This is a genomic window from Yinghuangia seranimata, assembly GCF_029953285.1.
Lineage (GTDB): Bacteria > Actinomycetota > Actinomycetes > Streptomycetales > Streptomycetaceae > Yinghuangia > Yinghuangia seranimata.
Map to the genome: position 1 here is coordinate 1 of NZ_JASAOI010000054.1, position 57472 is coordinate 57472.

A 57472-nucleotide genomic window follows, 5' to 3' on the forward strand; every position below is an offset into this window, starting at 1 on the left:
CCCCCCCCACCCGGCGGGGGGCGGCCGCCCCCGGCCGGCCCGCCACCGGCCGTTGGGGTTTCAGCGCCTCCGTCAGCGGCCGACGGTGACCGGCTCGCGGTCCGACCGGGGGTCTCCGTCGCCGGACGCCTGCCCGTCGATGTGCTTGCGCAGGCTGTCGCCTTCGACGTCGACGTTGGGAAGGATCCGGTCGAGCCACTTCGGCAGCCACCACGCGGACTTGCCCAGCAGCGCGAGCACCGCCGGGACGACGGCCATGCGCACCACGAACGCGTCGAAGAAGACCGCGCCGGCCAGGCCGAGGCCGATCATCTTGATCATCGAGTCGGTCGCGCCGATAAAGCCGGCGAACACCGCGATCATGATGATCGCCGCGGCGGTCACCACCCGGGCCCCGTGCCGGAAGCCGCTGACCACGGCCTCGCGCGGGCTCTCCCCGTGCACGAACGCCTCACGCATGCCGGTGACCAGGAACACCTCGTAGTCCATCGCGAGGCCGAACACCACGCCGACCAGGAAGATCGGCATCATGCTCATGATCGGCCCGGTCTGCTGGACGCCGAACAGGTCGGCCATCCAGCCCCACTGGAAGATCATGACCACCAGGCCCAGCGACGCGGCGACCGACAACAGGAAGCCGAGCGCCGCCTTGAGCGGCACCAGGATCGACCGGAACACCGCGATCAGCAGCAGGAACGCGAGGCCGACCACGAGGATCAGGTACGGCAGCAGCGCGTCGTTCAGCTTCTGCGAGAAGTCGATGTTCATCGCCGGGGTGCCGCCCACGTAGGTGCGGGTGCCCGCGGCGTCGTCCGCCTTCCCGACCGCGGCGCGGATGTCGTGCACCAGCGTCTCGGTCTTGGGGTCGCTCGGCTTGGTGGTCGGGGTCACCGCGATGGTGGCCAGGTCGCCCTTGCGGTTGAGCATCGCCTGGCCGACCGACGCGACGCCCTTGCCCCGCAGCCCGTCGACCTGGTTGCGCACCGCCTCCGCGGCACCGTGCGGGTCGGAGGCCTTCGCGGTGTCGACGACCAGCAGCAGCGGCCCGTTGAAGCCGGGGCCGAAGCTCTCGGCGAGCATGTCGTACGCCTTGCGCTGCGTCGTGCTCGTCGGCTTGGCGCTGTCGTCCGGCAGGCCGAGGTTCATGCTCGCGGCCGGAAGCGCGATGGCACCGAGGCCGAGGACGGCCGCGATGAGCACCAGCGCGGGACGGCGCAGCACGAAACGGGCCCACCGCGACCCCATGTTCGGCTTCTCGTCCGCGGGCGGCGCCGAGACGTTCAACTCGGCGGCACGCTTGCGGTCCTTGCGGCCGAAGATGCGCTTGCCCGCGAAGCCGAGCAGCGCCGGGACGAAGGTGAGCGCCACAAGCACCGCGATGACCACGGTGAACGCCGCGGCCAGACCCATCTCGGTGAGCATCGGGATGTTCACGACGGCCAGCCCGGACAGCGCGATGACCACGGTCAGGCCGGCGAAGACCACCGCCGAGCCCGCGGTGCCCACGGCCCGCCCCGCGGCCTCCTCGGGTTCGCGGCCGAGCCTCAGCTCGGTGCGGAAGCGGGAGACGATGAAGAGCGCGTAGTCGATGCCGACCGCGAGGCCGATCATCATGGCGAGCGTGGACGTGCTGTCCGACAGGTCGAAGACGCCCGCCACCGCGGTGATCCCGGCGATGCCGACACCGACGCCGAGGATCGCGGTGAGCAGCGGCAGCCCGGCGGCGATCATCGCGCCGAACGTGATCGCCAGCACAACGGCCGCCACAGCCACGCCGATGATCTCGCCGTTGCCGACGCTGCTCTGGGAGCGCAGCGCGTCGCCGCCCACCTCGACGTCGATCCCGGCGGCACGGCCCTGGTCGACGGCGTTCTCGAGGGTGTCGCGGCTGGAGTCCTTCAGCAGGTCGGCGCCCACCGTGTAGTCGACGGTGGCGTACGCCGTTCTGCCGTCCGAACTCACCGTCTGCGGCGCGAGCGGGTCCGTCACACCCGCGATCTCCTGGGTGCCCTTCAGAGCGCCGATGGTCTTCTCGACCGCGGCCTTGTTCTGCGCGGCGTCGATGCGCTGCCCGTCCTTGGCGTGGAACACGACGCGCGCGGTGGCACCGCCGCCGGCGGCGTCGGGGCTGCGCTCCTCCAGCAGGTCGACGGCCTTCTGGGCCTCGATTCCGGGGATCGAGAACGGCTTGGCGGCGGGCTTGGACGCGGACGCGGCACCGAAGCCGACGGCGACGAGCACCGCAAGCCATATGAACAGCACCAGGCGCCTTCGGCGGAACGCGGTCCGGCCGAGCCCGTACAAGAAGGTGGCCATGAGAGGGAACTCCGGGTCGATCAGAGGGAAAACGGACGCATAGGACCGGCCCGCGGCGACGTAGGTCGCCGCTCCGGAACGCGGCCAGGGCACACCGCGACCGCGGGTGCCGGCTCAGCCGCACAAAGGGAGAGGTGAGGAGAGGTGAAAGGTCTGGTGAAGTGACGCCCGCCGCTGGCCGACGGCGTGGACGTCAGACGCCGCCGCGTCTCCCGCGCACCCGCACCCGCGGCACAGGCCGGCGACGTGTCGGGCGGGCATCAGCGATGCGGAGCAGGTGGTGCATGCGGCGGTTCTCCTGAAGGACGGCCACCCCACGAAGGGGCCGGCCGCCGGATGAATCCATTAATCGAACAATCACAAGTCTCGCCGCCGCCCGGCCCCCGGGAGTCCTCCACGAGGCCCGAAGTTCCGTACTTCGCGGGGCGTACGCCCGCCGTCTCAGCACTCCCGCCACGCGCCCACCGGCCGACGCCGCCGAACTCCTCGGACGCGTAGTGGCGTTCGTCACGGCCACCCCCGAACCGCCCGGGGCCGCACACGCAGAAACGCCCCGGACGAGGATCTCGTTCGGGGCGACTGGACTCTTCAGAGCGAGTGGCCAGGGGCGGGGTCGAACCGCCGACCTTCCGATTTTCAGTCGGACGCTCGTACCAACTGAGCTACCTGGCCTGGAGATTGGAGAATCCGCCTTGCGGCGGATCCATCCAGCGGTCCTGACGGGATTTGAACCCGCGGCCTTCACCTTGACAGGGTGACGAGCACTCCAAACTGCTCCACAGGACCTTGCTTTTTTGTTGTACCGAACCGGGTTGTTCCCGCCCCGTTCGGTGTTGCTTCACTCTACCGTACTGGCCGTCCGGCTTCGTGCGTGCCCCCAACGGGATTCGAACCCGTGCTACCGCCTTGAAAGGGCGACGTCCTAGGCCACTAGACGATGGGGGCTTGGTGGCCGGTCCGGCGTCTTGTTGCCGTCGGGGACGGTCAGAACTATACGGGGTGCTCGGCCCGATCGGCAAAACGGATTCCCGGAGGCCTCCCGAGGCGGGGTCCGGCGCGCAGAATGGGGGCGTGCTGGAGATGTCGCGTGAGGAGTTCGAGGAGCTGGTCGCGGAGGCGTTGGACCGGATCCCGCCGGAGCTGACCGCGCTCATGGACAACGTCGCGATCTTCGTCGAGGACGACCCGGATCCGGGCGGGCCCGAGCTGCTCGGGCTGTACGAGGGCATCCCGCTCACCGAGCGCGGCGACTGGTACGCCGGGGTCCTGCCGGACCGCATCACGATCTACCGGAACCCCACGCTCCGGATCTGCGAGACGTACGAGCACGTGGTCGAGGAGGTCGAGATCACGGTCGTGCACGAGGTCGCGCACCACTTCGGGATCGACGACGAGCGGCTGCACGAGCTCGGCTACGGGTGAGGGCGCGGGCGGTGCGGGTCGCGCTCCGGGCGGCGCGCGGCGCGCCGGTACGCTGACCGGCACCGCCGGGCGGAGTCATGTGTGGTCGAGCCCGACCGGAGCATCCGTCGAGCGAGGAGGCCGCAGCGATGAGCCCCGGGCCGCATCCCGTGCCGGGCCCCGCCGGCACCCCGGACGCGCCCGCGTCGTCGCGACACGGCCAGGGCCCCGTGCTGGCGGCCGTCTCGGTGGGCGGTGCGGTCGGCGCGGTCGCGCGGTACGCGGCCGGCCTGTGGTGGCCGACACCCGCAGGGACGTTCCCCTGGACCACGTTCGTCGTGAACGTTGTCGGCTGTGCGGCGATCGGCGTCCTGATGGTGCTGGTCCTGGAGGTCCGCAAGCCGCACCCGCTGTGGCGGCCGTTCCTGGGCACCGGCGTGCTCGGCGGCTTCACGACGTTCTCGACGTACGCCGTCGACATCCAGCGCCTCGTCGACCGGGGCCGGGCCGCCGTCGCGGTCGCCTACCTCGGGGCGACGCTCCTCGCCGCCATGGCGGCCGTCTGGGCGGCCACGACGCTCACCCGCCGGCTGCACCCGATGCCGGCGCCCCAGGCCGCGGAGGCCGGCCCGTGAACTGGCTGCTCGTGGTGCTCGGCGCCATGGTCGGCGCGCCGCTGCGCTACCTGACCGACCGCGCGATGCAGGCCGGCCAGGCGCGGACCGACGCCGTCCTCCCGTGGGGCACGTTCACCGTGAACGTCCTCGGCAGCCTCGTGCTCGGCCTGCTGACCGGCGCCGCGGCGGCGGGGGCGACGTCGTCGCATGTGCAGGTGCTGGTCGGCACCGGGTTCTGCGGCGCGCTGACGACGTACTCGACGTTCTCGTACGAGACCCTCCGCCTGTACGAGACGGGCAACCGCTGGTCGGCCGCCGCGAACGTCGCCGTGACGCTGGCCGCCGGGCTCGCCGCCGCGTTCGCCGGAGCCGGGCTCGCCGACGCGTTCTGGGGCTGATTCCGCGGCCGTTCCGGGGCCGACGGGCTCACCCGCCGACTGATCGCGCGCCGCACGGAACCCGCCCGCACGCGCTCCCTCGTATGGGTGATGCCGGGGCGCCCGAGGATTCACCCCCGCCGGGCCCGCCAAGGATCCTGACAGGGACTCAGGGCGGGGAGGCACGATGGGTGAAGACGTCAGGGGGGCACCGGACTTCGAGGAGCCGGCCTTTCGGTACGGACCGAGCAGGCGCTCCGAGCCCCCGCTGAGCGTCGGCGCCTGGACGGAGAGCGGGACGCGCGCCCCGGCGGCCGACCGCGCGCCGTCCGCCGAGCCGGGACCGTCGGGCATCGGCCCGGAGCGGATGGTTCAGGCGGCGGTACCGCGCGCCCGGGGGGCGCGGTGGGTTCCGCCGGGTGAGGACGACTTCGGTGGACTGGACGGACTCGGCGGCGGCGGCCCGGTCGGCTCCCGGCTCGGGCCGGTCGAGTCGGCCCGCCACGTGGAACCCGAGGGGGCCGTGGAACCCGAGGGGCCTGTAGAGGCTTCCGCAGAACCGGAGTTCGGCGGCTGGGAGTCGTCCCAGACCTGGTATGCCGGGCCCGTCCCGGAGCCGGTGGAGCGCACCGCGCACACCGAGGATTCGGCGCCCACAATGCCCGCCGAGCCGCCCAGGCCCGCCGAGCCTGCCGAGCCCGCCGAGCCCGCCGAAGAACCCGAACGCCTCGAACATCCTGAGCTTCCCGAACCGACCGAGCCGCCCGCGTGGACCGGGCACGCGGAACAGGTCGACCACGCCGAATACGCCGACTCCGCCGCGTACGCCGACGTCGAAGCCGAAGAGCCCGCCTTCGTCGTCACCACCGCCACCATGCACCCCCTCCATGCCGCCCACGTCCCCGCTCCGCACATCCCCGCTCCCCAAGTCCCTGCCACCCAGGTGGAGTTGCGCCGCGGCCGGCACACGTCCGACGAGCGCCGCGCCGGCGAGTCGCTCCCGATCGACGCCCTGGTCGGCCACGAACTGCGGGTGCAGCGCGGCGCGTTCGAGATCGCGGTGATGCTGGTCGCCCCGGCGCTCGCGCTCGTCGGGCTGCTGTACTACTTCGGCTGGGCCCGCAGCGTGGCGCTCGCCGACTTCCTCGGCATCGACGAGGACGTGCTCGGCTACACGACCCGCGACTACCTGCTCCGCAGCGTCGACACGCTCTACCGCCCGATGCTCGTCGCCGTCGCGGTCCTCCTCGCGGCGCGCATGATCCACCCACCGCTCCTGGTCAGACTCCGCCGCCACCGCCGCCTCGCCGCACGCCTGTCATGGCTGCTGCGCTGCGCATGGCTGTTCGTGCCGGCCGCGACGTGGGCGGTCGTGTTCCGCTGGCCGGGGCACTGGCCGCAGTTCTGGCCGCTGCTGCTTCCCGGGGCGCTCACGGTGGGCGTGCTGGTGTCGGCGTACGGCGTCCTGCTGTCGCGCCAGGTCGGGTCGCACCGGCGGGTGACGGGAATGGGCGTGCGGCCGTGGTCGTTGTCAGTGGTGCTGACCGCGGCGGCGGTGGTGCTGTGCCTGTTCTGGACGCTCGGGGCGTACGCCCAGGCGAACGGGCAGGTGGCCGCGCTCCGCCTCGTCCGCGACCTCCCGTCGCGCACGTCCGTCCTCGTGTACTCGGCCGACGACCTCAGGGTCGGCGCCGACCAGGGGGTCACGGTGGAGGCACTGACGGGGCGCGACTCGCCGTACCGCTTCCGGTACGGCGGCCTCCGGTTGCTGCGCCGGGCCGAGGGCAGGCTGTTCCTGCTGCCCGACCACTGGTCGTGGGACCGGCCGCGGCTCATCGTCGTCCGCGACGACGCAAGGGTGCGTGTGGAGTACGTTCGCACGCGCTGACCTGCGAAAACGTGGTGCGTGGTCAGCGAGCCGGCCGACATCCTGTAGGCTGGTAGATCGACTCGTGTTCATCTCCAGACGCCGACGGCAAAGCGTGGCGTCTCACAGGCTCGTTCAGGTGCTCAGCAGAGGGTCGCCAAGACATGCGACCGATTCAGGGCTGCGGACCTCCGACGTGCCGTATTCGGAAGGTTCTGCATGCCCCCGCTGTCCCATGACTCTGTCACGCCCATGCCCGCCGACGCCGACGTCGCGGTGACCGAAGAAGCGGTCGTCGAGACCGCCGAGGCCACCGAGGCGCCCGCGGTCGACATCGACGCGACCACCGCCGTGGACACCGACGACACCCACAACGACACCGCCGACGTCGCGGCCGACGCCGACGACGAGGACCTCGACGCGGACGACCTCGCCGAGGACGAGGCGGACGACGCCGAGGAAGCCGCGGACGAGGCCGACGCCGAGGAAGCCCCCGAGCTCGGCCCCACGTTCGCCGAGCTCGGCGTCCCGGACGCCATCGTCGACGCCCTCGACCGCCGCGGCGTCCGCCACGCGTTCCCGATCCAGGCCGCCACGCTGCCCGACGCGATCGCCGGCAAGGACATCCTCGGCCGCGGCCGCACCGGCTCCGGCAAGACCCTGGGCTTCGGCCTGCCGACGCTGACCCGCCTGAGCGGCCAGAAGGCCCGCGCGAAGCGCCCGCTGGCGCTCGTGCTGGTGCCGACCCGCGAGCTGGCGATGCAGGTGCACGACGCGCTCGAGCCGTACGGCCGGGTGCTCGACCTGCGCATGAAGGTGGTCTGCGGCGGCATGTCGATGCCCCGTCAGATCATGGCCCTCGAGCGGGGCGTCGAGATCCTCGTCGCCACCCCGGGCCGTCTCCAGGACCTCGTCGACCGCGGCGCGTGCTCGCTCGACTCGGTGAAGATCGCCGTGCTCGACGAGGCCGACCAGATGGCCGACATGGGCTTCCTGCCCGAGGTCTCCGCGCTTCTCGACCTGGTTCCGGCCGGCGGCCAGCGCATGCTGTTCTCGGCGACGCTGGACAACGGCGTCGACGCGATCGTCAAGCGCTACCTGACCGACCCGGTCACGCACTCGGTCGACCCGCACGCGTCGTCGGTCACCACGATGACCCACCACGTCTTCACGGTGCAGCCGAAGGACAAGGTGTACGTCACGGCCGCCATCGCGGCGCGCCGCGGCCGCACCATGGTCTTCGTCCGCACCAAGTTCGGCGCCGACCGGGTCGCCGCGCAGCTGCGCGAGGCCGGGGTGCGCGCCGAGGCGCTGCACGGCGGCATGACGCAGGGCGCGCGCACCCGCACGCTGGCCGAGTTCAAGGAAGGCCAGACGCCGGTGCTGGTCGCGACGGACGTCGCGGCGCGCGGCATCCACGTCGACGGCATCGACCTGGTCCTGCACGTGGACCCGGCCGGCGACCCGAAGGACTACCTCCACCGCGCGGGCCGCACGGCGCGTGCCGGCGAGGAGGGCATGGTCGTGACGCTGGCGCTGCCGCACCAGCGCCGTTCCGTGGACCGGCTGATGGAGGCGGCGGGCATCGAGCCCGAGCGCCTGCGCGTCACCGGCAGCAGCGACCAGGAGATGCGCCGCATCACCGGTGCGCGCACGCTCTCCGAGGTCAAGGCGCAGTCGGTCGCCGACGCGGCGGTCGCCGCCGAGGAGGAGGCCGAGCGCCTCGCGACCCGCATCGTCGAGCTGAAGGCCCGCGCGGCCGAGCTGCGGCGCAAGGCGGCCGAGCTGGCCGAGGCGGCGCAGCGCAAGGACGCCGAGGAGAAGGCCCGTCCGCCGCGCGCCGAGCGGCCGTACGAGCGCACCGAGCGTTCCTACGAGCGCAGTGACCGTGGTGACCGTGGCGACCGTGGCGACCGCGGCGAGCGCTCGTACGACCGGGGCGACCGCGGCGACCGCCGTGGCCCGCGCCGCGACGACCGTGGCGACCGTCCGTCGTACGGCGACCGTGGCGACCGTCCCTCGTACGGCGACCGCGGCCCGCGCCGTGACGACCGTGGTGACCGTGGCGAGCGCCCGTCGTACGGCGAGCGTTCCTACGGCGGCGACCGCGGCCCGCGCCGCGAGGGTGGCTACCGTGACGGCGGCGCCCGCTCCGGCGGCGGCTTCGCCGGCCGGGACCGGCAGCACGAGGGCGGCTACCGCGGCCCGCGTGGCGACCGTGCGGACCGTCCGTCGTACGGCGACCGGCCGCGCAGCGACCGCCCGTACAGCGACCGGCCGTTCAACGACCGTCCGCGTGGCGAGCGTCCGTCCTACGGCGAGCGTTCCTACGGCGGCGACCGCTCGTTCGACCGCGGCCCGCGCCACGACCGGCACGACGGCCCGCGCCGTGAGGGCGACCGCAAGCCGCGCTGGAAGAGCTGACGCATAACGCGTTCCGGTCCGGCCGCGGGCAGCGGCCTGACCGGTGAAGGCGAAGGGGCGGCCCCGGAGGATTTCCTCCGGGGCCGCCCCTTTGTCGTGCCTGGTTCGGCCTTGCGACTTCGTCGTGCCTGCTTCAGCCTGACGCCGGAAGGCCGTTCAGCGCTCCGCGGCCTCGGCCGCGACCTGTCCGGCCGGCCCGTGGTCCGGCACGCGCGGCGCGGCGAGCTGCGTGGCCTGCGCGACGAGCCGGCCTTCGGCGTCCCAGATCTCGCAGACCTCGTCGATCAGGCCGCCCTGGACGAGCCGGGCGTGGTGCCGCACGGTGACCGGGCCGGGGGCGGGTACGGCGCGTACGTACACGGTCAGTTGCAGCGTCGGCACCCAGCCGGGCACGCCGAGGTCGAGGGTGACCGGCGGAAGGACGTCGGCGATGAACAGCAGCGCGAGCGGGTCGACCGGGTGGCCGTCGGCGAACGCCACGCGGCCCGCGAACTCGCCGATGCCGGCGGGCGCGCCGACCGCGAAGCCGAGGCCGCTGGGGTCGAGTTCGAGCACGACCTCGTCCATGACCGGCAGCGTGAAGCCGCTGACGGGCTCGTACGTCGGGACGCGCATGAGGTGTTCGGGCGGGGACAGCGGCGCGGGCGGATTGGCGCCCCACCACGGCTCGTCGCCGGCCTCCAGCGTGCCGAGGGTGAGGTTGGCCTCGATGCGGGCGCGGCCGTCCTGGACGAGCCGGGCGCGCGCGTTGGTGACGGTGCGTCCGGCGCGGATGAGTTCGACGTGGACCTCGGCGGGGCCGGGGTCCGGCGCGACTATGTACGCGGCGGTCGCGGCGAGCGGGTGCGCGTGCGCGGACCCCGCCGCGGCGGCCTCGGCCAGCGCGGCCCTGGCCAGCACCGCGAGCAGGTAACCGCCGTTGGGCTTGCCGCCGATGGTCCACATGGCGTCGATGTCGACGCGGTGGACGCCGGGTGCCCCGGGGACCGGGGTTGTTGCCGTCGCGGCCGCGAACCCTGCCACAGCGATCGCCTCCTTGCGGTGCTACTGCACGTTTCTCGGTGCTCGGTTCATCAAGGGAACCGACGGTAGCAGGACATAGTTACCGATGGGTAATAATCGTGTGGCGCGTCTCACGCGGGGACGGGTCCCGCGCGGAAACGGAAGGCGGGCATCCGCCGGGGATGCCCGCCATCCGTACGCCCGCCGGGAGCCGGCCCGCCGGCCGTCAGCCCGTCGGCCGCACGTGCACGAGGATCTGCGCGATCGCCTTGATGAGGTCGCCCGGGTCGGTCGAGGGCACCGCGAGGCCGCCGGTGGCCTTGGCGATGTCCGTGAGCGTCGCCATGTCGGCGTTGGCGCCGTACCCGACCGCGAAGATCGGCAGCGGCTTCTGCGGGTTCTGGAGCTTCTGCAGCTGCGCGAGGAACGCCGGCTTGGCCATGCTGAACGCGGTGTCCTCGTCCTTGCCGTCGGTCAGCAGGAAGATCTGGTTGAACGCCGCCGGGTCGTACGACTTCTGCGCGTCGGCGACCGCGTCCAGCACCGTGCGGTACAGCGGGGTCCCGGCGCCGTTCTGCGCGGCCAGTGTGGTGAGCGTCTTGGTGACGGTCTCCTTGCGGGACGCGCCGCCGGACAGCTTCTCGTCGAGCGGGCCCTCGGGCACGCGTTCGACCCACGGGCCCTTCTGCGTCGGCGAGACCGCGAACTGGCGGACGCCGACCTCGGTCGTCTTGCCCAGCAACTGCGTCGTCTCGATGCTGGATTCGCGCATGATGTCGGCCTTGGTCTTGCCGTCCTTGCCCTTCACCGGCTCGTTCATCGAGCCGGAGCCGTCCACCAGGATCATCACCCGGAACGGCATCGGCTTGTAGTCCGCCCACGCCTGCACCATCTTCGCGACCTGCGACAGGTCGCCGGACGGCGCCGCCTGCTGCGGCGTCGGGGGCGCGAAGCGCACGGTCTGCGACAGCGCGGGCGGCGGCTGCTGGTCGGGGCCGCGGAACCCGGCCTGCGCGACCGCCTTCATCCCGTCGGCCGAACGCAGCGCGCCGAGCACCTCGTTGGCGCGGTCGGCGGTGCGCTTGTCGGCGCTCGCGGACTGCGACAGCACGGCCGGGTAGTCGGCCTGGACCAGGGTGCCGGACGGGTACAGCGGGACGTACGGCACGCCCGGGTGGTTGTGGTCGTACGCCCACAGCGCCTGCTCGGTGACGGCGAACGCGCCGACCTCGTTGAGCGCCTGCTGCGGGTCGGACATGCCCGACGACTTCGACATCAGCGTCGCCGCCGGCGTCTCCGCGTCGCTGATGTTGCTGCGGAACGCGAACGTCTTCATCGCCGCGACCATCGGGTCGTTGTTCATCGCGCTCATCGACGCGGTCAACGCCACGACGCCCAGCAGGCCTTCGGTGGTGCGGGTGCTGCTGACCGTGAACCTCGGCAGCGTCCGGTCGTCGATCCGGTTGAGGAACGTCACCCAATCCGGCGGTTTCTCAAACCACTTCTGCGCGATCGCCACGGACTCGGGAGCCGCGACGACGAGCGGCGAGAACGCCGTCGGCGTGCCGGTCAGCGGGTACGGATTGCGGTCGCCCAGCACCGCCGCCGCCTGTTGCAGGCGCATCGACGAGTCGGCGATCCACAGGTCGGGGACGGGCTCGGAGCCCGCCCGTAACGCGCCCAGCAGGTCCGCGGCCGGACGGCTGCTCACCTCGACCGCGTTGCAGCCCTTGCTCTTGTTGATGCCGCCCGCGACGGTGGCCACGACCGGCGCGAACTCGGGCGAGGCGACCGCCCGCACCGGGGCGGCACCGCCGCACCCGCCCTGGCCCGCGGCCGTACCGCCGTTGCGGCCATGGCCCTTCGTCGGACCGTGGTACATCAGCACATACGCGACGCCTAAGCCGAACGCGACCAGGAACGCCAGCACCGCCAGGATCCGACCGCGCCGCCCGGCCCGGCGCGGACTCCTGCGTCCGCCACCGCCACCACCGCCGCGCGCCGACCGCCGCCGGTCCGCCCGGCTCGGCGGCCCGGCGGGCGGCTGATACACGGCGGGCCGGTCGTACCCGGGCGCCTGCCGCGCGCCGTACCCCTGTTCCCCACCACCCCCTACGGGCGTCCCGCGCGCGGGCGTGGGACTCACCGACCAGGGCACCCCGGAAGGAGGCTGATGCGGCAGGTCGCGCGGGTCCGCCTGGTTGACCCTGCGGTGTCCTCTGGGGGCGCCGTGTCCGTGCCGCCGCTGTCTGCTCGCCATTGACCCTTGTCCCCCGACGCAGTCTGAAGAAGGAATCGACGTGCCAAAGACATTTCGATCGGAACAATAGCGCGGAAGAAACAAGATCACTCTAAAATGGGCATATTACTGAAAGTAACTCAACACTCCGTCTCGCTATGCCGACAAATTCCCCCGAACCCGCTCCACCGCAGACCAGCGGCCTGATCCACCACCTAACAGCGCGTCAGATCACCGCCTGGGAGCGGAACCTGTAATTCCGACATCTGCCACCATTTCCCCGGCGAATTCCCCGCCTTAATGCCCGCCCGCCACGCGGAGAGTCACCGCCCCGCCGACCCCCGCAGAATTCCCCACGCGCCCCGCACCGCGCCCCGCCCGCCTTTCCCCGCCCCGGCCAACCACCCACAGTGGCGGTCCCGCCACCCCACCCCGACCCGCGCCACCCCACGGGCGGATACCCCGAAGCATCAGACAGACGATCCGGGTACTCTTCCCCTGGGCACGGTGCCGACCACGACCACCGCCGCCCACGGGCCGCTAGCTCAATCGGCAGAGCAGCGGACTTTTAATCCGCGGGTTCAGGGTTCGATCCCCTGGCGGCCCACCCGCAAAAAACCCCGGCCCATGAGGGCCGGGGTTCTGTGTTTGCGGCCGTGCCGCGGAGCATCGCGCTACGCGTCAGCCGCCCTGGCCGGCGCTGCCGATCGGGCCGACCTTGATCGGGGCGCCGCCGCTCTTGACGGGGAGCTTGGCGGCGCCGGGCCAGGCGACGGTGACGGACTTCGTCTCGTCCGGCGGGGTCACCACCAGGCCGGTGATGCGGACCCCGGAGGCCTCGCCCATGTTCTCGACCGGGTAGTTGACGCCGAAGGACACCCCCTTGCCGCTCTTGAGCGTGATCGAGACGGGCTCCTGGCCGGTGCGCTGCGCGGGTATCTCGCCCGCGTCGGTCTTCAGGTTGACGCCCGCGTAGCCGGCCATCGTGCAGTCCGGGCCGTTGTTCGTGAACGTGACCGCGACAGTGCCGTCGGGGTCGCCGCCGATGGTGTTGTCGATCGCGGTGGTCTTCAGCTGGTCGGTCCGGCACTTGGCGGTCTTGCCGCCGCCGCCCGAGGTGGTTCCGGCGCCGGCACTCGTACCCTGGGCGCCGCCGTTGCCGCTCTGCCCGCCGGACGCCTTCCCGCCGCCCTGGCTTCCGCTGCCCGGGCTTCCGCCGCCCTGGGTTCCGCCTTGACTGCCTTGGCCGGTGCCACCTGAACTTCCGCCGGGGTTGGCCGTGTTGGGCGCGGCGGGCGCCTGGCCTCCGGGCGTGTTGGACGAAGCACCTTGCGCAGCGCCGGAGTCCGAGCCCTGGCAAGCGGTCATCAGCAGGGCGCCGACGACGAGGGCTGCGGAGGCGAGGACGGTCTGGCGGCGGTTCGCGGACATGCAAAGACCCCTTGATATCGCGTAGTTGAAGCCTCGATCGAGCCGGGCTCCCCGGTGCTTGCGTGATCAACCCTGTCGGGCCCGCCACGGTCTCGGGAACCCACGTCGGCGTTCCACGACACCGCTGTCACCAACCAGTGACATGGTCACAAGACGCAACAGGCCCCCGACGCGTGGCGGACGGAAGCCTCCGTGGAATGCACGCTTACGGCCCACGCTCGCTGCGACACTGAACGGGGATGTCGTTGCGGCCGGGCAGGGGGCGGACCGTGGGGCGCAAGCAGGCACTGTTGATCGCGACGTACGACTACGCCGACGCCGCGCTGAGCCGACTGACCGCGCCCGCGCACGACGCGGACGACCTCGCCGAGGTGCTCGGCGACCCCGCAATCGGCGGCTTCGAAGTGACGATGCTCGTCAACGAGCCCCACCACCGCGTGGGCGAGGCCATCGGCGACCTGTACCGCGACCAGCGGCGCGACGACCTGACGCTGCTCTACTTCACCGGGCACGGGCTCAAGGACGACAGTGGCCGCCTGTACATGGCGATGGCCAACACCCGCCGCGACAACCTCCTGTTCACGGCGGTCACTGCCGAACAGGTCGACCAGGCCATGTCGGCGTCGATGGCGCGGCAGAACGTCCTGGTCCTCGACTGCTGCTACAGCGGCGCGTTCCCAGCGGGACGGTTCGCCAAGGCGGACAGCAGTGTGCACGCGCTGGACCGGTTCCGCGGCCAGGGCCGCTCGGTGCTGACGGCGTCCGACGCCACGCAGTACGCCTTCGAGGGCGACCAGCTGCACGGCGAGACCGCCGCCAGGTCGGTCTTCACCCGTCACCTCGTCGCCGGGCTGCGCGACGGCAGCGCCGACCTCGACCGTGACGGCAACATCACGTTGGACGAGCTGTACGGCTACGTGTACGACCGGGTCGTCGCCGAAGTCCCGCAGCAGCGCCCGAAGAAGCAGGACAACGTCGAGGGGCGCATCGTCATAGCGCGCAACGTCAACTGGACGCTCCCGGAGCACGTCCGCGACGCGCTGCGAAGCCCGCTCGTCGAGACGCGTCTGAGCGTGTTCACGGCCCTGGGGCACCTCGGTCGGGTCGGCAACGCGACGGTGCGCGCCAAGGTCGTTTCCGTGCTCGAGGAACTGACGGACGACGACAGCCGCCGCGTGTGCGCCGCGGCCGCGGACGTTCTGCGCGAACTCGGTGAGGCGCCGCCTGAGACTCCCGCGGTCCCGGACGCCGACGCCGACGCCGACGCCGCTGAAGCGCGGATTGCCGCGCTGACCAGCCAACTGGCGGCAGCGAAAGAGGAATTCGAGGACTGGAAGCTGGAACTCGCGCAACAGCTCTGGGCCGAGGGTCCACACGGGGACACTGTGCTCGTGTGGCCTTGGCTCGAGGAATTCACCACCATGGCAAAGGCCTTGCGTGAGTCTCCCTCTCACCTCTTGCGGGATCGGCGGCGGGCAGGGCTTCCGGAGATCGGCATCGAAGAGGCGATGCGCGCCGCGCGTCGCCTCTCACCCTGGGAGGACATCATGCTGGGCTCCGGCCCGCCGCCCGGGCCACCGCCCTTACCTGTCTTCCGCCCTTTCTGGTTCTCGGTGCCGGAGCCACGCCGGATGGTGTCGCCGCCTGGGCCGCCCGCCGCCGAGCTGATCGCTGTTCCGGGCATCTGGTACCTCGCGGTCGGAGAACTCGACGACGGGTGGATCGTGGAGGTGGAGAGCGAACGCTGGGTGCTGAAGGACGTCAGCCGCGTCCAGCGCGGCGACTGAGCGGGCACGGTCGCGACGGGGCGACCACACACCGGCAACCGCTGTCAGCGTTTTCACCGGTTAGACTGACGGCATGACCGCCGCCGACCCCCGCCCGCTCTCCGGTGAGCCGATGTCGATCGACCTGCTCAACACGGTGTGGACCGACGCGGCCGGGGAGCACGACCTGCTCGGCGATGCCGCCGGGCTCGTTGTGTGGCTGGGTACGCCCACGGTGGCGGCCCGGGTGCCCGGCGGTCTGCCTGCCGAGGCGACGGGCGCCGAGGCGGTCGCGAATCTGCGCGTCGCCCGTACCGCGGTGGCGGAGGTGTTCGAGGATCCGGACGCGCCCGCCGCCCACGTCGCGTTCAACGCCGTGCTCGGGCACGGTGCGTTCCGTCGCGCGCTCACGTCGGACGGGCCCGCGGCCGTCCCCGAGACCGACTCACCCTCCTGGCTGGTGGCGTGGCTCGCCGTCGAGGACTATCTCCGTCTGCTGGAGGACCGCCCGGCCCGGTTGCGGCGTTGCGCGAACCCGGCGTGCACGCTGCGGTTCTACGACACGTCGAAGAACGGTACCCGGCGCTGGTGTTCGATGTCCGGCTGCGGCAACCGCGCCAAGGCGTCGCGGCATTACGACCGGCACACGCGGTAGGTCCGCCCGGCGTAACCGTCAGCGGCCGACGGTCCGGAACGCGCCGCGGTACGCCTGCGGTGTCGTCCCCACCACCCGCCGGAACCGCTCCCGAAAGGCGGTCGGTGACCCGAACCCCGCCTGCAGCGCGATGCGTTCGACGGGGTGGTCGGTGCTCTCCAGCAGGTACTGCGCGTTCCGCACCCGCGTGCGGTGCAGCCACTGCAAGGGCGTCGTGCCGGTCTGGTCGCGGAAGTAGCGGTTGAGGGTCCGCGTGCTCATGCCGGCCTGCGCCGCTATGGCGTCGAGGGTGAGTTCGCGGTGCGCGTTGTCGGCGAGCCAGCGCAGCACCGGTTCGAGGGCCGACCCCCGCGGCGCGGGCGGATGCTCGCGGACGATGAACTGGGCCTGGCCGCCCTCGCGTTCGAGCGGCATCACGGCCCCTCGGGCGGCCTCCGCAGCGACCGCGGAACCGTGGTCGCTGCGGATCATGTGCAGGCACAGGTCGAGCCCGGCGGCCGCGCCCGCCGAGGTCAGCAGCTGGCCGTTGTCGATGTACAGCACGTCGGGATCGACGTCGATCAGCGGGTAGCGCGCGGCGAGTTCGGCGGCGGCGAGCCAGTGCGTCGTGGCGCGCAGTCCGTCGAGCAGGCCGGTCGCGGCGAGGATGAACGCGCCGACGCAGACTGACGCGATGCGGGTCCCGGCGGCGGCCGCCGTCCGCAGGGCGTCCAGCACCTCGTCGGGCACCGGCGCCGCGATGTCCTCGACGCCGGGCAGCACGATCGTGTCGGCACCTTCGAGCCCGTCGAGCCCCCACGGGGCGGAGAGCCGGAAGGCGCCCGCGTCGACGTCGGGGCCGAGCGCGCAGACCCGGGTCGCGTAGCCGGGCGAGCCGTCCGCGAGCCGGATGCGCTTGAACGCCTCGAGCGGCGTGGCCAGGTCGAACGGGATGACGCCGTCGAGCGCGAGGATCGCCACGGTGTGCATGCCGCGAGTCTAGGCCGGCCGTGGCGGGAATCCGTGGGGACGGGTCGTTTTTGCCACTGCCCGGGCACGGCAGCCGCCCGTAGCGTCGGGGCGGTGAACAAGTTCCTGCTGACCCTCCACGTCCTCGCCGCGGTCCTGGCGGTGGGTCCGGTCGCCGTGGCCGCGAGCATGTTCCCGGCGGCGGTGCGCCGGGCGGTGGCGGACGGCGGCGGGCCGGGGTCCGTCGCGTCCGTCCGCACGCTGCACCGTGTGTGCCGGGTCTACGCGGTGCTCGGCATCGGCGTCCCGGTGTTCGGTTTCGCGACCGCGAGCTCCATGGGCGTGCTCGGCAGCGCGTGGCTGGTCGCGTCGATCGCGATCACGACCGTCGCGGCGGGCGTCCTCGCGGTGTTCGTCCTGCCGCGGCAGGACGCGCTGCTGTCCGACGTCGCCGCCCTGCCCGGCGGCGCCGCCGCGCCGGACCCGCGGCGGCTGGTCCGGCTGGCGATGCTGACCGGCGCGTTCAACGTCCTGTGGGCGACGGTGACCGTCCTCATGATCGTGCGCCCCGGCTCGACCACGGGTGCGTGATCGGGCCGGGGCGCACAGCGCGGGCCGGACGGACGAACTACGCGGTCTCGGCCTCCGCCGCGCCGGCGGCCGGTGCGGCCGAGCTCACCGGGATCGTCTCGCCGCGGAAGAACCCCGGCCGGATCGCCCGGTAGCCGAACATCAGCACGGCACCGACCAGGAGGCCGCCGATGCCGGTGAGGAACACACCGCCGAGCTCCCAGTGCGGCGGGAAGGGCAGCGTCCAGAACGTCGACCCGTAGTCGGGGTCGGCGTAGACGACGCACGCGTCGACGAAGAAGTACAGGAGCAGCAGGCCACCGAGCAGCGGCATGACGCCCTTCGTCAGCATGTCGCGCGGGCTGCGCCTGAGCACCTTGCGGTAGTACCAGGCGCACGCGAACCCGGTGAGCCCGTAGTAGAACGCGATCATCAAGCCGATCGAGCCGATCGAGTCGGTCAGGATGTTGGTGCTCACTCTCGTGAGGACGACATAGAAGACGACCGACGCGATGCCCATGCCGACCGTCGACCACGTCGGGATCCGGGTGCGCGGGTGGATGCGCGCGAACTTGTCGGGGATCGCCTTGAAGGCGGACATCGAGAGCGCCGTGCGCGCCGTCGGCAGGATGGTGGTCTGCGTCGACGCCGCGGCCGAGGTCAGGACCATGAACACGAGCAGCTTGGCCAGGAACCAGCCGACCCCGGCCGTGCCGAACACCTCGGTGCCGAGGCCGGACAGCACGTCGCCGGCGTTGTCCGGGTTGGCCAGGCCGATCCCGGTGTCGCCGGCCCCGGCGTACGCCTGGGCGGAGGTGCTGATCAGGACGTACACCAGGAGCAGCAGCACCGTGGAGATGACCGCGGCGCGCCCGGGCGTGCGTTCCTTGTCCTCGGTCTCCTCGTTGACCGCGACCGCGGAGTCCCAGCCCCAGTAGATGAAGACGCCGGCCAGCACGCCCTTGGTGAGCGCGTCCGTCGAGTCGATCTCGAACGGGTTGAACCACGACCACGCGACGTGCGACGACTCGGCCGGCGCCGAGCCGAAGTACACGTGCCACAGCGCCGTGACGCCGAGCACGGCGAGCATGATGACCTCGATGCTCAGCAGCACCTTCTGGAAGTTCGCCGAGACCTCGATGCCCAGGTAGCAGATCCAGGTCATCAGGACGATCCACACCACGCCCGCGAGCGTGGTCCACCACGTGCTGTCGGCCAGCCCGTAGGCGCCGACCAGTTGGAACCCGTACTGCCCGGCGATCTGCGCCAGGTTGGCCATGACGATGATGTCGGCGGCGATGATCCCCCAGCCGCCCATCCATCCGGTCTTGGGGCCGAACGCCCGCGAGCCCCACGTGAACGTGGTCCCGCAGTCGGGGTCGGCCTCGTTCATCTCCTTGTACGCGTAGGCGACCAGGAACATCGGGATGAACGCCAGGACCATCACGATCGGGGACTGGAGCCCGACCCCGGCCACGATGATCCCGAGCGTCGCCGCGAGACTGTACGCCGGCGCCGTAGACGCCAGTCCGATCACAACGCTGGACACCAGTCCCAGCGCACCGCTCTTGAGCCCCTTGCCGCCCGGTTCCGGTTCAGGGACGGGACCGGCGGCTCTCGGGATGTTCGCGGTGGCCATCAAACGCCTCCCCGGGGATGGGGTGCGCCGCCGCCGCGCTCACCGCACAGGGGTGCCGTGGAGGGTGCTCGTCAGCGGGGCGCAGCCTTGGAAGGTGCAGCCGGAAGATGCCTGCCTGTCTGGTTTACCCGCGTTGAGCCCGTTGTACGTCCAGGCGCGACCGCGGCGGCCGCCAGTCCCACGAGCGGCGCAACGGCGGCCACCCACAGGGCCGGCTTGGCCCCGTCGATGAACGCTCCGGGCGACCCGTAGCCGCCGTTGGCGGCGAACACCGCGGTCAGCACCGCGACACCGAACGCGCCACCCAGTTGGCCGAGTGCGCGGCTGATCCCGGACGCCACACCCGCGTCCTGCGGCGGGACCGCGCCCGCGACCGCCGCGCCGACGGCCGGGAAGCCCATCGAGATCCCGACCCCGGACACCACCAGCGGTGCCACGAGCGCGCCGTAGCCGACCCCGGTGTGCACGGCGGCCGCCAGCCAGCCGAGTCCGATCGCCTGCAGCAGGAGCCCGGTCACCAGGAGCACCCGGGTGCCGACCCGCCCGACGACCGCTCCGGCGAGCGGCGAGACGACCACCGGCGTGCACGTCCACGGCAGCATCCGCAGCCCCGCGCCGAGCGCGTCGTGCCCGAAGCCGCGCTGCATCAGCTGCGCGATGACGAAGAGCGAGCCGAGCAGGGAGAAGTACTGCACGAAGATGACGCCGTTGCCGGCCGTGAAGCCGGGCTTCCCGAAGTAGCCCAGCGGCACCATCGGGAAGGCCGCCCGGCGCTGCCAGGCGAGGAACGCGCCGATCGTCACCACGCCCACCACGAGCGCGCCGACCACCTCCGTACTCCCCCAGCCCGCGTCGGGCGCGCGCACCGGAGCCCACGTCAGCGCGAAGCTCCCGAACGCCGCGAGCAGCATCCCGGGCACGTCGACCTGCGGCCGCGGCCCGCGGCTCTCCCGCAGCACCGCCGGGGACACGGCCAGCAGCAGGATCCCGACCGGCACGTTCAGCCAGAAGATCGCCTGCCACGACAGGCCCTGCGCGACCGCCCCGCCGACCACCGGTCCGGCCGCGACGCCGATGCCCGTGATGCCGGACCACAGCCCCAGCGCCCCGCCGAGCTTCTCGCGCGGGTACACGTCGATGATCAGGGTCATCGACAGCGGCATCACCAGGGCGCCGCCGACGCCCTGCACCACGCGTGCGGCGATCAGCGGCCCCACGCTCGACGACAGCGCCGCCCCCACCGACCCGACCGTGAAGACCGCGACGCCGGCGAGGAACACCCGCCGCCGCCCGTAGCGGTCGCCCAACGCCGAGCCCGTCAGGAACAGGCACGCGAACACCAGCGTGTACGCGTTCACCACCCACGCGAGGTCGGCCAGCGACGCGCCCAGGTGCTCCTGGAGCACGGGCACGGCGGTCGCGACCACGACCGTGTCCAGCGCGGTCAGGAACGAGCCCAGTGACGCGAGCACCAGCGTGCCCGCCGGATGCCCGCGCAGTCCCTCTCTCATGTCCACTCCGATCCACAGGTGCGGACGGCCGTTCGGCCGCCCGCACATGCAGACCATCCGTGCGCCGGAAATTCGCCGCGTGGTCACCGGTTTTCGGGTGCCCGCCCCAAGAACGCCACCAGCCGGTCGCTCGCGCACGCCCGCGCGGGCACCGGGACGACCGGCCCGAACTGCGGCGCCCGGTCGTCGTCCGGCACGAGCAGCACCGCGGCCGCGAGCAGGCGGTCGGCCAACGCGCGGGGTATCGGCCGGTCCAGGCCGCACGCGCGGGCGATGTCCCAGCCGTGCACCGCGAGTTCGACGGCGCCGACGTATGCGAGCAGCCCGCTGGGCAGCGCGCGGTCGACCACCGCGACCGGTGTCCCGGCGGCCGGGCACACGGTCGTCCACAGGCCCATCAGCAGCGCCGAGCGGCTGCGGAACGTCGCCACCAGGTCGGCGGCGGCGGACCGTTCGGCGGCGGGGCACGCGCCGTGCCGCCAGTCCGCCCGCACCGCGTCGTACGGCTCCGCGCCCGACGGCCCCCGCGACCCCGGAGACCCCTCGTCCGGCGCCCAGGCGTCGGGCGGATCGCCGCCGGCTCCGTCGTCCGGCTCCGCGTCGACCGTGCCCAACGCCGCGCCCGCGCACAGCGCGCCCAGGGAGTCGTTGGTGTGGGCGAGCAGGGTGCGCAGATCCCATCCGGCGCACGGGGTCGGCCGGTCGAGTGCGGCGGCCGGGACCTCGCCGACCCGGCCGAGCGCGTACCCGACCGCGCGTTCCAGTAGCTCGAACCCCGGCTCGTACGGCGCGCCCGCGCGCCCGCCCGCCGAACCGCCCGTGTCGCGCCCGCCGTTCACACCGCACCGCCGTGGCACGCGGTGACGGCCAACGGGTCGGACCCGCCGCTCAGGGTCTCGGGAAGGCCCAACCGGACCACCCAGCGCGGGTCGTGGAACGAGGTGATGCGCGAGATACCGCCAGGCGTCACGCCGAGCACCTGCACGCCGTGCGCCCGCAGGACACCACCCGAGTCGTCGACCGCGCGGGTGTAGGACGCGGTCGCCGGTTGCCCGTTCACCGACACCGGCAGCATCCGCCAGGTGTACCGGCCCGAGAGCGGGCCGCGCAGCAGGAAGGCCAGGACGTCGGCGCGCCCGGCGAACCACTCGAGGACCGGCGGCATCTCCAGCTCGACGTCGTGCCGCAGCAGCCTCAGCAGCGCGTTCGTGTCCTGGGTCTCGAACGCCTCGACGTACCGCTCCAAGGTCGCGCGGCGCTGCGGTTCGGACGGTTCGCGGGTGTCGTCCTCGCGGATCCCGACCTCGCCGATCCGGACCCGGGCGCGCAGCAGCGCGCTGTTGACGGCCGTCGCGCTCGTGTCGAGCACGTCCGCGACCTCGGCGGCACGCCACCCCAGCACGTCGCGCAGGATCAGCACGGCGCGCTGCCGTGCGGGAAGGTGCTGCAGAGCCGCGACGAACGCCAGCCGGACGCTTCCTCGCGCGGTCACCAACGCCTCGGGGCCGGCGCCCGGTTCGGCGATCAGCCGGTCCGGCAGCGGCTGGAGCCACGGCAGATCGGCCCCGGTCACCGCGGTGTCGGGCGCGCTCGGTGTACCGATGCCGGACGGCAGCGGACGCCGCGCGCGCCGTTCCAGGTCGGTCAGGCACGCGCGGGTCGCGATCTTGTAGAGCCACACACGCAGCGACGAACGGCCCTCGAAGCCGTCGAAGGAACGCCACGCGCGCAGGTACGTCTCCTGGACGAGGTCCTCCGCGTCGTCGACCGAACCGAGGATCCGGTAGCAGTGCGCGAGCAGCTCGCGGCGGAACGGATCGGTCAGTTCGGCGAACCGCTCACTGTCGGCCACGTCGATTCCCTTCTCTGCGCGGATGTGTCCGAAATACAGACCAGCCGGAGCCCGGAAATTCATCGCGACCTGCGGATACGGTAGGCACGTTCCCGAGAGTCCGGAATCCGCATGCTTGATGGATACGCACCTCCCGGTCCCCGTCTGGCCGGCCACGTCGAGCGCTACTGGTGGCGTGAGTTCGGCCCCGGGCGGCTTCCCCTGCTGTTGCCGGGCACCGGCGCCGAGCTGTGGATCCACCTCGGCGGCGCGGTGCGCCTCGTCACCCCCGACGGCGCGCGCGACCTGCCCGCCGCGCACCTGGTGTGCCTGCGGCGCACGGCGTGGTCGCTGGACGCGCCCGACGGCTGCTCGGTGCTCGCGGTCCGGCTGCGCGCGGGCGCGCTGGCACACCTCGCCCGGGTCCCGGTCGACGAACTCGCCGACGCCGTGGTGGCCGCCGACGACCTGTGGGGCGCCGACACGACGCGCGTCATCGACGACATACGCCAGGAGTCCGGTCCGCTGCCCCGAATCGCGGCCCTCGAACGGGTGCTGGGCGGACTGCTCGACGTCGACGGCACCCCCGGGCCGGTACCGCCCGAGGTCGACGCCGCGGTGTCCCTGATCTACCGTCGCCGCGGCGGCGTCCGCATCGACGACCTCGCCGCCGAACTCGGCGTCGGCGTCCGCTGGTTGCAGCGCGCGATGCCGGCCGCGACCGGCGTGCGCCCCAAGGAGTTCCAGCGCCTGGCGCGGTTCCAGCACGTCGTCCGGGTCCTGCTTCTCTCCGGCGAGACCCGCTATCTGGAGGCCGCGCTGGACGCGGGTTTCTTCGACCAGAACCACTTCATCCGGGAGTTCCGCGCGTTCACCGGAAGCACGCCGGGCGCGCTGCTCACGGCGAGGCCGTCGCATTTCTACTATGGGCCGCCCTCCCCCGACCGCCAGTCTGATCACGCAAGCGGTACGTGAGAGAGGACGAACGATGAGCGTGGTCACAGCGGTTCTGCGGGCGCGGCCCGAATGCGCGGACATCCTCGGAGCGACCCTGCGCGAGGTCGCCGAGTCGACCCGCGCCGAAGCCGGGCTGGTCGGCTACACGGTCGTGCGGCTGCCGGACGACGTGTTCGTCCTGTCCGAGCGCTACGCAGACGTGGCGGCGCGCGAGGCGCACATGGCGTCGCCGTACGTCGCCAGGCTGCTGGCGCAGTTCCCCGAGCTGCTGGCGGAGAACCCCGGCGTGGAGTTCGGCACGGAGGCCGTCGAGTTCGTCGACTTCCGCAAGTAGCCGCCCGCGGTTCGGACTGCCGCCGTCGACGCCGACAACGCCGGGAGCCATGGGCGTGTGAGGTCCATGGCTCCCGGTGTCGCGGGGTCCCGGCGGTGCGCCGGGCGGCGACAGCTCACGCGTTCTGCCGCGCGGGTTCGGCGGTGGCGGTCTCCGCCTCGGCCGCGGCGCCCTGTCCGGCGCGGGGGCCGCGCAGGGTGACGAGCGCCAGCAGCGCGCCGGCGAGCGCGATGACTGCCGCCCCCAGGAAGGCCGCCGAGTATCCGTCGGTCAGCGCCGCGGCGTTGCCCAGTTCGTCGGCGCCGTGCGCGGTGGCCAGCGCGGTCATCGCCGCGAGGCCGAGGGCCGATCCGACCTGGTAGCTGGTGCTCACGATGCCGGACGCCAGGCCGCCCTCCTCCGGGCGGGCGCTGGACAGCGCGGTGCCCAGGGACGGGATGAACGCGAGCGACATACCGGTCGCGGCGACCAGCGAGGCGGGCAGCACGTCGACCGCGAACGAGCCGTCGGAGCGGGCGAAGGACAGCCACAGCATGCCCGCCGCGACCAGCGCGAGCCCGGCGACGACCAGCGGCTTGGTGCCGAAGCGCGCGATCAGGCGCGGCGCGACGGTGATCATCATGAGCATGATCGCGGCGGTCATCGGCAGCAGCGCCGCGCCGCTGGCGAACGCGCCGAGGCCGAGGACCTGCTGCAGGTAGAGGTTGAGGAAGAACCACATCGGGATCCACGCGGCCGCCATCAGGAACTGCGCGACGTTGGCGCCCGCGAGGTTCGGGGCCTTCCAGATGCCGAGCCGCATGAGCGGTTCGCGGCGCCGGGCCTGAAGCGCGACGAATCCGGCGAGCAGCGCCACACCGGCGGCGAGGACGAGCAGGGTCTGCGCGGACGCCCACCCGGCGTCGGCGGCGCGGACGACGGCGAACACCACGGCACCCAGGCCGGCGGTCACGGTGGCGGCGCCGAGCCAGTCGGTCGAGCCGCTGCGCGCGGGGGTCGCGGGCATCAGGCGCGGCGTGGCGACGAGGGCGACCAGCGCGACGGGGATGTTGATGTAGAAGACCCACGGCCAGCTGGCGTATTCGGTGATCAGGCCGCCGAGGAAGACACCCGCGGTACCGCCGGCCGGGGCCGCGGCGCCGTAGAGCGCGAAGGCCTTGGTGAGCTCCTTGGGGTTGCCGCCGAAGAGCATCATCAGCAGGGTCAGCGCGGACGGCGCGATCAGCGCGGCGCCGACGCCTTGGAGCGCGCGTCCGGCGAGTTCGACCGCGACGCCGTTCGCGAGGCCCGCGGCGAGCGAGCCGGCCGCGAGGACCGCCCATCCGGCGGCGAACAGCCGCTTGGCGCCGAGCAGGTCGGACAGCCGGCCGCCGAGGAGCAGAAGGCCGCCGAAGGCGACCACGTAGGCGTTGAAGACCCAGGACAGGCTCTCGGGCGAGAACCCGAGGTCGGTGCGCATCTCGGGCAGGGCCACGCCGATGATCGACGTGTCCATGATGACCATGAACTGCGCTGCGGCGATCAGCGCCAGCGCGTACCAGCGCCGCCGGTCGGGCGCTGCGGCGGTCTCGGACATCGCACTCTCCTGACTTTCCGTCATCCGGCGCGAGCGGGCTTCGCTCACGTCGAGGAACATACCCTAGGGGGGTAGGGTATGCAATGACGGAATGTGACGCCCTCGGCTCTTCCTCCCGCGACCGGACTGACCGAAGATGGCGCCCGGCGCCCCGCGCCTGACATTCCGTCAGCTCGACAGGAGGACGAACATGCTGGTCATCAGCGGTTTCCTGACCTTCAAGCCCGAGGACCGCGACGAGGTCGTCGCCGGACTGCTCGCCGTCTCCGAGGACAGCCGCAAAGACGCCGGCTGCGTCGAGTACTGGTGGGCCGAGGAGCTGGAACGCCCCAACACCTTCCGCTTCTTCGAGGCGTGGGAGACGCCCGAGCTGTTCGAGGCGCACCGCGGCATGCCGTACGAGGAGGAGTTCAACGCCCGCTACCTGCCGAAGCTGATCGGCGTGGACGCGCACGTCTACACCGTCACGGAGCGCACCTCGGCCCTGGGCATGTAGCCCCGCAGGCAGCCCAGCAGATCGCCCCGCGGGCAGCCGCCCGCACGCGCGCTGGGGACAGCCCCCTACCCCGTTCGGGGGGTTGTCCCCAGTGCACAGAAACCTGTGCACAAATTACTGTGCATACATGCCCCAGCAGCCTGACCAGCAGGAACAGCACGCGGAGCGGGACCGCGGAGCCGCCGCCGAGCCGCCCGCGCCGCGCGAGCTCACCGACGTCGCGGCCCTCAAGACGCTCGCCCACCCGCGCCGCGGCCGCATCGTCCGGCACCTCGCCGCGCACGGCCCCGCGACCTCCGCGGGCCTCGCCCGCGCGCTCGGCCTCAACACCGGCGCCACCAGCTACCACCTGCGCGAGCTGGCCCGGCACGGCTTCGTCGAAGAGGCCGTCGTCGACGGCGCCCACGGCCGCGAACGCTGGTGGCGCGCGGTCCGCGCCGACCTCCGCTTCCCGCCCCGCAGCCGCCAGACCGCGGAGATGCGCGCCGCGATCGACGAGGTGACGCGGCTGTCGTTCGCCGCCGACGTCGAGGCGTTCGTGCGGTTCCAGGAGGAGACCCCCGCGGACGACCCGTGGGCCGACGCCGCGCCCTACTCGCGCGGCACCATCCACGTCACCTCCAGCGAACTCGCCGACTTCTTCGAAGAGTTCATCGCGCTGGTCAACCGCTACAAGCGCCCCGACGGCACGCTCCCACCGGACGCGCGCACCGTCATGACCCGGTTCCTCGCCTTCCCGGCACCGAGCCCCGCGCCCGCCGCCGCACCCCCCGCCGACCCGTCCCCCGCCGCAGGGCAGGACACGGACAAGGAGTCCTGATGCTCAGCATGCTCGGCCTCGCGTGGTCCACCCTCCGCGCCCGCAAGGGCGGCTTCATCGGCGCGTTCGTCGCCCTCGTCTGCGCCGCCGCGCTCGTCACGGCCTGCGGCGTCATCCTGGAGACCGGCCTGCGCGGCGGCATACCCACCGAGCGCTACGCCAGCGCCCCCGTCGTCGTCACCGCCGACCAGAACCTGCACTGGACCAAGCACAAGGGCGGCAAGGAGAAGGTCAAGTCCAAGCCGCTCACCGAGCGCGCGTGGCTCGACGCGGCGACCGCCGACAAGCTGCGCGGGCTGCCCGGCGTACGCGCCGTCGTCCCCGAACTCACCTTCCCCGCCACCGCGTTCACCGCGTCCGGCAGTCCGCTCGCCGGCCCCGCCGGCGGCTCCTCGTGGGGCCACGCGTGGGACTCCGCCGAGCTCACCCCGTTCGTCCTGACCGCCGGACAGGCTCCCGCGACCGCCGACGACGTGGTCCTCGACACCGCGCTCGCCCGCCGCGCCGGCCTCACCGTCGGCGCGACCGTCACCGTCCAGTCCGGCGCCGCCCCCAAGACCTACCGCGTCACCGGCCTGGCCGCGCTGCAGAACGGCGGCGAACCCGTACGCCAGGCCGCGCTGTTCTTCTCCGGCGCCGAGGCCGCGCGGCTCGCCGCGCACCCCGGCCGGGTCGCCGCACTCGGCGTCCTCACCACGCCCGGCGCCGACACCTCCGCCGTCGCCAAGCAGGTCGGCCGCGCGCTGGCCGGCACCGGCGCCCAGGTCCGCACCGGCGACGACCGCGGCCCCGCCGAGTTCCTGGACGCCTCGGGCGCCCGCGTCCGCCTCGTCAGCCTCGGCGGCGCGCTCGGCGGCACCTCGCTCCTCGTCGCGATCCTCGTGGTCTCCGGCACCTTCGCGCTGTCGCTCCAGCAGCGCCGCCGCGAAATCGCCCTGCTCCGCGCCATCGGCGCCACCCCGCGGCAGATCCGCCGCATGGTCGGCCTCGAAGCGCTCACCGTCGGCCTGGTCGCCGGAGCGATCGGCGCGTTCGCCGGACTCGGTCTCGCCCACTGGCTGCACGGCCGCTTCGTCGACGCCGGCGCGATGCCCGAGACCCTCGAACTGACCGTCAGCCCCTTCCCGTTGTTCGGCGCCGTGCTGACCACGCTGCTCGCCGCCTGGGCCGCCGCCCGCGTCTCGGCGCGCCGCCCGGCCCGCATCCGGCCCACCGAGGCGCTGTCCGACGCCGCGATCGAGTCCGCCCGGCCCGGCGTCGTCCGCACCGCGCTCGGGGTCCTGCTGCTCACCGGCTACGTCGTCCTGCTCGTCGTGCTCCGCTCGCTCCACACCGACGCCGCGGCGACGCCCGTCACTTTCCTGTCCGTCGTCCTCGCCGCCGTCGCCGTCTCCCTCCTCGGCCCCGTCCTCGCCCGCGCCGCCACCGCGGTCCTCGCCCTGCCGATGCGCCTGCTCGCCCCGGTCGGCGGCCGCCTCGCGGCGAGCAACAACCGGGCCCGGCTGCAGCGCGTCGCCGCCGTCGTCACCCCGCTCACCCTGGCCGTCGCGATGACCTCGACGATCCTGTTCGTCCAGAGCACCACCGCGCACGCCGCCGACGCCCAGGTCACCGCGGGCACCCACGCCGACTACGTGCTGGCCTCCGGCGGACCCGGCGTCCCCGACGCGGCCGTCGACGCGGTGCGCCGCGTGCCGGGCGTCACCGACGCCACCGCGATGCTGCGCACCACCGTGCGCGCCGGACAGGACAAGTTCCCCGCCCAGGGCGTCACCACCGCCGGCGTCGCCCACGTCCTCGACCTGAAGACCACCGAGGGCGACCTCGCCGGCCTGGCCGCCGGCACGGTCGCGGTCAGCACGCAGGCCGCCCGCACCAAGCACGTCGGCGTCGGCGACCGGCTCGACATCACGCTCGGCGACGGCGTGAAGACCACCGCACGCGTCGTCGCGGTGTACGAACGCGGCCTCGGCTTCGGTGACCTGACACTGCCTCACGACCTGGTCGCGGCGCACGTCGACAACCCGCTCGCCGCCCAGGTCGCGGTGCGCACCGACGGCAGGGACCGCGCCGCGCTGACCACGGCCGTGCGCGCCTTCCCCGGCCTGCGGCTCCTCGACCGCGCCGAGGTCGAGGCCGCACGCAAGGACCAGCAGGGCACACAGGCCCAGGTCAACCTGGTCGCGATGGGCCTGATCATCGCCTTCACCGCGATCGCCGTCGTCAACACCCTGGTCATGGCCACCTCGGCGCGCTCCCGCGAGTTCGCGCTGATGCGCCTGGTCGGCATGACCCGCCGCCAGATCCTGCGGATGCTGCGCATGGAGACCGGGGTGGCCGTCCTGATCGCCGTGGTCCTGGGCACGGCGGTGGCGTGGGGCACGCTCAGCGCCTACGCGGCCGGCATGACCGGCACCGGCACCCCGTACGCGCCGCCGCTCACCTACGCCGGCATCCTCGCGGCCGCCACGGCACTCGCCCTCGCCTCCACGGCACTGCCCGCCCGGCTCGCGCTCCGCGCCAATCCGGCCGACGCGATCGGCACCAAGGAGTAGCGCTCCACGGAGGGCCGCCAGGCCGGTGGGGGAAGGCACACCGCCTTCCCCCGCCGGCCTTCACGCGGTCCCGCCCAAATACGCGTCGCGCACCGCCTGGTTCGCGCGCACCTCGGCGGGCGTGCCCTCCGCGAGGACCGCGCCCAGGTCGAGCACGACCACCCGGGACGCCAGCCCCATGACGAACGCGACGTCGTGCTCGACCAGGAGCACCGCGCAGTGCTCGTGGTCGACCAGGCGCCGGACCACCTCGCCCAGCCACCGGCTCTCGGTCGGCGACATCCCCGACGCCGGCTCGTCGAGCAGCAGCACCTTGGGCGGATCCACGACCGCCCGGGCGAGTTCGACAAGGCGGGCCTGCCCGACGGGCAGGGTGCCCGCATAGGTGTCGCGCAGCGCGGCCAGGCCGCACAGCTCGAGGATCTCCTCGGCTCGCGCCCGCCGTTCCCGCTCACGGCGGCGCCGCGACGGCAGGCCCAGCAGGTCGGCGGCGATGCCGCCCCCGCCGCCCCGCCACTCCTCGGCCACCACGAGGTTGTCCAGGACGGTCAGCCGGCCGAACAACTGCTGGCGCTGGAACGTGCGGCGCATGCCGTGCCGGGCGCGCCACACCGGGCCGCGCGCGGACACGTCGGCGCCGTCCAGCGACACGCTGCCGGCGTCCGGCCGGCGGATGCCGGAAAGGACGTCGAACAGCGTCGTCTTGCCCGCGCCGTTGGGCCCGATCAGGCCGCAGACCTCGCCCGCGCGGACCTCGAGCGTGACGTCGCGCAGGGCCTTGATCCCGCCGAAGTGCACGCCCACGTGCTCGGCCCGCAGCACCGGGAGCGGCGTGCCCTCGGCGGGGGCCGACCGGGGCTCGACCACGACGCCGGTCATGACGGCACCTCGTCCGCGACCGCTCCGCCGTCCAGCGCCATGCCCAAGTACGCCGCCGTGAGCCGGTGTTCGTCGACCTCATCGCGCGGCCCGCACCACGACACGCGGCCGACGCTCATGAAGGCGACGGTGTCGGCGACCGTGAGGATCTCCGACGCCTTCTCCTCGACCAGCAGCAACGCCACTCCCATCTCGCGCAGTTCGGCGACGAACCGGAAGATCTCCTCGACGACCAGCGGCGCCAGGCCCAGCGACGGCTCGTCGGCGATCAGCACCTTCGGCGGCCGGACCAGCAGCGGCGCGACGGCGAGCTGCTGCTGTTCGCCGCCGGAAAGCGACCCGGCGGGCACCTTGCGGCGCGCGGCCAGGCCGGGGAAGCGCTCGTAAACGCGGTCGCGTTCGGCGGGCGCGCGGAGCCACATCGCGAGGTTCTCGTCGATCGTCAGGGACGGGAAGATGCCGCGGCCCTCGGGCGCGAGCAGAACGCCGTCGCGCGCTCTGCGCACGGCGGACAGGCGGGTGACGTCGCGGAACCCACCGTTCGTGTCCGCGAGTTCGACGCGGCCCGCGGACGGTGCCAGCAGCCCTGCGGCGACCGCGCACGCGGTGGTCTTGCCCGCGCCGTTCGCGCCGAGCAGCGCCAGGATCGACCCGGCGCGCACATCCAGGTCGACGCCGTGCAGCACGTCCACGCCGCCGTAGCCCGCGTGCACGCCGCGCAGCCGCAACAGGACGCCCGCGTCGGCGGACGGCGTCGGCGCGGTCTCCCGCACGTCGGCCCGCGCGACCGGCGCTTCCGGCTCGTGTCCGGCGGACTTCGCCGGAGTGCCCGCGAACCGGGCCCGCAACGCGTGCCCGGCCTCCGCCATCTGCACGATCCAGCCCTCGGGGTTCCCCGCGAGCGCGAGACCCGCGAGGCCGAAGAGGATCACCGGCACCTGCGGCGTCTCGGTGACGTACTCCTCCATGAGGTGCGGGAACAGCGCGAACGTGAGCCCTGCGACCACCGCGAACTGCGGCCGCCGGATGCCCGCCGCGACCACGATCGCCAGCCACACCAGGCCGTTCATCGCGGTGAACTCGGTCGAGGTGATGCGGGTGTTGAACGACGCCCAGAACACCCCGCCGAACCCGGCGATGCCCGCCGAGATACCGAACAGCGCGAGCTTCGTGCGCACCACCGACACCCCCGACGCCATCGCCGCCGGGGGTGCCGACCGCACCGCGAGCATCGCGCGCCCCGACGCCGAGTTCTCCAGGTTGCGGATCAGCACGACGACGACCGCGACGATGATCAGCAGCGCGAGGGCGAGCGCGCGATCGTCGTTGAGGTCCACCGGCCCGACCACCGGGCGCGGGATCGACCAGCCGCTGTCGCCGTTGCGCAGCCAGCGCATCTGGAACAGCACCTGGTCGCCGAGGAACGCCAGCGCCAGCGTGGCCAGCGCGAGCATGCGCCCGGACAGCCGCAGCGCGGGCAGTGCCACGACGACGCCGAGCAGCGCCGCGACCACTGTGCCCGCCACCAGGGCGAGGAAGAACGAGACGCCGTGGCTCATGAGCAGCCCGGCGGTCAGCGCGGACGCGGTCACGAACGTCGCCTGCGCGAGGCTGACCATGCCGCCGAGCCCGGTGACCACGGTGAACGACAGGAACACCAGTGCCGCCGCGAGCCCTTGCGCGATGAGCCCGATCCAGAACGCGGTCGTCCACGTGTACAGGCTGACCGCGAGGAACACTCCGGCGGCCAGCCACGGCGCCCAGCGGCGCAGCGGCGACATGCCGGCCAGGTAGTCCGGCGGCGGCGCGTCGACGGCGGCGGTGCCGGCGCTGCGCTTGCTGCGGGACAGCACGAGCAGGCCGACGAACAGCAGCAGGAACGGCACGGACGTGCGGAAGCCGGTGATCTTCTCCGTCCACGACGGCGCGTACCCCGCGACGAGGTTCTGCACGACGCCGAGCAGCAGCCCGCCTCCGAAGGCGATCGGCACCGACTTGAAGCGGCCCAGCACCGCCGCCGCGGCGGACACGAACAGGATGAGCGTGTAGTCGACCGAGCTGAGCGCGAGCAGGGGCGCCGCCAACACGCCGACGGCGCCCGCGAGTCCGGCGGAGATCATCCACGCGATCCCGGAGAGCCGGTCGGCGCTGACGCCGCGCAGTTCGGTGAGCGTCCGGCTGTCCACGGACGCGCGCAGCCGCAGGCCCAGCGGCGTGTGCCGCATGAGGATCCACAGCGCGACCGCGACCACGGCCGTGACGATCCAGGTGATCAGCTGGTCGGAGTCGACGCCGACGCCTTCCATGAGCTTCCAGTGCTTCGCCGGGCTCGGCCCGACACCCGGAAGCCCGTACTGGTTCTCGGCCTTCGCGAGGTCGACGCCCGCGTCGGTGAGGAGCTTGACCACCCACAGGCCGAGTGCGGGCAGCGCAACCAGCAGGCCGATGGTCGCGACGATCTGCGGGGTCTCGCCGAGCCGGGCGAGCTTGCGGAACATGACGCGGTCGAGCAGCCAGCCGAGCGCCGGGGCGAACCCGAAGACGGTGCACAGCGCGGCCGGTACCGCGGGCAGGCCGAGCCCCTGGTTCAGCTCGAAGAACACCAGGGCCGAGAGGTACGCGGTGGCCCCGTGCGCGAAGTTGAGGACCCCCGAGGCGGAGTAGGCGAGGACGAGTCCGGCGGCCAGCAGGGCGTAGATCGCCCCGGTGACCAGGCCGCTGATGATGAAGCCGACGAGCTCGCTCATGGACCGGTGTCGCTCCCTGGTGTGCGGGCCGGCGCCCGTCCGGGGGCGGGCGCCGGCGGCTCCGTCACTTAAATGGGACGGTCGGGTAGCACTTGTACGGCGCGGTGATCGTGTACTTGTCGCCCTTCAGCTGCACCATGGCGCCGCAGCCGAAGGAGTCCTTGCGGCCGACGGGGAACTTCCGGTCGCCGACCAGCGGGTAGGTGTCGGAGAAGTTCGCGGCCGACGCCTGGAACGACTCGACGGTGAGGTTGTCGCCGGCCTTCGCGGCGATCGCCAGGAACAGGTCGGCGGAGTTCCAGCCGACCATCATCGACTGGTTCCACTCGGTGACCGGCGAGCCCTTGGCCTTGGAGAGGTACTCCTTGAACTTCCCCATCTCCGGCAGGTCCGACTCGAACGGCATGTTCTGCACGAAGATCTGGACGTCCTGCAGCGCCTCCTTCGACGACGCCTGCTTGAGCAGCGCGGGGTCGTAGTCGGTCGCGTCGGTGAGGACACCGGTGAAGCCGGCCCGCTTGAGCGCGGTGAACAGGCCGATGTTGGCGGGCGTCTGCATGATCGACACCACGACGTCCGGGGCCTTGCCGTTGTTGCTGCTCATGATCTCGCTGACCCACGGGCTCCAGTCCGTGGGCACGGTGGTGCCGGGCACCGTCGACTTGCCGTACGACACGGTGAACCCGGAGGGCGGGAAGGCCTGTTGGTACGTGCGCAGGCCGAACTTGCCGGCGTCGGTGTCCTGTGTGACCAGCGCGACCGACTTGCCCTTCGCGTCGCCGCCGAGGATCGCGGTGAGCAGGCCCGGCCAGGACGTGTTGACGCTGCCGCCGGGCATCGGTACCAGGCAGCCGTTGTAGCCCATGCCGTACTCCTGGTTGCAGAACGCGGGCAGCGTCCCCCAGCCGATGTACGGCGTCTTGTTGTCCTTGAGGAAGTCGGCCGAGCCGCCGATGGTCGTCGTGTTGACCGGCACGACCGCGAACACATGGTCCTGCTGGACGAGTTTGCGCACCGCGGTGGTGGTGCGCGCGGGGTCCTGGCCGTCGTCTTCCGAGCCGATGTAGTCGATCTTGCGGCCGTTCACTCCGCCCGCGTCGTTCGCCATCATGAAGCGGGCCTTGGCGCCGAGGTCGGTGTCGGCCTTGCTGTAGCCGGACGCGGAGGTCTTCGAGACCACGCCGCCGATCTTGATCGGGTCCTTCGATGCGCTTGCCGACGCGCCCTTCTGATCGGGCGTCTGGTCGGTCTTCTTCTTCGTCGTCGACGAGTTGCATCCGGCGAGCAACAGGACCGGCACCATCACCAGCCCTGCGGCACGTACGAGACGAGCCATGAATTCCCCATCCACGAGGATTGTCGATCAAACGACTGGCTGAGATTGGTGATTGTGTGCCCGCCCTGACGCATCATCAAGAGCCGTTACCGGACAGAGATGTCCGCCGCCGATGACGTGCCGGAAGAGGGGTGGGACCCGAACCCGCGGGTAATCAGAAGGCGCGCGCGGGCGCCGCGAACGCGCCCGCGAGGAAGTCCACCAGTTGGTCGAACAGCACCTTTTCGTCATCGGACGCGTGCCGGCGCAGCCACTCGCGCACGGCGCCCTGCCGCAGCACGCGGTTCACCAGGTCCTTGGCGATCCCGAAGCGGAACAGGATGACGTCGCGCGGAACTTCGGGCAGCGCACGCTCGAGGACCGACAGGTAGCGGGCGGTCAGCGGGTCCAGCTCGTCGGTGATCAGGTGCATGGACGTGGGGTGTTCGCCGACCGCGACCAGGAAGCCGAGGTAGTGGTGGCCGCCGCCGCGCCGGTCCCGGCTGAGCTCGACGGTGGGCAGCAGCAGCGCCGCGACGACGTCCCGCAACTCCGGCTTCTCGTCGGCCTCGAGGTCGGCCAGCAGCTGCTCGCGGCGCGCGCCGAGCGCCTCCATGCGGCGGTGCAGGATCGCCGCGATGAGGTCCTGCTTCGACCCGAAGTGGTAGTGCACGGCCGCGCTGTTGGCGCCCGCGGTGCCGGTGATGTCGCGCACGGAGACGCCGTCGATGCCGTTCTTCGCGAACAGCCGCTCCGCGGTGCGCAGCAGCTTCGCCCGAGTGGCCTCACCCGAACTGTTGCCGTTCCGGGGGTTCGTGTCGCCCGCCCCGGTCTCCCGCGCACTCCTGGACATGCCGACCACTTTAGGGCGTCCCGACACACGGCGATCACCCGGTTTCAATCAGCCGACCCGGTGAATTCCGGGGCCGCCCCGCGAGCCGAGCCAACCATTCTGTTCATCGGCCTGGGCGAGCGGTGGCGGCGGCCGCGCCGATCACCTCGGCCGCGGACCCGAAAACGACGCCGAACGACCCCGGAGAGGGCGTTCGCGACCGTTCCGTGTGACGCAGGTCACGGTTTTGACTGGAAATGATTTTCAGAAGAGGCCGGAAACAGGCCGTGCATTGTATGTGATATTTTACTGAGGATTGCGCTGGACGCGCCGGACCGCCGCCCACCGGGCACCCCGGCGGCGGCCTCACGGCGACCCCAGACCCCGCCCCGACGGCCCGCGGGCGATCCGGAGACGGCAGAAAAACGTCGCCCCCGGATCCGGCGGGATCCGGGGGCGACGTTCAAGACGAACGGCTGATGCAGGTGGCCCTGCCTCGGCTTCAGGCCTCGCTGCGCTGCTGCGGAATGCCCGCGAGCAGGGCACGAACCTCCGCCTCACGGTAGCGACGGTGGCCACCGAGGGTGCGGATCGACGTGAGCTTGCCGGCCTTGGCCCAGCGCGTGACCGTCTTCGGGTCGACGCGGAACATGGTGGCAACCTCGGCCGGCGTCAGCAGCGGCTCGGCATCAGGCGTACGAGCGGTCATGAGCGGCCTCCTCGGGAGAACCGAACCAAGCACGGTTCTTTCTTCAAATTCTGCACCTTGACCCTCGATGTCCGAAATGGTTCTCGGGGGCCAAGTCGGTTATAGGACGAACGGCTTGTCCTTCACAGTACAAGTACACCATCCGGCGGCCCTGGTTGGCCAAACCGCCGGAATTGGCATCGCAGCACTCAACCGGCGCGATCCCGAAGGACCGTACATAGCGGACAGTCACCCGACTGTGACGAAGAGTCACTTCCGGCCTACCGGACCCGTTCTTTCACCTCAGCCCCACCAGCCCCCGGCCGAGGCCAGGGGGGAGTGAGCCCCGAAAAGAACAACTGGATAGGTCGGGGTGTTGGTCACCCTTTGTCCGATTCATCATATACGAGCAATTCGGCGACGTATGCGCCCTATGAGATGTTGATCTCAGAAAATCTTGGCACACCCGGGTTTGGACCCCTCAACTGGCGTGCTCCAGAGCCCGTACGGCGGACCACCGCTCGGTGATGCGGCGGTACGCCTCCGACGCGCGCGCCCCGTCGCCCGCCGCGAGGGCGGTCAGCCCCTCCGCGACGTGCTCGGCCGTGCGCTCCTCCACGAGGTCGCCGGACGGGATCAACCGCACCAGCCCCCCGAAGTCCAGCTCGACCATCGCACGGGGGTGGAACTCCTCCAACCACCGCCCCAGCTGCTCGAGCCCGGTGATCAGCGCGCCCTCCTCCAGCGTGTCCCGCAGCACCCGCAGCGCCCTCGCGACACGTCGCCGCGCCTGCACCATGGGTGTCCTGTAATAGAGCTCGCCCGGCCCACCGGCACCGTCGCCGGCCGGCGCCACGAGCACCCGCTCCTCCTGCGAGAAGAGCACGAACCACCGCATCGGAACATGCCACGTGCTGCTGTGGATGTGGGGCTGGACATCCGGATTGCGCGAGCGCCAGCGGTCGTGGTCCGCCTCCGCCTGCGCGAGCACCACCTTCGGCCAGAACGCGTCGAGCACCACCGGCGGGAACTCCCGGCGCATTTCGGCCAGCGCGCTCCAGCAGCGCAGCCGCGTCTGGCGCGGGCACACCACGGGGATGCCGTCGATCTCCGCGACGAACGCGTCCTCGCTCTCGTGCGGCGGGGCCGGCTCCGGCGGCGTCGCGAGGATGCCCTCCAGCGCCACCCGCTGTTCCTCGGCGGTCAGTTCGGCCGTCGTGCCCGAGCCCCACACGCGGCGTGTGTGCACGTCGCGCACGTAGTCGGCCCAGTGCGACCGCTCGGGCTCGGGGAACGCCGCGAGCGGCTCGTAGACGCGCAGGTATGCCGAATAGGGGGCCACCACCGAAGTCCGCACGTAGGGAATGTTCGCACGCCCGAACGGCCGGTGCCCGGAGGGGCGGACATGTCCCCGGCGCGCTGCGCGCGGTCCTAGGGTTGAGGCAGACGCCCGCGACCACCCTTCCGCGGGCCGGACTCGGGAGTCACCACAGTGACGACAAGCACCACGGGCACCACCGTACGGACCGGCGACCCCGGCACCGTGTTCGGCAAGGGCACCGGCCACGAGCAGGTGGTGTTCTGCCAGGACGAGGCGAGCGGCCTGAAGGCCGTCATCGCGATCTACTCCAGTGCCCTCGGCCCCGCCCTGGGCGGCACGCGGTTCTACCCGTACGCGACCGAAGAGGACGCCGTCGAGGACGTCCTCAACCTCTCCAAGGGCATGGCCTACAAGAACGCCATGGCCGGACTCGACCACGGCGGCGGCAAGGCCGTCATCATCGGCGACCCGAAGCGCGACAAGACCGAGGCCCTGCTGCGCGCCTACGGCCGCTTCGTGCAGTCGCTCGGCGGCCGCTACGTCACCGCCTGCGACGTGGGCACCTACGTCGAGGACATGGACGTCGTGGCGCGCGAGTGCGCATTCACCACCGGCCGCTCCCCCGACAACGGCGGCGCCGGCGACTCCTCCGTGCTCACCGCCTACGGCGTCTTCCAGGGCATGCTCGCCGCCGCCGAGCACCGCTGGGGCACCGGGACGCTCCGCGGCCGCCGGGTCGGCGTCGCGGGTGTCGGCAAGGTCGGCAAGCACCTCGTCCGGCATCTGGTCGAGGACGGCGCCGAAGTGATCGTGACCGACGTCGACGCGGACGCCGTCGATCGCCTCCGTACAGCCCATCCCGGGATCGCCGTCGCCGCCGACACCGAGGCCCTCATCCGCGAGCCGCTCGACGTGTACGCCCCGTGCGCCCTCGGCGGCGCGCTGGACGACCGCACTGTCGGCATCATCACAGCCGCGATCGTGTGCGGCGCCGCCAACAACCAGCTGGCCCACCCCGGCGTCGACAAGACCCTCGCCGAGCGCGGCGTGCTCTACGCGCCGGACTACGTCGTCAACGCCGGCGGCGTCATCCAGGTGGCCGACGAGCTGCACGGATTCGACTTCGACCGGGCCAAGCGCAAGGCGTCCGGCATCCGCGCGACCACCGCGCGGGTGTTCGCGCTGGCCGACGAGGAAGGCGTCCCGCCCGCCGCAGCGGCGGACCGACTCGCCGAGCGGCGCATGGCGGATGTGGGTCGTCTGCGCGGGATCTACCTTGGAAGCTGAATCACAGGGTATCGTCAGCCTCGGCGAAGGACCCACGATCAGGCCCCTGACCAGCCGGAACAGTGTTGCCGGGTCGGGGTCCGAGCCCACCTGTCACCCATGCGACGTACCGTCGCGCCGCGGAAGCAGGTACCGTTAATGCTCCACGGGCCGGTTCTCGAACCTGGATGAACCGACCCTGATCGTGAACGCGTGTCAAGACCTGGGGCCGTGAGCCCCGTCGTTGAGGGGGTCGAGCCATGGGGCGCGGCCGGGCCAAGGCCAAGCAGACAAAGGTCGCCCGCCAGCTGAAGTACAACAGCGGCGGAACGGATCTGAACCGTCTGGCCAATGAGCTGGGCGTGTCGTCAGCCGATGAACCGAAGGTTCAGCCGGAAAGCGACGACACGTATGAAGACGAGCTCGACGATCCTTACGCGGCGTACGCGGACTACTACGACGATGACGACGACGAGGAAGACGCCGGCCCCTCGGGCCGCCGCTGACCCCGTCGCGGACCTCGTCTGACGGTTCGCCACCCGTGTCAGGGGTGTAGCAGCACCCAATCGGTCCGGGACCCGACCACATGCGGTCGGTCCCGGACCCTTTGTGCTGCCCGCACCCCGGAGGGGCGGGCAGCACCGCGTCAGCCCGCGTAGGAGCCCTCCAGGACCGCCTGGCCGGTGCCCGCGACCACGGTGCCCAGCGTCCACGCCGGAACGCCCCGCTCCGCCAGCACGGCGAGCGCCGCGTCGGCCGCCTCGGGGGCCACCACGGCCACCATGCCGACGCCCATGTTCAGGGTCTTCTCAAGCTCCGGCTGCGCCACGTTGCCGACGCCCTCGACGAGCGAGAACACCGCGCCGGGCGTCCACGTCGAACGGTCGAGGCGGGCGTCCAGGTGCGCGGGCAGCACACGCGCCAGGTTCGCCGCCAGGCCGCCGCCCGTGACGTGCGAGAAGGCGTGCACCTCGGTGCGGCGCGCCAGGTCCAGGCAGTCCAGCGAGTAGATGCGGGTGGGCTCCAGCAGCTCCTCGCCGAGCGTCCGGCCGAACTCCGGGACCTCGCGGTCCAGAGCCCACCCGGCCTGGGTCAGGAACACGTGGCGCACCAGCGAGTAGCCGTTGGAGTGCAGGCCCGACGAGGCCATCGCGATGACGACGTCACCCTCGCGCACCCGCTCGGCGCCGAGCAGCTTGTCGGCCTCGACCACGCCGGTGCCGGCGCCCGCGACGTCGTACTCGTCCGGGTCCAGCAGGCCCGGGTGCTCGGCGGTCTCGCCGCCCACCAGCGCGCAGCCGGCCAGCACACAGCCCTCGGCGATGCCCTTGACGATCGCCGCGATGCGCTCCGGCACGACCTTGCCGGTGGCGATGTAGTCCGTCATGAACAGCGGCTCGGCGCCGCACACGACCAGGTCGTCCACGACCATGCCGACCAGGTCGTGCCCGATCGTGTCGTGCTTGTCCATGCGCTGCGCGATCGCCACCTTGGTGCCGACGCCGTCGGTCGAGGTCGCCAGCAGCGGACGCTCGTAGCGCTTGAACGCGGAGGCGTCGAACAGGCCCGCGAAGCCGCCGATGCCCCCCAGGACCTCGGGGCGGGACGCCTTGCCCACCCAGGACTTCATCAGCTCGACGGCGCGGTCGCCCGCCTCGATGTCGACGCCGGCGGCGGCGTAAGTGGAGGAGGAGGGGGTGTCGGTCACGACGGCGGCCCTTTCGGGTCGTGGTGGTACTCGGTGGAAGTACGGGGTCGGAGCCCGCGCGAACGCGCGGGCGTCGGCACCGCGGGGGCTGCGGGGGCGCACCGGGCGCCCCCGCGTACGTCCGCTACGGGCGGCGCAGGGCGTCTTCCGCGCCCGCGCCCCCCAGCAGGGTCTGGACGCCGTCCGCATCGCTGCGTACGGCCTGCTCCAGGCCCTCCAGGAGGTGCTTGCCAAGGCGCTCGGGGTCGGGCAGCTCGATGGGGTACACCCCGTCGAAGCACGCCCGGCACAGGTTGTCCTTGGGGATCGTGGTCGCCTCGACCATCGCGTCGATCGAGATGTACGCGAGCGAGTCCGCGCCCAGAGACTTGGCGATCTCGTCGACGGACAGGCCGTTCGCGATCAGCTCGGCGCGGGTCGCGAAGTCGATGCCGAAGAAGCACGGCCACTTCACCGGCGGCGACGAGATGCGTACGTGCACCTCGGCGGCGCCCGCCTCGCGCAGCATGCGCACCAGGGCGCGCTGCGTGTTGCCGCGCACGATCGAGTCGTCCACGACGACCAGCCGCTTGCCGGCGATGACCTCGCGCAGCGGGTTCAGCTTCAGGCGGATGCCCAGCTGGCGGATGGTCTGGCTGGGCTGGATGAACGTGCGGCCCACGTACGAGTTCTTGACGAGGCCCTGGCCGAACGGGATGCCCGAGGCCTCCGCGTAGCCGATCGCGGCAGGCGTCCCGGACTCCGGTGTCGGCATGACCAGGTCCGCCTCCACCGGGGCCTCCTTGGCCAGCCGGCGGCCCATCTCCACACGCGCGGCGTGCACGCTGCGGCCGGCGATCGCGGTGTCGGGGCGGGCGAGGTAGACGTACTCGAAGACGCAGCCCTTGGGCTCGGCCTTCGCGAACCGCTGCGTGCGCAGGCCGTGCTCGTCGATCGCGACCAGCTCGCCCGGCTCGATCTCGCGGATGAACGACGCGCCGACGATGTCCAGCGCGGACGTCTCGCTCGCGGCCACCCAGCCGCGCTCGAGGCGGCCGAGGACCAGCGGGCGGATGCCCTGCGGGTCGCGGGCGGCGTACAGGGTGCCCTCGTCCATGAAGACGAGCGAGAAGGCGCCCTTGAGCTTCGGGAGGACCTGCATCGCGGTCTCTTCGAGCGACAGGTCCGGGCGGCCGGCCAGCAGCGACGCCAGCAGGTCCGTGTCGCTGGTCGCCTCGATGCGGCCCTGGTAGGGGTAGTTGATCTCGCCCCGGTCCGGGCCCTGCTCGGCGACCATGCGGGCGAGCTCACCGGTGTTGGTGAGGTTCCCGTTGTGGCCGAGCGCGATGCTCCCGGTCGCGGTCGCCCGGAACGTCGGCTGGGCGTTCTCCCAGACGGACGAGCCGGTCGTCGAGTAGCGGGCGTGACCGACGGCCATGTGGCCGCGCAGCGATCCCAGGGTCGCCTCGTCGAAGACCTGGGACACGAGGCCCATGTCCTTGAAGACGAGGATCTGGGAGCCGTTGCTCACTGCGATACCGGCGGATTCAGTCCCGCGGTGCTGCAGTGCGTAGAGCCCGAAATAGGTGAGTTTCGCAACCTCTTCGCCGGGGGCCCAAACGCCGAAGACACCGCAGGCGTCCTGCGGGCCCTTCTCGCCGGGGAAGAGATCGTGGTTGAGTCGTCCGTCGCCACGTGGCACGTCGTCGAGTCTAACCAGACGCCGACCGGGTGACCGACCGAGGGCTGGCCGACCCCCGGCGCACGGCCGACCTTCCGTGTCGACTTCCCCACCCTGACCTGCGGTTTTACCGTGAACCGGCTAACCGAGCAGCGGCAGGAAGGGGTGCAGGTCACTTCGCTCACCGCTCGCCCGGACGCCGCCCTGACCGATCGCTTCCGGCCACCCGATCCGGCCGGCGGCCAGGCGCAGCCAGGTGCGGGGGTCCGTCTCGACGACGTTCGGCGGGGTGCCGCGGGTGTGCTTGGGCCCGGTCACGCACTGCACCACGGCGAACGGCGGAATCCGCACCTCGACCGAGTGACCCGGCACACGCACCGCGAGGATGTCGGCAAGAACGCGGGTGACGATCGCGAGCGCCTGCCGGTCGTGCGGGAACGCGGAGCCGGTGGCGCGCTCCAGGTCGTCGGCATGGACGACGGCCTCGACCAGGCGCGTGATGACCATGTCCGACACCTTCATCGGCCCGATCCGCGTGACCGTGAGCCGACCGTCCGACGTGTCCTCGAGCACAGCGGCCGCCGCGTCGACGAAATCGCTCGGGGTCCTGCCCGCCGCGGCCATCTCCTGAGCCAACTCGGAAATCGCCTTCGCCGCGGCAGCGGTCCCCCCGGCCCACTCCTCGACCCCGATCGGCGGCCCGTCGGGCACGGGCTGCCCGATCCACCGCGACACCGCCTCGATCCCCGCCGCGACGTGCCCGACGAGATCAGCCGTCGTCCACCCGTCCAGCCCCGACGGCTCCGCGAGCCGCGCCGCGTCGAGCCCGTCCGTGAACGCCGCCAACGCTTGCCACTCCGCAAGCAACGCGGCCCGCGCACGCACGGGATCGACAGGACGGATTCCGGGGGCACGCGACGCGGCAGGCATGGCCGGAGGATACGGCGGCGAAGGGGCGGGCCGGGGCGAATTACCGGGCGGGTGGGGTCGTGGGTTTTCCACGGGTTGGAGGTCAGTTCGGGGTTTTCCACAGCTGTTCGGGTGGTCGGGCGACAGGTCGGCGGGGCGGGTTGACCATGGATTCGCGGGGGCGGGTGGGCCGGCTCCGGGTTCGAGGGTGAGGAGTTCGCCATGTCCATCGGTTCCGGTGCTGTGCAGGGGTATCCGGCGTGCGTTCGGGCTCATGCGGCCTCGTTGGCGGCGTGTGCCGTGCGGATCGATGACGACGCGGTTGTGCTCGCCGGGCGGGTGCGGGAGGCGTTGGGGCACTGGTCGGGGCCGGCGGCCGAGGCGTTTCGGAGCTATGCGGCGGCGCTCGACGCGGCGCGGGCCGAGGCTTCGACCGCGTTACGGCGCGCGGCCGATCGGCTGCGGGAGCACGCCTCGGCGTTGGAGGCGGTGTGAACGCGCAGGTGCGGACCGATCCCGGGGTGCTCGCCGAGCTGGCCCGTCAGTTCGAGCGGACCGCGCCCGGCGTCAAGGAGGCCGTGCGGGCGTTGCGCGCCGCGCGCGGCGACTCCCGGGCCGCGCTCGGCCACGAGTCCGCGCCCGGCACGTGGGCCGCCGTCGAGGACGCCCTCGCGGGTGCGGATCGCGAGCTGCGTCAGGTCCGCGCAGCCGTCGAGGCCACGCCCGCGATGCTCGGTGCCTGCGCCGAGGGCTACCTCACCGGCGACCGGCTCGCCGCCGAGCTGTTGCGCGCACTCGACACCGGCGCGGATCCGCCCGCGCCGCTCTCGTTGGCCGGGCTCGCCGCTCCGGCGGCCCCCGTCGCGCCCCCGCACGCGGTGGTGCGGGCCGACCGCGGTGCCGGGCTGCCGCAGCCGTTCCGGCTGCCGCCGTCCGGCGCCCTGGACTTCGGCGCCCGGGTCGCGGGCGTCGGCAGCAGCGCCTCCCCCGCGGTGTCGCCGCGGGTCACCCCGACTCCGGCCGGAAGGGACACGGCAGTGCTGAGTGAGGACGAGCCCAGAACCACGACGCCGCCGCGCGATGTGCGGCGCTCCACGATCATCCGGAGGGCCCGCCGCTGGGCCGACCTCGGGCTGGGCTACAGCATGGCCGACACGTTCGAGGGCTACCGGACCGACTGCTCGGGCATAGTGTCGATGGCCTGGGGCCTGCCCGCACCCGGCATGACCACGGTCACGCTGCCCGACGTCGCGCACCGCATCGACAAGGACGACCTGCAGCCCGGGGACATCCTGCTGAACACCGCCCCGGGCGCGGCCGGCCACACCCTCCTGTTCGCCGGTTGGGCCGACGCGGCGCACACGCAGTACTTCGCGTACGAGGAAAGCGGCGGCAAGGGCGCGCACTTCGGCACGGTGCCGTATCCGTACTGGCCGGGGCACGGGACCTTCCGGCCGTACCGCATGAACGCGTTGGACGGGTGACGCCGTGGCCGTCCGTCGGGGGATCGTCGGCCAGCTCCGCGGAAGCGTGCGGGCACTGCTACGGCGAGGGGTCGGTGCCGCACGCGCCGTGCATTCCACTTTGGTGCCATGGATCGGACCGACCGGCTGTTCCACCATGGAGGCGTGGGGGGAAGACAGCCGGCGGAGCGCCCCGTTGCCGCAGGCTGTCGCCACCGTTCGCCGGGGGGACCCGTCGACGCTGGGGGGACGTCAGTCGGCGGCAGGCCCCGCTGCCGCCGGCTGGCACCGGCACCGCCGTAGGGGCCGGGGGGCGCCCTGCCGTGGTTCAGCCGGCGAGGGCCATCGCGACGAACTGCGTGCGGCTGCCGCACGCGGTCGCCCGCAGGATCGCGCTGACGTGCTTCTTCACCGTGTCCACACCGATGTGGAGTTCGGCCGCGATCGCCTGGTTCGAGCTGCCGAGCAGGATGAGCCGCGCCACCTTGTGCTGGGTCGGGGTGAGTCCGCGCGACCACGAGGGTTCTCCGCCGCCGGGTATGCGCGCGTCGAGCATCGGCGGCAGGTACTGGCCGATGAGTGTGAGAAGCACGCGCTCCTTGACGCCGAAGTCACCGGATTCGCGGGCCAGCAGGCCGATGCCGCCGACGCACGTCTCGGCGACGAGCGGCTGGACGAGCTTGTCGTGGATGCGCTGCCGGAACAGGAACCGGTGCAGGTAGTCCTTGTGTTCGTCCCGCAGGTGGGCGCCGAGCTCGTCGAGGGTGATGGGGCCGGGCCCGCCGGCGAACGGTTTGGTGGTGCCGAGCGTCGCGAACGGGTCGATGCGGTGGAAGTCGTCGATGTAGGCGTCGAGCATCGACTGCGTGCGCCCGATGAACTCCGGTTCGGTGTCCTGGAAGAGGCCGGGCACCGTCGCGCCGAGGAAGAACGTGATGTCGCGGTAGCCGAACCGGCGGGCGAGCGAGTCCAGCAGCGTGCGGCGCAGTTCGCGCAGCGTGCGGGTGGCGCCGCAGTCCGCGAGCAGCGCGAAGAAGGCGTCGTAGTCCTGGTGGGTGAACACTTCCGCGTGGTGCGGCAGCGGCTTCGCCACAGGGTCCGCCCGTCCTCGGAGTTCAGGGCACACACGTCACAAGCCGCGCCCCGGACGCGTGGTGCGACTTTCCGGGGCGCGGCTTGTGACGATATATCAGGCGAACAGCCCGCGCAGGGGCGCCGAGTTCGCGGCCTTCAGCTCGTCGAGACCGACGGTGAACTGCCCCTGGATCTCCAGGGCGTCGCCGTCGACCACGCCGATGCGGGCGACCGGCAGGTGCCGCACGCGGCACATGTCGGTGAACCGCAGCTCCTCGCTGCGCGGGACCGCGACGACGGCCCGGCCGGCCGACTCGCTGAACAGCGCGACGAACGGGTCCAGCTCCTCGGGGAGCACGATCCGCGCGCCGTTGCCGCCGCGCAGGCACGCCTCGACGAGGGCCTGCGCGAGGCCGCCGTCGGCGAGGTCGTGCGCCGCGTCGACCATGCCGTCGCGCGAGCCGGCGATCAGCACCTCGGCGAGCAGCCGCTCGCGCTCGAGGTCGACCTTCGGCGGCAGGCCGCCGAGGTGGTTGTGCACGACGTCGGCCCACACCGACCCCGACAGCTCCTCACGGGTGTCGCCGAGGAGCAGGATGATCTGCCCCTCCTCGCGGAACCCGATGGGGGTGCGCCGGGTGACGTCGTCGATGACGCCGAGCACGCCGACCACCGGGGTCGGGTGGATGGCGATCTCGCCGGTCTGGTTGTAGAACGACACGTTGCCGCCGGTCACCGGGGTGCCAAGCACCTGGCAGGCGTCGGCGAGCCCGCGGCACGCCTCGGCGAACTGCCACATGACGCCCGGGTCCTCGGGCGAGCCGAAGTTGAGGCAGTCGGTGACCGCCAGCGGGCGGGCGCCGGTGGTGGCGACGTTGCGGTACGCCTCGGCGAGCGCCAGCTGGGCACCGGTGTACGGGTCGAGCTTGCAGAACCGCCCGTTGCCGTCGGTGGACACCGCGACGCCGAGGTTGGTCTCCTCGTCGACGCGGATCATGCCGGCGTCCTCGGGCTGCGCGAGCACCGTGTTGCCGAGCACGTACCGGTCGTACTGGTCGGTGATCCACGACTTGTCGGCCAGGTTGGGCGAGCCGGTGACCGCGAGCAGCGCGGCGCGCAGCTCGTCGCCGGTCCGCGGGCGCGGGAGCTGCTCGGAGCCGTCGGCCTGCAGCGCGTCCTGCCACGCGGGGCGCGCGATCGGGCGCTCGTAGACCGGGCCCTCGTGCGCGACGGTGCGCGGCGGGACGTCGACGATCTGCTCGCCGTGCCAGAAGATCTCCAGCCGGTCGCCGTCGGTGACCTCGCCGATGACCGTCGCGATGACGTCCCACTTGGCGCAGATCTCCAGGAAGCGTTCGACCTTCCCGGGCTCGACGATGGCGCACATGCGCTCCTGCGACTCGCTCATGAGGATCTCCTCGGGAGCGAGCGTGGCGTCGCGCAGCGGCACCTTGTCGAGGTCGACACGCATGCCGCCGGAGCCGGCCGAGGCGAGCTCGGAGGTGGCGCACGACAGGCCCGCGCCGCCGAGGTCCTGGATGCCGGTGACCAGGTCCTCGGCGAAGACCTCGAGCGTGCACTCGATGAGCAGCTTCTCCTGGAACGGGTCGCCGACCTGGACCGCGGGGCGCTTGGCCGGGCCGTCCGCGTCGAACGTCTCGGAGGCGAGCACCGACACGCCGCCGATGCCGTCGCCGCCGGTGCGGGCGCCGTACAGGATCACCAGGTTGCCGGTGCCGGACGCCTTCGCCAGGTGGATGTCCTCGTGCTTCATGACGCCCACGCACAGCGCGTTGACCAGCGGGTTGCCCTGGTAGCACGGGTCGAAGACGACCTCGCCGCCGATGTTCGGCAGGCCGAGGCAGTTGCCGTAGCCGCCGATGCCGGAGACGACGCCGGGCAGCACGCGGCGGGTGTCCGGGTGGTCGGCCGCGCCGAACCGCAGCGGGTCCATGACCGCGACCGGGCGGGCGCCCATCGCGAGGATGTCGCGGACGATGCCGCCGATGCCGGTGGCCGCGCCCTGGTAGGGCTCGACGTAGCTCGGGTGGTTGTGCGACTCGACCTTGAAGGTCACCGCGTAGCCCTGGCCGACGTCGACGACGCCGGCGTTCTCGCCGATGCCGACGAGCATGGCGTCGGACGCGGGGGCCTTCTCGCCGAACTGGCGCAGGTGCACCTTGCTCGACTTGTACGAGCAGTGCTCCGACCACATGACCGAGTACATCGCCAGCTCGGAGCTGGTCGGGCGGCGGTCGAGGATCGTGACGATGCGCTGGTACTCGTCGTCCTTGAGCCCGAGCTCCGTGTACGGCTGACCGAAAGTGTGCGCGCCGACCGGTCCGTCCTGGAGCCAGCCGCGGTCCTTCGAGTCGTCCTGGGCCTTGACGACCGTGTCGAGACTCATGCGCCTACCAACTTCTTCAGTACGGAGGTGAAGAACCCGAGGCCGTCCGTGGTGGGGCCGGTCAGCGGCTCCACGGCGTGCTCGGGGTGCGGCATCAGGCCGACGACGTTGCCCGCCGCGTTGCTGATCCCGGCGATGTCGCGGCGCGAACCGTTCGGGTTGAGCTCGAGGTAGCGGGCGACGACCCGGCCCTCCGCCTCCAGCATGTCGAGCGTGCGCTCGTCGGCGACGTAGCCGCCCTCGCCGTTCTTGAGCGGGACGACGATCTCCTGGCCGGCCTCGTAGGACGAGGTCCACGCGGTGTCGGAGGTCTCGATCCGCAGCCGCTGGTCGCGGCAGATGAAGTGGAGGTGGTCGTTGCGGGTCAGGGCGCCCGGCAGCAGGTGCGACTCGCAAAGGATCTGGAAGCCGTTGCAGATGCCGAGCACGGGGAGCCCGCCCTGCGCCTCGGAGATGATCGTCTCCATGACCGGCGAGAACCGCGAGATCGCGCCGCAGCGCAGGTAGTCGCCGTAGCTGAAGCCACCGGGGAGGACGACGCCGTCGACGCCGTGCAGGCTGCTGTCACCGTGCCACAGGGCGACCGGCTCGGCCCCGGCGATGCGGACCGCGCGCTGCGCGTCCCGGTCGTCGAGGGAGCCGGGGAAGGTGACGACACCGATCCGAGCGGTCACTGGTCCTCGACCCTTACGGTGAAGTCTTCGATGACGGTGTTGGCCAGGAAGGTCTCCGCGGCTTCGCGAATGCGCGCGAGTGCGGCATCGTCGACCGGGCCTTCGACTTCGAGTTCGAATCGCTTGCCCTGCCGGACATCGCTGATCCCGGAGAATCCGAGGCGCGGCAGTGCACGCTGCACGGCCTGGCCCTGGGGATCGAGAATTTCCGGCTTGAGCATGACGTCGACGACGACGCGTGCCACGCGCACTCCCACTGTGCTGGTGCGGGCCGGTCCACCGTTGCGGGTCTGCAGCGGTGCGGCCCTGCTGCTGGATCTCGGGGCCGGGTAGGACCCCCTCTTCGGCAGGCCCCAGCCTACCGGGGCGGCTTCCGTGCCCCCTGCGCGGAGGTCGGGTTATCCACAGCGGGCCGGTTGTCCACAGGCTGTGGGCTGTGGACAACCGGGATCCGGGCAGCGCGGCGACGCCGTTCAGATGATCCGATCACCCGGTTCGACCTGCGTGAATGTCAACAAATTGCCGAGTCGTCGAGGGTGACACGTGCACCGGGCGGCGCACTCACCCACAGGAGGCGCGAGTTTTCCACAGGGTGTGGACAACACCGGTCCACACGCTCCGCACACCGGCGCGTACCGCGCGCACACGGCTCGCGGCCGACGGGCCGCCCGCCCCCGCGCCACACCGGGGGGCGCGACCCGCGCGGGGAGCGCGCAAGGGGCGTGCGTTCCGCTTCCCGTGGGCCGGCAGACCTTGACGGCAACACGCCACGCCCGCGAATATCGGCAACCCGGGGAATTGAATGTCCGGGCAGTAAATTATCGGAAGCGGCGCCAAGATCGCACCGACTCAACCGTTTGTCGCCTCATGTCGCGCGCTTATACTCGACATTGAGGCATTCCTAATTCCTCAGGTCATCGCCGGAAGGACACCGTCATGGCCCAGCGCGTAGTGGTGACGCTGCAAGACGACATCGACGGCAGCGCGGCGGCGGAGACCATCCGCTTCGGCCTCGACGGCAAGTCGTACGAAATCGACCTGTCCGAGGACCACGCCCGCCAGATGCGTGAACTGCTGGGTCGCTACGTCGACGCCGCGCGCCGCACCGCCAAGTCGGGCAAGCCTTTCAAGCAGACCACCGTCGCGCCCGACCCGGCCGCGGTCCGCGCGTGGGCCCGTGCGCAGGGCATGGACGTCCCCACCCGCGGGCGTATTCCGAGCAGCATCTACCGGGAATTCGAAGCCGCGAACTGAGCGGCCGGCGGGGCGTCGTCGGCACTCGATTCAGCAGACTTAACGGCGATTTCCGACATCTGCCGACGTATCGCTTCGGCGGTGGCCACGACGCCCTCGTTGCTCCGCTAGAGTTCTTCTCGCACGCCGGGTTCGCCCGGAGCGCGCAGGTGTAGCTCAGTGGCAGAGCGCCCCCTTTCCAAGGGGGAGACGCAGTGTTCGATCCCTGTCACCTGCTCGGCCTTGACCGGCCCCGGAAGCGGTGGTCACGACCACCCGCACCGATGGGGTAGAGTTAGGGCACGACGAGGGCGCAAGTCCAAGTCACGCGGACGTGGCTCAGTTGGTAGAGCATCACCTTGCCAAGGTGAGGGTCGCGAGTTCGAATCTCGTCGTCCGCTCAGATGAAGGCCGGACCATCGAAAGATGGTCCGGCCTTCTGCGTTGTCCGGTAATCCGATCAGGCGCACCGGGCCCGGGGGGGGCCGCCCGGGGGGGGCGGCGCGGGGGGGGGGGGGGGGGGGCCCGGGGGGGGCCCCGCGCCCCGGGCCCCCCCCCCCCCCGGGGCGCGCGCCGGGGGGGCGGCCCCGGGCCGGGGAAGCGGTCAGGCCCAGCGGCGGCCGGTCAGCCGCTCGTACGCCTCGGCGTACTTGGCGTGCGTGCGCTCGACGACCGCGGGCGGCAGGGCCGGCGGCGGCGTCTCCGACTTGCGGTCCCAGCCGGACTCCGGCGAGGCGAGCCAGTCGCGCACGTACTGCTTGTCGAACGACGGCTGCGCGTGGCCCGGTTCCCACTGGTCGGCAGGCCAGAAGCGCGACGAGTCCGGCGTCAGGACCTCGTCGGCGAGCACCAGCGTGCCGTCCTCGTTCAGCCCGAACTCGAACTTCGTGTCCGCCAGGATGACCCCGCGGTCGCGCGCGATGTCGCGGGCCCGCGTGTAGACGGCGAGCGTCGCCTGCCGCAGCTGCGTCGCGAGTTCGGCACCGACCTGGGCGGCGACCTGGTCGTACGTCACGTTCTCGTCGTGCTCGCCGACCTCGGCCTTGGTGGCCGGCGTGAAGATCGGCGCGGGCAGCTCCGAACCGTCCACCAGGCCCTCGGGAAGCGTGACGCCGCACACGGTGCGGTGCTCGCGGTACTCCTCGAGCCCCGACCCCGCGAGGTAGCCGCGCGCGACGCACTCGACCGGCACCATGTCCAGGCGGCGGCAGATCAGCGTGCGGCCGGCCCAGTCGGCGGGCGCGCCGTCCGGCAGCTCGGTCGAGAGCACGTGGTTCGGGTAGAGGTCGCTGAGCAGGTCGAACCACCACAGCGACAGCGACGTCAGGATGCGGCCCTTCTCCGGGATCTCCGGGTCCAGCACCCAGTCGAACGCGGACACGCGGTTGCTGGCGACCATCACCAGGTTCCCCTGCGCGTCGGTGTAGAGGTCGCGGACCTTTCCGGTGTGGATGTGGGTGAGTCCGGGGACCTCGACAGGCTCGGGCTTGGTGACGAAACCGCTCACAAGTAATCCCTTGGTTCGCTGCTCGGCTCGGCGCCGGGGCGGTCCCGCCACGGCGCCAGGTGCCCGGCGAGTCTTTCACGCGGCTTTGCGGAGCCGGTCGAACAGGTTCTTCGTGGCCCGCTGAATGCGCTCGTCCTGGAACCTGGGGTGGTTGAGGGCGAGCGCCCAGTTGAAGGTCCCGGCGCAGAACAGCAGCGTGCCGTCGGAGCGTTCGTACAGCGACGTGCTCTGCACCTGGTGCGCGCCGCTGCGCAGCGTGTACGGCGACCGCGACAGGAGCGTCTGCCGGACGTCCGACGGCACCGCGACCCCCGACTCGACGCCGTCCGCCTCGCCGCCGACGACGCCCGCGATCGTGTCGCCGTCCCGCACCCCCGTGCCCTGCCACAGCCAGTGCTCGGCCGAGCTGACCACCAGCGGCGTCGGCGCGGCGACGATGCCGTTGTACTGGACGCCGAGGAACTCCTGCTCGGGACGCCGGATCCGGCGCCACTGGTCGGTCGCCGCGGACAGCGACGGCGCGCCCGGATCGGCGTCCTCCCGCCAGCAGTTCATGACCCGGTGGCCGGTGCCGCGCGCGTTCGCCTCGAACCGGACATTCCAGTACATGTTGTTGGCGGTCAGCCACGCCTGCCCGACGCGCGCCTTCTGCGCCTCCTCCACGACCTTCCTTATCGGCTCCGACCAGTACTCGTCGTGCCCGCAGAAGACGAGCGCCCGGTACCAGGACGGGTCGACGCGGCCGGTCTCGACGTCGATCGTCGACGCGTACGTGACGTCGTAGCCCGAACGCTCCATCCAGACGATCGCGTTCTGGTCGAGGTCGAACCGGCTCGGAATACCGTCGTCCATGTACGGGCGGTCGAACGAGACCTTCCGGGCGCGCGCCTGATAGGTGTTCGTGCCGCCGGGGCCGTAGCCGTAGTAGAGGCTCTTCCCGGCACGGCCGTCCAACGGGTACTGGTTGTAAGCCTGGTAGGTCGAGAACGGCAGCACGACCAGGAAGTCCGACGAGCGGTGGTCGTCCCGAACCACGAACACCGTGTAGCTGCGGTTGCCGCGCTCGTCGTCGAACACGGCCAGATACGCGCCCGACGTCCAGTCGTTCGGCACGTTCAGCGTCCATCCGACCGGCCAGTCGCAGGACAGCATGCCGCTGGACTCCTCCAACACGGCGCGCGCGCCAGGCTTTCCGGTCAGCCGCGGGCTGGTCAGCAGGTGCCGCGCGCCGGCGCCGTCGTAGTGGCCGAGCCGGTAGACGCCGACGGTGTACGGCCCGCCCGGATGGACCGCGACGTGGAAGTCGAGGGCCCCGCCCACCGGCACGCTCGTCGCCGACGCGTAGCCCTTGATCTGGTGCGCGCTGTCGTTCGCCGCCCGGATCCCGCCCCGGCCCACCTTCCACGCGGTGCTGCCGCGCCGGGCGTTCTCCGTCGCGATCCGCCGCGGGTCCGACGGCGGCACCGCCCGGGCCCGCTCCGACGGCGGCAGCAACGCGGGCGCCGACACCGACGCCTGCGCCGTAGGCGCCACCTCGCGCACCGCCGCGGCCTCACGCTCCGGCGTCCCCCGCCACCACAGGAGCCCCACCGCCGCGGCCCCGACGGCCCCCAACGCGCCCAGCGCCCCGCGCCGACTCACCAACGGCACCTTGCAGCTCCTGCCTGGCCGGTACGCGGACGCCGCGCCCTCCGACCGCTCGTGCGTTCACCCATGCGGTCGGCCGCGACGACGCGAACACCCGTCGACTGACCGGATTTTTCCGGTTTTATACCACTACACACGCACGGCCAGTCCGGCCATCCGGGCGGGAAATGTGACTGTCAGTCATGACCCGGACACCATACTCACGCCCACCACCCCGAACAGCGCACCACGAACCCGAGGTTCGCCCACCCGAGTGACGCCCCGACGGGAACCCCCGCCCCAACGCAGGTGACGCGGACCGGACCTCGAACGAACGGGCCCCTCGACGAACCCCCCGCGGACTCCGACACAAGCCGTCGCACAACACGAACCAGCCCGCCGCCCACATGCCTGACGTGGCGTAAGCGCGACGTGGTCACGACCAACCGACCATGCCCGCTCCACCAGGCGAGCCGGTGGAGGTGGCACGTTCCGGGGTCCACCGGGCGGCGTGTTGGAGGTTCGTCGGGTCAGAGGCGGATGGGCTCGGCTGTGCGGACGCCGATGCCGTCGAGCCAGCGTCTCAACGGGCGGTCGTCGTGGTCGTCTACGGCTTGGCCTACGAGGCCTGCCACGTCGGCGACGCGGCCGGACTGGTCGACGAGGACGGCGCCGTCGAGCCAGTCGACGGCCGGGCGCATGCGGCCGGTGTCGACGGCGGCGCAGGCGACGAGGGCGATCACGTGCTCGGTCATCCGCTCCGGGTCGAAGCCCGACGGGTCGCCCGTACCTGCGCCGTCGCGGATGCGGTCGAGGACGCGTCCGACGTTGGCCGGGCCCGGGCGGCCGTCGGAGGCGTCGAGCGCGTCGACCAGTACCGTCGCCCGCGCGCGCCAGATCGGTTCGATGACGCGGGACGGGTAGTCCGCCCAGCCGACCGGCTGCCGCGAGGCCCGGTCGGCGAAGATGTCGGCGGCGAGCCGGGAGACCTGCGCGTCCACCCGCTCGGGCGACAGCAGCAGGTCGCTGGCGGGCCGGTCGGCGAGCCGGGCCCCGAACACGTCGGCGAGCCGGTCGCGCTGCGACAGTTCGGTCAGCGCGGCCACGACGCCGGCCATCAGCGCGTCGGGGTAGCTGCCGAGGTTCCAGGCGGGCGCCGCCAGCCGCGTGAGCAGCCGGTCCCAGCCGGCGTACGCGAGCCCGACCTGCTCGTGCGCGGTGGCCCGCAGCACCGCGTCCAGGTCCTGCGCGCGCGTGGACGCCCACGCCGCGACGTCGCGCTCCATGGTCTCGGCCTGACCGCGCGTCAGGTCCAGCAGCTGGCGGGCGAACGCGCGCGGGACCCGGCGCAGCGGCGCGGTCCACGGCGCGACCTTGGCCGGCCGCACGCGCGCCGCGTACGGGTGCGCCAGCGCGTCGAGGCGCCGCACCCACGCGCGGGCCGCGGCGATGTGCGGGTCGGCCGACGGCTCGGTCCCGGCGACGACCGGCGCCAGCAGCGCCCGCAGCTCGCCCACCCGCAGCCACCACAGGAACGGCGCGCCGACCACCAGCACGGTGCGCCGCCGCCGCAGCCCGAACCACCGGCCGCCGCCCTGCTCCAGCCAGCTGTCGCATTCGGGGCAGACCCGGACCTCGTCGGGCTCGGGCACGCGCAGGTCGGCGGCCAGCTCGCGGATCATGCCGTGGAACTCCGGCGCGGCCTCGCGCGGCAGCGGCACCGCGGCGCTCGCGGGCCGGCGTACGAGCAGGAGCCCGAGCGCCGCCCACACGAGGACACCGGTGAGCACCACGGCGGCGACGGCCAGCACGGTGCCCGCCCCACCGCTGCCGGCGCTGCGGGCCGCCCCGACGAGGAGCAGCGCGGCCGCGCCGACGGCGCACACGGTCGCTCCCGTGCGCAGCCGCAGCACACTTCTGGCCCGCGCACGGGCTTCGGCGGCACCGGTCACCCGTTCGCCCCCATCCACGATCCGGGGATCACTCGACTCGGCCCGCCCGATGACGACCCGTGCTCGCACGATAATGCGACGAGTTCCCTGGATCATCCGGTTCGGCACGAACTCCATCCGCAGGAGTGAGCGACGCGCCGATTCGAAGGGGCCGACCGGCCCACAGTACGACTGTCCGACCGGAGTTGCGGGCGGCAGTGCGCCCCGCACGACGGAAGCCGCCCGACGAACCGGCGCCCGCAAAAGGCACGGGCGGCCGGGCCGAAGCCCGACCGCCCGAAAGCAGAACGCCACACGCCGCCGCAAAAGGCGGCGCCGCGTCAGACGCTGATCTCGCCCTTGACCGCCCGCGCCGCGATGTCCGACCGGTAGTGCGACCCGGCGAGCCGCACCCGCGCGACCGCCTCGTACGCCCGGTCCCGCGCCGTCGCCAGCGTGTCGGCCGTCGCCGTCACCGAAAGCACGCGCCCTCCGGACGACAGCACCGTGCCGTCCTCGGCGCGCCGCGTCCCGGCGTGCAGGACGTACGCGTCGGTGACCTGACCGACCTCGTCCAGCCCCTCGACGGGGTCGCCGGTGCGCGGCGTCCCCGGGTAGTTCTCGGCGGCCACCACGATCGTGACGGCGGCACCCTCGCGCCAGCGCAGCGGCTCCAGGTCGCCGAGCCGCCCGACCGCGCTCGCGTGCAGCACCGACGCCAGCGGCGTCTTCAGACGCGCCAGCACCACCTGCGTCTCGGGGTCGCCGAACCGGCAGTTGAACTCGATGACCCGCGGGCCGCGCGACGTCAGCGCCAGGCCCACGAACAGCACACCGGAGAACGGCGTGCCGCGGCGGCGCATCTCGTCGATGGTCGGCTTCACGACCGTGGCCATCAGGTCCTCGACCAGCCCGTCGGGCGCCCACGGCAGCGGCGAGTACGCGCCCATGCCGCCGGTGTTCGGGCCCGCGTCGTCGTCGCCGACCCGCTTGAAGTCCTGCGCGGGCTGCAGCGCCACCGAGTCCGTCCCGTCGGTGATCGCGAACAGCGACACCTCGGGCCCGTCGAGGAACTCCTCGATGACCACGCGCTCGCACGACGCGGCGTGCTCGCGCGCGGCGTCGAGGTCCTCGGTCACGACGACGCCCTTGCCGGCGGCGAGGCCGTCGTCCTTGACGACGTACGGCGGGCCGAACGCGTCCAGCGCGGCGTCGACCTCCTCCGGCGTCGTGCACACGTAGGAACGCGCGGTCGGCACGCCGGCGGCGGCCATGACCTCCTTGGCGAACGCCTTGGAGCCTTCCAGGCGCGCGGCGGTGCCGGACGGCCCGAAGCACGCGATCCCGCGCGCCCGCACCGCGTCGGCGGCGCCGGCCACCAGGGGGCCTTCGGGTCCGACGACGACCAGGTCGACGCCGAGCTCGGCGGCCAGGTCCGCGACGGCGGCGGCGTTCGCCGCGTCGACCTGACGCAGTTCGGCGATGTCGGCGATCCCGGCGTTGCCGGGCGCGCAGTAGAGGGAGTCGACCGCGGGGTCGAGGGACAGCGAGCGGCACAGCGCGTGCTCGCGGGCACCGCTACCGATGACGAGGACCTTCACGGGGTCGAGCGTAGTGCCCCGCCGGACGGGCTCTTCAGGCCGTTGGTCCCGGCTGGTCCCGGACGGGCCCTGATGACCGGAAATCGGCCGGGGAGATCAAGGTCATCTCACCGCAGACCACCGCGAAAAGGCGACCCGGTTTACGCATTGCGAACAAGCTGTTCAATTGGCCTTGGGATGGAATATGAAATTTAGGCCAACCAACGGCTACGGGGACCCCCAAAAAGGCACATAACATACCCGCCGGGTTGTCCGGAAGCGTACTTCCACCCTTCCCTACGATCGGTTGGCCCGGCTAGCATGCGCATCCGTATTGGCGTCTTCGTTCCGCCGCGCACCCTCGCGGATACACAGCCGAAGGCGCCTGGGTGGGATACTTCAAATCGGAGTGAACATGCTTCGCAAACGCATATACGCGATGTCGGCCACCATGGCCGTCGCGGCTGCCCTGTCGACCGGCACCGCAATCGCCGAGCCGTCGGCCACAGGTCCGACGAAAGACAAGAAGCACTGCGTCTATAACGTCGACACCAAGGTGGCCAGGTGCTACGCGACCCTGGCCGAGGCGCATGCGCCAGGGGCCGACGGCTCCCCGTCCGCGCGCGGCACCCTCACGGCCAGCGGAAGCGCCTACCTGGCGTTCATGTACGACGCCAATGGCGCGTCGCTCACGCTGACAAACACCAACGGGTGCAGCCAGAAGTCTGCCGAGAATATCCCCGGCTGGTGGAACGACCGGATGACTTCGGTTGACTCCTATTGCTACATGACGTTCTATCAAAACGCCTGGCAGGGCGGCGCGGGCTGGGGCGTGGTTCCGGGCCCCAATTACGCGCCGAACTGGTTCTATGCGGTGGCGTCCTCGTACAAAGTCCTGTAACACCTAGGCGGGTCAGCCGGCCTTTCCGGACTTCGGCGCCAGCGGCGCCAGCGGCGGCAGGCCGGCGTCACGGCAGAAGTGCGGATCCGCCGGGAACACCGCTGCGAAGTCCTCGACGACGCAGACCACGAACTCGGGCACCGGGGACGGCGTCTGCGGCGGTTTGCCGCCGACGACCGGGCGCGGAGCCCCCGGCCGCAAGAGCCCGACCGCCCACATATCGGCGCACTGCTCCACGGCGAACTGCGAGTTGTCGGCTTGGTCCACCCGGACCAGGGTGGTGCCGTGGAACGGCCGGGCCTTCAAGTCGGTGTCCGTGTAGCAGCGGACACCTTCGATGTGCGCCGGCGACTTCGCGTCCGGATACACCAGCGCGACGGCGACGCCCGTCGATGCGGTCAGGAAGACGGTCAGTGGCA

At 72.2% G+C, this 57472-nt stretch carries 47 protein-coding genes and 6 tRNA genes (1 of these 53 cut by a window edge); 22 read left to right on the forward strand and 31 right to left on the reverse strand.

All coding sequences use genetic code 11. The features are described from left to right. Window positions 1-72: 72 nt before the first annotated feature. From QI554_RS31830 to QI554_RS31845, 4 genes are all read right to left on the reverse strand, one after another. Window positions 73-2316 carry an MMPL family transporter gene (locus QI554_RS31830; protein WP_281474865.1) on the reverse strand — a complete coding sequence of 748 codons (2244 nt, stop codon included), beginning with the start codon at window positions 2314-2316 and terminating at the stop codon, window positions 73-75. Between the two features lie 598 nt (window positions 2317-2914). Then, window positions 2915-2988, reverse strand: a tRNA-Phe gene (locus tag QI554_RS31835). A 39-nt stretch (window positions 2989-3027) separates the two neighbouring features. Further along, a tRNA-Asp gene (locus QI554_RS31840) sits at window positions 3028-3102 on the reverse strand. An 86-nt stretch (window positions 3103-3188) separates the two neighbouring features. Then, a tRNA-Glu gene (locus tag QI554_RS31845) sits at window positions 3189-3261 on the reverse strand. 135 nt (window positions 3262-3396) lie between these two features. Between QI554_RS31845 and QI554_RS31850 the strand changes: the two genes are divergently transcribed. The 5 genes from QI554_RS31850 to QI554_RS31870 all read left to right on the forward strand — a co-directional run bounded on the left by QI554_RS31850 (window position 3397) and on the right by QI554_RS31870 (window position 9002). Beyond that, window positions 3397-3738: a metallopeptidase family protein gene (locus QI554_RS31850; RefSeq protein WP_281475231.1), complete on the forward strand. Its 342-nt coding sequence runs from the start codon at window positions 3397-3399 to the stop codon at window positions 3736-3738. A 128-nt stretch (window positions 3739-3866) separates the two neighbouring features. Next, complete coding sequence (gene crcB, locus QI554_RS31855; RefSeq protein ID WP_281474867.1) at window positions 3867-4352, forward strand: fluoride efflux transporter CrcB; 486 nt, start codon at window positions 3867-3869, stop codon at window positions 4350-4352. After that, the gene (gene crcB / locus QI554_RS31860; protein WP_281474869.1) at window positions 4349-4732 is read left to right on the forward strand and encodes a fluoride efflux transporter CrcB; all 384 of its coding nucleotides are present in this window, start codon (window positions 4349-4351) and stop codon (window positions 4730-4732) included. Before crcB (QI554_RS31855) ends, crcB (QI554_RS31860) begins: the two co-directional genes overlap by 4 nt. Before the next feature lie 166 nt (window positions 4733-4898). After that, on the forward strand, window positions 4899-6599 hold the full coding sequence (locus tag QI554_RS31865) for a hypothetical protein (protein ID WP_281474870.1): 1701 nt from the start codon (window positions 4899-4901) through the stop codon (window positions 6597-6599). A gap of 231 nt (window positions 6600-6830) precedes the next feature. After that, window positions 6831-9002 (forward strand): DEAD/DEAH box helicase, encoded by a 2172-nt coding sequence (locus QI554_RS31870; protein WP_281474872.1) that lies wholly within the window; start codon window positions 6831-6833, stop codon window positions 9000-9002. A gap of 156 nt (window positions 9003-9158) precedes the next feature. Here the strand turns inward: QI554_RS31870 and QI554_RS31875 are convergent, their stop codons facing one another. After that, on the reverse strand, window positions 9159-10025 hold the full coding sequence (locus QI554_RS31875) for a thioesterase family protein (protein WP_281474874.1): 867 nt from the start codon (window positions 10023-10025) through the stop codon (window positions 9159-9161). 205 nt (window positions 10026-10230) lie between these two features. Then, on the reverse strand, window positions 10231-11934 hold the full coding sequence (locus tag QI554_RS31880) for a VWA domain-containing protein (RefSeq protein ID WP_281474876.1): 1704 nt from the start codon (window positions 11932-11934) through the stop codon (window positions 10231-10233). Window positions 11935-12777: 843 nt separating this feature from the next. Between QI554_RS31880 and QI554_RS31885 the strand changes: the two genes are divergently transcribed. Further along, window positions 12778-12850: transfer RNA gene (locus tag QI554_RS31885), tRNA-Lys, on the forward strand. Between the two features lie 74 nt (window positions 12851-12924). On the opposite strand, the gene QI554_RS31890 is transcribed toward QI554_RS31885, so the two are convergent. Then, window positions 12925-13674, reverse strand: a complete 750-nt coding sequence (locus tag QI554_RS31890) for a DUF4232 domain-containing protein (RefSeq protein WP_281474878.1) — start codon at window positions 13672-13674, stop codon at window positions 12925-12927. Window positions 13675-13943: 269 nt separating this feature from the next. Between QI554_RS31890 and QI554_RS31895 the strand changes: the two genes are divergently transcribed. Further along, a complete protein-coding gene (locus QI554_RS31895) occupies window positions 13944-15461 on the forward strand; it encodes a caspase family protein (protein ID WP_281474880.1) in 1518 nt (505 codons plus the stop codon). Window positions 15462-15534: 73 nt separating this feature from the next. Beyond that, window positions 15535-16095, forward strand: coding sequence for a CGNR zinc finger domain-containing protein (locus tag QI554_RS31900; RefSeq protein WP_281474881.1), 561 nt, complete (start codon window positions 15535-15537; stop codon window positions 16093-16095). An 18-nt stretch (window positions 16096-16113) separates the two neighbouring features. On the opposite strand, the gene QI554_RS31905 is transcribed toward QI554_RS31900, so the two are convergent. After that, on the reverse strand, window positions 16114-17064 hold the full coding sequence (locus QI554_RS31905; protein WP_281474883.1) for a GlxA family transcriptional regulator: 951 nt from the start codon (window positions 17062-17064) through the stop codon (window positions 16114-16116). A 93-nt stretch (window positions 17065-17157) separates the two neighbouring features. Between QI554_RS31905 and QI554_RS31910 the strand changes: the two genes are divergently transcribed. Further along, a complete protein-coding gene (locus QI554_RS31910; protein ID WP_281474885.1) occupies window positions 17158-17634 on the forward strand; it encodes a hypothetical protein in 477 nt (158 codons plus the stop codon). 37 nt (window positions 17635-17671) lie between these two features. On the opposite strand, the gene QI554_RS31915 is transcribed toward QI554_RS31910, so the two are convergent. From QI554_RS31915 to QI554_RS31930, 4 genes are all read right to left on the reverse strand, one after another. After that, a complete protein-coding gene (locus QI554_RS31915; protein ID WP_281474887.1) occupies window positions 17672-19252 on the reverse strand; it encodes an APC family permease in 1581 nt (526 codons plus the stop codon). A gap of 71 nt (window positions 19253-19323) precedes the next feature. Continuing rightward, window positions 19324-20763, reverse strand: a complete 1440-nt coding sequence (locus QI554_RS31920; protein ID WP_281474888.1) for an MFS transporter — start codon at window positions 20761-20763, stop codon at window positions 19324-19326. An 83-nt stretch (window positions 20764-20846) separates the two neighbouring features. Then, window positions 20847-21602, reverse strand: a complete 756-nt coding sequence (locus QI554_RS31925; RefSeq protein WP_281474890.1) for a maleylpyruvate isomerase family mycothiol-dependent enzyme — start codon at window positions 21600-21602, stop codon at window positions 20847-20849. Then, the gene (locus tag QI554_RS31930; protein ID WP_281474891.1) at window positions 21599-22615 is read right to left on the reverse strand and encodes a sigma-70 family RNA polymerase sigma factor; all 1017 of its coding nucleotides are present in this window, start codon (window positions 22613-22615) and stop codon (window positions 21599-21601) included. Before QI554_RS31930 ends, QI554_RS31925 begins: the two co-directional genes overlap by 4 nt. A gap of 111 nt (window positions 22616-22726) precedes the next feature. Between QI554_RS31930 and QI554_RS31935 the strand changes: the two genes are divergently transcribed. Both QI554_RS31935 and QI554_RS31940 read left to right on the forward strand, forming a co-directional pair. Beyond that, window positions 22727-23569, forward strand: coding sequence for a helix-turn-helix transcriptional regulator (locus tag QI554_RS31935; RefSeq protein ID WP_281474892.1), 843 nt, complete (start codon window positions 22727-22729; stop codon window positions 23567-23569). A 13-nt stretch (window positions 23570-23582) separates the two neighbouring features. Beyond that, window positions 23583-23885 carry a putative quinol monooxygenase gene (locus tag QI554_RS31940; RefSeq protein WP_281474895.1) on the forward strand — a complete coding sequence of 101 codons (303 nt, stop codon included), beginning with the start codon at window positions 23583-23585 and terminating at the stop codon, window positions 23883-23885. 115 nt (window positions 23886-24000) lie between these two features. Here QI554_RS31940 and QI554_RS31945 read toward each other — a convergent pair whose 3' ends face one another. After that, window positions 24001-25461, reverse strand: a complete 1461-nt coding sequence (locus tag QI554_RS31945; RefSeq protein WP_281474896.1) for an MFS transporter — start codon at window positions 25459-25461, stop codon at window positions 24001-24003. A 190-nt stretch (window positions 25462-25651) separates the two neighbouring features. Between QI554_RS31945 and QI554_RS31950 the strand changes: the two genes are divergently transcribed. The 3 genes from QI554_RS31950 to QI554_RS31960 all read left to right on the forward strand — a co-directional run bounded on the left by QI554_RS31950 (window position 25652) and on the right by QI554_RS31960 (window position 29332). After that, window positions 25652-25957 carry a putative quinol monooxygenase gene (locus tag QI554_RS31950; RefSeq protein WP_281474898.1) on the forward strand — a complete coding sequence of 102 codons (306 nt, stop codon included), beginning with the start codon at window positions 25652-25654 and terminating at the stop codon, window positions 25955-25957. A gap of 127 nt (window positions 25958-26084) precedes the next feature. Further along, window positions 26085-26777, forward strand: a complete 693-nt coding sequence (locus QI554_RS31955; RefSeq protein WP_281474899.1) for an ArsR/SmtB family transcription factor — start codon at window positions 26085-26087, stop codon at window positions 26775-26777. Further along, window positions 26777-29332: an FtsX-like permease family protein gene (locus tag QI554_RS31960; protein WP_425528087.1), complete on the forward strand. Its 2556-nt coding sequence runs from the start codon at window positions 26777-26779 to the stop codon at window positions 29330-29332. Before QI554_RS31955 ends, QI554_RS31960 begins: the two co-directional genes overlap by 1 nt. Before the next feature lie 60 nt (window positions 29333-29392). Here the strand turns inward: QI554_RS31960 and QI554_RS31965 are convergent, their stop codons facing one another. The 6 genes from QI554_RS31965 to QI554_RS31990 all read right to left on the reverse strand — a co-directional run bounded on the left by QI554_RS31965 (window position 29393) and on the right by QI554_RS31990 (window position 37159). Next, window positions 29393-30211 carry an ABC transporter ATP-binding protein gene (locus tag QI554_RS31965; protein ID WP_281474901.1) on the reverse strand — a complete coding sequence of 273 codons (819 nt, stop codon included), beginning with the start codon at window positions 30209-30211 and terminating at the stop codon, window positions 29393-29395. Further along, entirely contained in the window at window positions 30208-32958 is a 2751-nt protein-coding gene (locus QI554_RS31970) for an ABC transporter permease subunit (protein WP_281474903.1), read from the reverse strand. Before QI554_RS31970 ends, QI554_RS31965 begins: the two co-directional genes overlap by 4 nt. 64 nt (window positions 32959-33022) lie before the next feature. Beyond that, the gene (locus tag QI554_RS31975; RefSeq protein WP_281474905.1) at window positions 33023-34294 is read right to left on the reverse strand and encodes an ABC transporter substrate-binding protein; all 1272 of its coding nucleotides are present in this window, start codon (window positions 34292-34294) and stop codon (window positions 33023-33025) included. Window positions 34295-34448: 154 nt separating this feature from the next. After that, a complete protein-coding gene (locus tag QI554_RS31980) occupies window positions 34449-35126 on the reverse strand; it encodes a TetR/AcrR family transcriptional regulator (protein ID WP_281474907.1) in 678 nt (225 codons plus the stop codon). 481 nt (window positions 35127-35607) lie between these two features. Continuing rightward, a complete protein-coding gene (gene bldC, locus QI554_RS31985; protein WP_003949541.1) occupies window positions 35608-35814 on the reverse strand; it encodes a developmental transcriptional regulator BldC in 207 nt (68 codons plus the stop codon). A gap of 460 nt (window positions 35815-36274) precedes the next feature. Continuing rightward, on the reverse strand, window positions 36275-37159 hold the full coding sequence (locus QI554_RS31990; protein ID WP_281475233.1) for a DUF8083 family protein: 885 nt from the start codon (window positions 37157-37159) through the stop codon (window positions 36275-36277). A 177-nt stretch (window positions 37160-37336) separates the two neighbouring features. Between QI554_RS31990 and QI554_RS31995 the strand changes: the two genes are divergently transcribed. Together QI554_RS31995 and QI554_RS32000 are read left to right on the forward strand one after the other, a co-directional pair. Beyond that, on the forward strand, window positions 37337-38401 hold the full coding sequence (locus QI554_RS31995) for a Glu/Leu/Phe/Val family dehydrogenase (protein WP_281475234.1): 1065 nt from the start codon (window positions 37337-37339) through the stop codon (window positions 38399-38401). Window positions 38402-38640: 239 nt separating this feature from the next. After that, window positions 38641-38886 (forward strand): DUF3073 domain-containing protein, encoded by a 246-nt coding sequence (locus QI554_RS32000; RefSeq protein ID WP_281475111.1) that lies wholly within the window; start codon window positions 38641-38643, stop codon window positions 38884-38886. Window positions 38887-39026: 140 nt separating this feature from the next. On the opposite strand, the gene purM is transcribed toward QI554_RS32000, so the two are convergent. From purM to QI554_RS32015, 3 genes are all read right to left on the reverse strand, one after another. Next, complete coding sequence (gene purM, locus QI554_RS32005; RefSeq protein ID WP_281475113.1) at window positions 39027-40088, reverse strand: phosphoribosylformylglycinamidine cyclo-ligase; 1062 nt, start codon at window positions 40086-40088, stop codon at window positions 39027-39029. 124 nt (window positions 40089-40212) lie between these two features. Beyond that, complete coding sequence (gene purF / locus QI554_RS32010; RefSeq protein WP_281475115.1) at window positions 40213-41769, reverse strand: amidophosphoribosyltransferase; 1557 nt, start codon at window positions 41767-41769, stop codon at window positions 40213-40215. Between the two features lie 120 nt (window positions 41770-41889). Further along, entirely contained in the window at window positions 41890-42678 is a 789-nt protein-coding gene (locus tag QI554_RS32015; protein ID WP_281475117.1) for a maleylpyruvate isomerase family mycothiol-dependent enzyme, read from the reverse strand. Between the two features lie 201 nt (window positions 42679-42879). Between QI554_RS32015 and QI554_RS32020 the strand changes: the two genes are divergently transcribed. Both QI554_RS32020 and QI554_RS32025 read left to right on the forward strand, forming a co-directional pair. Then, window positions 42880-43152: a WXG100 family type VII secretion target gene (locus QI554_RS32020; RefSeq protein ID WP_281475119.1), complete on the forward strand. Its 273-nt coding sequence runs from the start codon at window positions 42880-42882 to the stop codon at window positions 43150-43152. Then, complete coding sequence (locus QI554_RS32025) at window positions 43149-44141, forward strand: NlpC/P60 family protein (protein ID WP_281475120.1); 993 nt, start codon at window positions 43149-43151, stop codon at window positions 44139-44141. Before QI554_RS32020 ends, QI554_RS32025 begins: the two co-directional genes overlap by 4 nt. A 307-nt stretch (window positions 44142-44448) precedes the next feature. Here QI554_RS32025 and QI554_RS32030 read toward each other — a convergent pair whose 3' ends face one another. The 4 genes from QI554_RS32030 to purS form a co-directional block, all read right to left on the reverse strand. Beyond that, a complete protein-coding gene (locus tag QI554_RS32030; protein WP_281475122.1) occupies window positions 44449-45213 on the reverse strand; it encodes a helix-turn-helix transcriptional regulator in 765 nt (254 codons plus the stop codon). Between the two features lie 96 nt (window positions 45214-45309). Then, on the reverse strand, window positions 45310-47601 hold the full coding sequence (gene purL, locus QI554_RS32035) for a phosphoribosylformylglycinamidine synthase subunit PurL (RefSeq protein ID WP_281475125.1): 2292 nt from the start codon (window positions 47599-47601) through the stop codon (window positions 45310-45312). Then, complete coding sequence (gene purQ / locus QI554_RS32040) at window positions 47598-48275, reverse strand: phosphoribosylformylglycinamidine synthase subunit PurQ (protein ID WP_281475126.1); 678 nt, start codon at window positions 48273-48275, stop codon at window positions 47598-47600. Before purQ ends, purL begins: the two co-directional genes overlap by 4 nt. After that, the gene (purS, locus tag QI554_RS32045) at window positions 48272-48520 is read right to left on the reverse strand and encodes a phosphoribosylformylglycinamidine synthase subunit PurS (protein ID WP_281475128.1); all 249 of its coding nucleotides are present in this window, start codon (window positions 48518-48520) and stop codon (window positions 48272-48274) included. Before purS ends, purQ begins: the two co-directional genes overlap by 4 nt. 691 nt (window positions 48521-49211) lie before the next feature. Between purS and QI554_RS32050 the strand changes: the two genes are divergently transcribed. The 3 genes from QI554_RS32050 (at window position 49212) to QI554_RS32060 (ending at window position 49909) form a co-directional block, all read left to right on the forward strand. Beyond that, window positions 49212-49529: a histone-like nucleoid-structuring protein Lsr2 gene (locus QI554_RS32050; RefSeq protein WP_281475129.1), complete on the forward strand. Its 318-nt coding sequence runs from the start codon at window positions 49212-49214 to the stop codon at window positions 49527-49529. 145 nt (window positions 49530-49674) lie between these two features. Next, window positions 49675-49746, forward strand: a tRNA-Gly gene (locus QI554_RS32055). Between the two features lie 90 nt (window positions 49747-49836). After that, window positions 49837-49909, forward strand: a tRNA-Gly gene (locus QI554_RS32060). 203 nt (window positions 49910-50112) lie between these two features. Here the strand turns inward: QI554_RS32060 and QI554_RS32065 are convergent. From QI554_RS32065 to purD, 4 genes are all read right to left on the reverse strand, one after another. Then, window positions 50113-51015 (reverse strand): phosphoribosylaminoimidazolesuccinocarboxamide synthase, encoded by a 903-nt coding sequence (locus QI554_RS32065; protein WP_281475131.1) that lies wholly within the window; start codon window positions 51013-51015, stop codon window positions 50113-50115. A gap of 75 nt (window positions 51016-51090) precedes the next feature. Then, window positions 51091-52656, reverse strand: coding sequence for a N,N-dimethylformamidase beta subunit family domain-containing protein (locus tag QI554_RS32070; RefSeq protein WP_281475133.1), 1566 nt, complete (start codon window positions 52654-52656; stop codon window positions 51091-51093). A gap of 515 nt (window positions 52657-53171) precedes the next feature. Then, window positions 53172-54662, reverse strand: coding sequence for a hypothetical protein (locus QI554_RS32075; protein WP_281475135.1), 1491 nt, complete (start codon window positions 54660-54662; stop codon window positions 53172-53174). A 251-nt stretch (window positions 54663-54913) separates the two neighbouring features. Further along, entirely contained in the window at window positions 54914-56173 is a 1260-nt protein-coding gene (gene purD / locus QI554_RS32080; protein ID WP_281475137.1) for a phosphoribosylamine--glycine ligase, read from the reverse strand. Window positions 56174-56567: 394 nt separating this feature from the next. On the opposite strand from purD, the gene QI554_RS32085 reads away from it, so the two are divergent. Continuing rightward, window positions 56568-57053, forward strand: a complete 486-nt coding sequence (locus QI554_RS32085) for a hypothetical protein (protein ID WP_281475140.1) — start codon at window positions 56568-56570, stop codon at window positions 57051-57053. A 12-nt stretch (window positions 57054-57065) separates the two neighbouring features. On the opposite strand, the gene QI554_RS32090 is transcribed toward QI554_RS32085, so the two are convergent. Then, window positions 57066-57472, reverse strand: the 3' portion of a protein-coding gene (locus QI554_RS32090; protein WP_281475142.1) for a hypothetical protein. 199 nt of this gene lie beyond the right edge of the window; 407 of the gene's 606 nt are visible here — the last part of the coding sequence; the start codon falls outside the window, past its right edge; it ends in the stop codon at window positions 57066-57068.

What these genes read in the sequence shown, in the direction of transcription:
- QI554_RS31830 (WP_281474865.1), bottom strand. Translation starts at nt 2,316, where the DNA reads ATGGCCACCTTCTTGTACGGGCTCGGCCGGACCGCGTTCCGCCGAAGG.
- QI554_RS31850 (WP_281475231.1), top strand. Translation starts at nt 3,397, where the DNA reads ATGTCGCGTGAGGAGTTCGAGGAGCTGGTCGCGGAGGCGTTGGACCGG.
- crcB (WP_281474867.1), top strand. Translation starts at nt 3,867, where the DNA reads ATGAGCCCCGGGCCGCATCCCGTGCCGGGCCCCGCCGGCACCCCGGAC.
- QI554_RS31865 (WP_281474870.1), top strand. Translation starts at nt 4,899, where the DNA reads ATGGGTGAAGACGTCAGGGGGGCACCGGACTTCGAGGAGCCGGCCTTT.
- QI554_RS31870 (WP_281474872.1), top strand. Translation starts at nt 6,831, where the DNA reads ATGCCCGCCGACGCCGACGTCGCGGTGACCGAAGAAGCGGTCGTCGAG.
- QI554_RS31890 (WP_281474878.1), bottom strand. Translation starts at nt 13,674, where the DNA reads ATGTCCGCGAACCGCCGCCAGACCGTCCTCGCCTCCGCAGCCCTCGTC.
- QI554_RS31900 (WP_281474881.1), top strand. Translation starts at nt 15,535, where the DNA reads ATGACCGCCGCCGACCCCCGCCCGCTCTCCGGTGAGCCGATGTCGATC.
- QI554_RS31905 (WP_281474883.1), bottom strand. Translation starts at nt 17,064, where the DNA reads ATGCACACCGTGGCGATCCTCGCGCTCGACGGCGTCATCCCGTTCGAC.
- QI554_RS31915 (WP_281474887.1), bottom strand. Translation starts at nt 19,252, where the DNA reads ATGGCCACCGCGAACATCCCGAGAGCCGCCGGTCCCGTCCCTGAACCG.
- QI554_RS31920 (WP_281474888.1), bottom strand. Translation starts at nt 20,763, where the DNA reads ATGAGAGAGGGACTGCGCGGGCATCCGGCGGGCACGCTGGTGCTCGCG.
- QI554_RS31935 (WP_281474892.1), top strand. Translation starts at nt 22,727, where the DNA reads ATGCTTGATGGATACGCACCTCCCGGTCCCCGTCTGGCCGGCCACGTC.
- QI554_RS31940 (WP_281474895.1), top strand. Translation starts at nt 23,583, where the DNA reads ATGAGCGTGGTCACAGCGGTTCTGCGGGCGCGGCCCGAATGCGCGGAC.
- QI554_RS31945 (WP_281474896.1), bottom strand. Translation starts at nt 25,461, where the DNA reads ATGTCCGAGACCGCCGCAGCGCCCGACCGGCGGCGCTGGTACGCGCTG.
- QI554_RS31950 (WP_281474898.1), top strand. Translation starts at nt 25,652, where the DNA reads ATGCTGGTCATCAGCGGTTTCCTGACCTTCAAGCCCGAGGACCGCGAC.
- QI554_RS31955 (WP_281474899.1), top strand. Translation starts at nt 26,085, where the DNA reads ATGCCCCAGCAGCCTGACCAGCAGGAACAGCACGCGGAGCGGGACCGC.
- QI554_RS31960 (WP_425528087.1), top strand. Translation starts at nt 26,777, where the DNA reads ATGCTCAGCATGCTCGGCCTCGCGTGGTCCACCCTCCGCGCCCGCAAG.
- QI554_RS31965 (WP_281474901.1), bottom strand. Translation starts at nt 30,211, where the DNA reads ATGACCGGCGTCGTGGTCGAGCCCCGGTCGGCCCCCGCCGAGGGCACG.
- QI554_RS31970 (WP_281474903.1), bottom strand. Translation starts at nt 32,958, where the DNA reads ATGAGCGAGCTCGTCGGCTTCATCATCAGCGGCCTGGTCACCGGGGCG.
- QI554_RS31975 (WP_281474905.1), bottom strand. Translation starts at nt 34,294, where the DNA reads ATGGCTCGTCTCGTACGTGCCGCAGGGCTGGTGATGGTGCCGGTCCTG.
- QI554_RS31980 (WP_281474907.1), bottom strand. Translation starts at nt 35,126, where the DNA reads ATGTCCAGGAGTGCGCGGGAGACCGGGGCGGGCGACACGAACCCCCGG.
- bldC (WP_003949541.1), bottom strand. Translation starts at nt 35,814, where the DNA reads ATGACCGCTCGTACGCCTGATGCCGAGCCGCTGCTGACGCCGGCCGAG.
- QI554_RS32000 (WP_281475111.1), top strand. Translation starts at nt 38,641, where the DNA reads ATGGGGCGCGGCCGGGCCAAGGCCAAGCAGACAAAGGTCGCCCGCCAG.
- QI554_RS32015 (WP_281475117.1), bottom strand. Translation starts at nt 42,678, where the DNA reads ATGCCTGCCGCGTCGCGTGCCCCCGGAATCCGTCCTGTCGATCCCGTG.
- QI554_RS32020 (WP_281475119.1), top strand. Translation starts at nt 42,880, where the DNA reads ATGTCCATCGGTTCCGGTGCTGTGCAGGGGTATCCGGCGTGCGTTCGG.
- purL (WP_281475125.1), bottom strand. Translation starts at nt 47,601, where the DNA reads ATGAGTCTCGACACGGTCGTCAAGGCCCAGGACGACTCGAAGGACCGC.
- QI554_RS32050 (WP_281475129.1), top strand. Translation starts at nt 49,212, where the DNA reads ATGGCCCAGCGCGTAGTGGTGACGCTGCAAGACGACATCGACGGCAGC.
- QI554_RS32085 (WP_281475140.1), top strand. Translation starts at nt 56,568, where the DNA reads ATGCTTCGCAAACGCATATACGCGATGTCGGCCACCATGGCCGTCGCG.